Raw genomic sequence first — 54,762 nt, forward strand, 5'->3', positions numbered from 1 at the left:
TCGCCGCGACCTGGCTCAGATCGGCGGGCGGGGCGCCGGCCGCGACGGCCTGCACCCGGAGATCTGGCGCGCAGGAGCCAGCCAGCTCGCCGGCTGAGGCTGCGGCCCCGCCGCTCTGGGAGTAGCCCACGATCCCCACCGGAGTCTGCGCACTGGTCCCGCCAAGGCCGGCATCGCGCACGGCGCGGGCGGCATCGAGCACGGCGTGACCCTGGTCCAGGCGGTCCATGTACGTGTGCGGGCCCTGCGTGCCCACCGCATAGGTGATCAACGGACGATCCCCTGGGCCCCGCCACGGCGAGCCCGACTCCAGGAAGGTGCCGGTCACCGGGACGATCGCGCCGCCCGAGTCGGTCGTGGTGTACATGATCCGGGACTGCGCCTCACCCAGCTGCACCGCCCGGGCCGGGCCGAGGCAGAAGGGCGAGGATTCGTGCTTGAGCCGGCTCGCCGGCGCCTGGGGCAGCTGCGAGGGTGCGGCATAGAACGCGCCCAGCGGCTGATCGGTCGCACTGTCGGCGGCCGAGACCGCCCGGGCTGCAGCCGGGGCCGGGGCGCGGTCTCCGGGACGGCCTCAGCAGCGGGATCGGAGGCGCTCGACGACGACCCGGGCGCCGCCGCCGCGGGGGCCAGGCCGCCGAGGCCCAGGGAGAGGGCGGCCAGGGCCGCGGTGACGCTGAGCAGGGACGCGCGGAGCTTCATGGGGACCTCGATGCTGGTGCGGATGCAGCTGGTGGCCGGAGCGCATCCCGCACCCATACCGCCCGCGACGTGCGACGATGATCAGCCCGTCACGTTCGATACAGAAGTGCATCCATGGTGCCGCCACCTCGGCGCGGCGCGTCGGATGTGATATGTACCATAGGCTCTGCGCTGCCACAGCGCGCCCCCAGACCCCGCCCCAGGAGGACCCATGACCATCGTGATCGCCCGCGCCGGCACCGCCGAGGGCCAGGCCGCCCTGGACTCCGGGCTGGCCGAGGCCGCCCGTCGCTCGGAAGACGCCGTGATCTTCCACCTCGGTGGGGACGACTCCGACACCGAGGCCCAGCAGCTGCAAGGCGTCAAGGTCACCCATCAGCACCCGGAGGCCCGCGGCCGCGACGCCGTGGGCGACCTCCTCGATGCCGCCGAGGCGGCAGACGCCTCCCTGATCGTCGTGGGCATCCGCCACCGCAGCCCCATGGGCAAGCTGCTGCTGGGCAGCGCCGCGCAGCAGATCCTGCTCGAGGCCGCCTGCCCGGTGCTCGCCGTCAAGCCCGAGCGCCGCTGAGACCTTCCGCTCCAGAGCCCGGCACCTCGCCCACCGCGAGTCGCCGGGCTCTTCTGCGTCACGGGGCTGCCGGCCCCGTGAGGGGCCCGCTCTGCCGCCCTTCACCGCAGGAAGGCCTGCACAGCAGACTCCGCACGGCTGCGAGCGGCCGCGTCCGAGGGCTTTCAGAGCAGACGGACCTCCACGGGCTCACCGGCGGGCACCGACCCCTCGCCGGGCTCCAGGACGATCAGCGCGTCCGCAGCGGCCGCTGAAGCCAGCAGGTGCGAGCTGTATCCGCCCAGCCGGTGCGCCCTGTGCCCGTCCCACCGGGCGCGGATGATCCTCGTCCGCCCGGGCAGCCGCTCGAGGTCCTCGGCGCACTCGGCGGTGATCGCGCGCGGAGCTTCGGGTCCGGCCCCGGCCGCCGCGAGCGCTGGGCGCAGCAGCGCCTCCGCGGAGACCCAGGTGGACACCGGGTTGCCGGGCAGGCACACGACCGCGGTGCCCTCGATCATGGCCAGGCCCTGCGGCCCGCCGGGCTGCATGGCCACGTGCAGGAACTCGCTGTCGGGCTCGGCGCTGAGCACCCGGCGCACGACCTCGAAGGCGCCCTCGGAGATCCCGCCGGAGCTCACCCAGACGTCGGGGGCCTCGAAGTCCGAGGAGCTCAGCAGGGTGCGCAGCTGCTCGTCGTCGTCGATCACGTGCCGCACGGCCGTGACCCGGCACCCCAGCCGCACCAGCTGAGCGCACAGCAGGGCGGCATTGGCGTTGTGCACCTGGGCTGCCGAGGGCTGCTGCCCCGGCTCGACGACCTCGTCGCCGGTGGTCAGGATCCCGACGCGGAGCCTGGGCCGCACGCGCACCCGCTGCAGCCCCAGGGCCGCGATCGCGCCGATGGCCACGGGGCTCAGGATCATCCCGGGAGGCAGCACGGATCCGCCCCGGGCGACGTCCGAGCCTGCGGGGCGCACGAAGCGCCCGCTCGGCTGCCCGGACGGCACCCGCACCGTCGCGCCCTCGGCCAGGAACTGCGACGGTGCCGCCTCCTCGACCGGCACGACGGCATCCGCACCGGACGGGATCGGCGCTCCGGTCATGACGGGGGCGGCCGTGCCGGGAGCCAGCGGCGCAGGCTCGTGCCCGGCGGCTCCGGTGGCGGCCACGAGCAGCTCGACGAGCCCAGGGTCAGCGCCTCCGCGCTGGCCGCTCTCCTTCTGGGCGCTGTCGTCTTGGCCGCCGTCGCTGTGCGTGTCCGCTGCGCGCACGGCGTAGCCGTCCATCTGGGAGTCGTCGAATCTCGGCAGCGGGATCGGGGCCGTCAGCTCCTCGGCCAGCACCCGACCGGCGGCATCCTCCAGCGCGACCTCCTCCGTCGCCCGGTCTGACCACCGGCTGCGCTCGATGACGCCCTGGATCGCGGCGATGTGCTCGTCCACGCCGCGCGATCGGTGCCCGTGCCCGTGCCTGCCGCCGTGCCCTGCCATGTCGGCCACCCCTCCCGAGTCGGCTTGAGCCGTGTCAAGGCTTCTGGATCGTGTGCTGTCTATCGTGGCTGATCCTGCCTGCGGGCGGGACCGCTGCACCGCGGAAGGCGCCCGAGCAGGCAGGTGTGTGATGCCGCACAAAGCAAGTCCGTGCGACCGCTGCCCGGCGCCGCACCCGCGCCGATAGCCTGAGACGGACGACCATCACCGGCTGGAGCACAGCCGGAAAGGGAACGAGGTGACCCCCATGCCCACCGCTCTCGGGATGCCGGGTCTGCGCACGCGTCTGGAGCCCTCGCCTGCGGATCCGGCACTGGGGCTCGTGGACTCCTTCGGGCGCCGGGCCGCCGATCTGCGCATCTCCCTGACCGACAAGTGCAACCTGCGCTGCACCTACTGCATGCCCGCCGAGGGGATGGATTGGCGTCCGTCGTCCGAGCTGCTCACCGCCGCCGAGATCCAGCGCCTGGTGCGCATCGGCGTGCAGCGCCTGGGCATCGTGGAGCTGCGACTGACCGGCGGCGAGCCCCTGATCCGCCCGGATCTCGAGGAGATCATCGCCGGAGTGCACCGCGAGCACCCCGAGCTGCCGATCTCCCTGACCACGAACGCGATCGGGCTGGACCGCCGCGCCGCCGGGCTCCGGGCAGCCGGGCTCACGCGGCTGAACGTCTCGCTGGACACCCTGGACCGGGCGACCTTCGCCCGTCTGGCCCGCCGCGACCGGCTCCCGCAGGTGCTGGCCGGCATCCGGGCCGCTCAGGAGGTCGGGCTAAAGCCCGTGAAGATCAACTCCGTGCTGCTGCGCGGGATCAACGACGACGGCGCCGCCGACCTGCTGGCCTGGACCCTCGAGCAGGGGCTGCAGCTGCGCTTCATCGAGCAGATGCCCCTGGACGAGGACCACACCTGGACGCGCCGCGGCATGGTGACGGCCGCGGAGATCCGGCAGCTGCTGAGCCGGCGCTTCCGCTTGGACCCGCGCCCCGTCCCTCGCGCCGGCGCCCCGGCAGAGCTGTGGGACGTCCGCGCGCTGGATGCCGAGCTGGCGGACGAGCCGCTGGGCACCGTGGGGATCATCGCCTCCGTGACCGAGCCCTTCTGCGGCGACTGCCGGCGCACCCGCCTGACGGCCGAGGGTGAGATCCGCTCGTGCCTGTTCTCCCACGAGGAGTTCGGCCTGCGCGACCTGCTGCGCGGTCAGACCGAGCAGGGCGCGCTGCCGCAGGAGCGGGCGGACGAGCTGATCGCCGAGCGCTGGCGGGCAGCCATGTGGATCAAGCCCGCGGCGCACGGCATGGATCGCACCGGGTTGGGCGACGACGGCTTCGTGCAGCCCGTCCGCTCCATGTCCGCGATCGGCGGATGAGATCCTGGTCGTGACGCCCGCGTGCGCGCGGGCCGCGTACCGTGATGCCGGAGATCGCGAGGAAGGTGCGACATGTCGCTGACGATCAACTACTACGCCGCGGCCAAGGCCTCGGTGGGCCAGGACTCGCAGGAGCTGGACTTCGAGGCCCTGCCCCGAGACGGCGACGGCCGAGTCACCCGGGGTGCAGTGGAGAACGCGCTGATCGCGGCCCATCCCACGGCCCCTGCCGGCGAGCAGCCCCTGGCCGAGGTGCTCGAGCGCTGCTCGTTCCTGCTCGACGGCCAGGCCTGCCCCGAGCCCGAGACCGAGATCCCCGACGGCTCCGCCCTGGACGTCCTGCCGCCCTTCGCCGGGGGCTGAGGTGGCCCCGCTGCCGAAGCTGCCGGTCCCGGTGCCCGCGCCGACGCCCACCCGCAGCTCCCGCGCGGCGCTGAGCGCGATCGTGGTCGCCGGTGGCCGGTCCTCTCGCCTGGGCGGATCGCCCAAGGCGCTGATGCGCCCGGATCGCGACGGCGCTCCCGTTCTTGTGCGCGGCACCGTCGAGGCCCTGATCGGACTCGGCCTTCCGGCGCATCGGATCGCCGTCGTGGGCCCGGAGGGCCTTCCCCTGCCGGACGGCGTGCTGCGCACCCGAGAGGACCCGCCGTTCTCCGGTCCCGCCGCCGCCCTGGCCGCTGGCGCACTCGCCCTGGGGCTGGCCGAGCCCTCCGGGGCCTGCGCCTCCGCCGAGCCCTCCGAACCTGAAGGGGGCGACGATCCCGCCGCGTCCGGCGCTGCGGACCCCGCCGTCGACCCCGACGAGCAGTGGACCCTCACCCTGGCCTGCGACATGCCCCGGGTCGCCGACGCCGCTCGGGCCCTGATCGCCGAGATCGAGGCACGGGGCACGAGCCGAGCGGCCTCCCCCGCCTCGGAGGCCACCGACTCGGACCGCACCGGCACAGCGCCCCTCGAGGCCCCGCGCGGGATCGTGCTGACGGACCGCGGCATCCTCCAGCCGCTGGCCGCCGTCTACCGCAGCGCGGTGCTGGGTCGGCAGCTGGTCGACCAGCCCGTCGTCGACCGCTCGGTGCGTCGAGTCCTCGGGCCGCTGTGGGACCGGCAAACGGGCGTCAGGGGACTGACCGATGACGTCGACACATGGGACGATGTGAAGAGATTCGGGCTCGTGCCCGTTCAGGACTGAGGAGACCATGAGCGATCAGCCGCAGACCCCCCGCACCCTTCGCAGCCCCGACTGGGCACAGGCCCGCCAGGCGGCCTTCGACGCCGCTGCGGCGCTGCCGCCGCACTGGCTCCCGCTCGGGGAGACGGTGGGCGAGACCCTGGCCGAGGACCTGCGCGCCGAGCGTCCGGTGCCCCACTACACCTCCTCGGCCATGGACGGCTGGGCAGTGAACGGACCGGGCCCCTGGCGGATCAACCGCGGCGAGTACGAGCAGATCGACCAGCGCGTGGCCTGGGCCCGCACCGAGGAGCCGCAGCTCAAGCCCCCGCGATCGCTGGCCGTCGGCGAGGCCGCACCGATCGTCACGGGCGGACTGGTCCCGTTCAGCACGAGCGCGGTGCTGCGCTCGGAATGGGGCCTCGAGGACGGCGACTCGCTGCGCCTGAGCCCCGAGGCACCGGAGGGCGCCCCCGAGGAGGGACAGAACCTGCGCCGGGCAGGCCGCGAAGCCGAGACCGGAGAGCTGCTGATCCGCGCCGGGACGCGGCTGACCCCGGGGCACGTGGCCTTCGCGGCCACCACGGGCCTGGACATGCTCCCGCTGCTGCGGCGCCCGCGAGTGACCCTGCTGCTGACCGGCGACGAAGTCGACGAGGACGGCGTCCCGGAGCCGGGACGGGTCCGGGACGCCTTCGGCCCGCAGCTGCCGCAGTTCGTCCACCTCCTGGGCGGTCAGGTGGATGCCGTGCACCGCGTGGGCGATGACCGCGAGCAGATGCTCGAGCGGCTCACCGGCTCCGCGGTGGGCGCGGAGTCCGTGCTGGACTCCCGCGCGCAGCTGATCATCACCACGGGCGGCACGGGCCGCTCGACCGCGGATCATCTGCGCCCGTCGCTGGAGGACAGCGGCGCGCATCTGCTCATCGACGAGCTGGGCCTGCGCCCGGGCCACCCAGCGCTGCTTGCCCGCATGCCGGAGGACGGCCCGTTCGTCCTGGGCCTTCCCGGCAACCCGCTGGCGGCCATGACCACCCTGATGCTGCTGGGGGCGCCGCTGCTGGCCGGGCTCGGCGGCAACGTCATCCCGCCGCTGACCACGGTGCGCCTGACCCGCGAGCTGCCGGCCTCCAAGACGGATCGACTGGCACCGGGACTGGCCTTCGTGGCCGGCGCCGCCGTCTCCGGGACCACGATCACCGACCTGAGCGAAGGCGCTGACGCCCAGGGCACCGAGCTGCCCAGCGCGGTGGCGCTGTCACGCGCGGGCTCCGACCAGCTGCGCGGCTTCTCGCAGGCCAACGTGCTGCTGCTGATCCCCGCCGACGGCGTGCGGCCAGGCGAGCCCGTCCAGGCGCTGCCGCTTCCCTGGCTCTGAGGCGGCGGGAGCACCGGTCGGCCGGCCGGACCGTAAGGGTCCAGTCGGCCGACCGAGCAGGCTGGTCCGTCAGGCCGTGACGAAGTACGTGATCGCGCAGATCACGAAGACCGCAGAGGCCGCCAGCGCGCACCCCAGCTCGATCACGATGCCGAGGCCCATGGCCTTGAGCGCGACCCAGCTGGACTCCAGCGCGGCGTTCAGGTCCCGCTGCCGGTAGGTCTCCGAGAGCAGCAGGCCCACCGCGAAGCCGATGAACAGTCCCACCACGGGGATCACGAACAGGCCGATGACCGCACCGATCACCCCGTAGAGCACCGAGCTGTTGGGGATCTGCCGCTTCTTGAGCCGAGCGCCGGTCAGCGCCAGGGAGGCCGACATCCCCGCGATCGCCAGCGGGACGCCCAGGGCCAGGGCCACCCATCCCTCCGGCGAGCGCACGACGACAGCCCAGATCACCAGGCCGATCACGACCGTGATCGATCCGGGCAGGACCGGCACCACGATGCCGATGCAGCCGATGGCCAGCAGGAGGACGGCGACGACGGTCGCGATGATCTCGGGGAGCATGAGGCCCATTGTGCCTGCCCGAATGCCCGTCGGCCTCCGCTCCACAAGCCGGAAGATGCACCCTTGCTAGCATGCAAGAGCACTGGCGGATTCCCACCAGGGCATCCCTTATGCAAGGAAAGGCTCATCATGAGCAGCACAACCCCCGGCTCGACGCCGCCCGGAGAGCCCTCGAGCGCCTCCGGACAGGACGTGGATCACCAGCCGTCCGAGCTGATCCCCCGTCGCCGGCAACGGAGACCGACACCTCGTTCGATCGCCAGCATCACCTGCTCGACTCGCTGCGCGACTCCCTGACCCGCGCTCAGCCCGAGACCCGCAGGGGCCTCGACAAGGTCGTCTTCGGCTGCGCAGCCGTTCTTGCCGTGGTCTTCGTGGCGTGGGGCCTCATCAATCCCTCGGGCCTGGGGGCGGTGGCCGATCACCTCCTGGCCGGGACCATCACGGACTTCGGCTGGCTCTACGTCATCGCCGCCACCGTCTTCGTCGTCTTCGTGATCTTCCTGGCGTTCTCCAAGTTCGGGAAGATCCCCCTGGGACGCGACGGCGAGAAGCCGCAGTTCTCCACGTGGTCGTGGATCTCCATGATGTTCGCCACCGGCATGGGCATCGGCCTGGTCTTCTACGGCGTGGGCGAGCCGCTGTGGTTCTACATGGCGCCGCCGCCCGAGACGGCTGATCCCTCGACCACCGAAGCCATGCGCACCGCCATGGGCACGACCCTGTTCCACTGGACCCTCTACCCCTGGGCCATGTACGCGGTCGTCGGCCTGGGCATGGCCTACGGGACGTTCCGCCTGGGCCGCTCGCAGCTGTTCTCAGCCATGTTCACCTCGGTCTTCGGCCGCCGCTTCGTCAACGGCGTGGGCGGGCGGATCATCAACATCCTCGCGATCCTGGCCACGCTCTTCGGCTCGGCCTGCTCCCTCGGCCTGGGCGCCCTGCAGATCGGCGGCGGCATCAGCTCCGCCGGGATGATGGAGACCGTCACCACCCCGATCCTGGTCGGCATCATCACCGTCCTGACCATCTGCTTCGTGGCCTCGGCCGTGTCCGGCATCGAGCGCGGCATCCAGTTCCTGTCGAACTCCAACATGGTCCTGGCCGTGATCATCGCGCTGATCGTGTTCGTGGCCGGGCCGACCCTGTTCATCCTGGACATCATCCCCAACGCCATCGGCGACTTCGTGCAGGAGCTGCCGGAGATGGCCTCGCGCACGAACTCCGTCGGCGGCGAGGACATGGCCTCCTGGCTGTCCTCGTGGACGATCTTCTACTGGGCCTGGTGGGTCTCATGGGCCCCCTTCGTGGGCCTGTTCATCGCCCGCATCTCGCGCGGTCGCTCCGTGCGCCAGTTCATCGCCGGCGTGCTCGTCGTCCCCTCGGGCGTCTCGACCATCTGGTTCGCGATCTTCGGCGGCGCGGGCATCGGCCTGCAGCAGCGCGCCGAGTCCGCCGGCGACACCGGCTCCATGCTGGCCCAGCAGACCACGGAGGGACCGGACATCAACTTCGACGCCATCCTGTTCGACCTGCTCAACGCCCTCCCGCTGAACCCGATCATGACCGGCGTGCTGATCGTGCTGACTGTCATCCTGATCGGCATCTTCTTCGTGACCGGCGCGGACTCCGCCTCGATCGTCATGGGCGGGCTGTCCGAGAACGGCGCGGAGGAGCCCTCCAAGGGCGGCATCATCTTCTGGGGCGTGGCCACCGGCGCCGTCGCCGCGGTCATGCTGCTGGCAGGCGGCTCGGATCCCTCCGAGGCGCTCAACGGCCTGAAGAACATCACGATCGTCTCGTCGCTGCCCTTCATGATCGTCATGCTGATCCTGTGCCTGGCTCTGTACCGGGACCTGGCCAGCGATCCTCTGGTCCTGCGCACCGAATACGCCCGACAGGTGCTCGTCGACACGGTCGCCCAGGTCCCGCTGGACTCCGACGAGCCGGTGGCCCTGGCCACGACCACGCCCGACACCGGCGAGATCCCGGCCGTGAACGCCGACGGCACGCCGCGCAGGGCGAGCTCCACGGACCCTGAGGACGGCATCGTGATCCGCTCGCAGTCCCTCGGCATCCCGGGCTCGCGTCCGGGCGGGCCGTGGGACAGCGCCTGGGACGACCCCGACGGCACCCGCTCCGCGGGATCCGAGGGCAGGGACAGCCCGCCGCGGGCCTGATCATCCGCACCACCGGCGGAGGCCGTCGACATCGACCATGTCGACGGCCTCAGCTCGTGCCCTAGGCTCGAGGCGATGCCGTCTTCCGACAAGCGCACCCCCGCCAAGAGCTCACGCCGCTCCGCCTCCGCCGCCCGGCGCAAAGCGCCCCCGCGCCCCAAGCCGCGCGAAGGCAGCCGGGCTGCGGGCGGATCGGCCCCCGGCCGTTCGAGCGCGACCCGTTCGGGTGCGGTGCTGCGCGCCTGGCCCGTCTGGGGCGCCCTCGGCCTGCTGATCATCGGCACCGTCGGCACGATCTCGCACAACAGCGACCCCAGCTGCTCGGATCACGGCGGAGCCATCCCCCGCGAGTGGGCCGACGACGTCGCCCATGCCGCCGAGGTCTCGGCCCTGCCGCCCGAGCTCGTGGCCGCGCAGCTGGACGTGGAGAGCCGCTGGGACCCGGAGGCCGAGAGCCCCGTGGGCGCCCAGGGCCTGGCGCAGTTCATGCCCGAGACCTGGGAGCTCTACGGCGAGGGCGAGGCCACGGATCCGGAGGCCTCGATCCGCGCGCAGGGCTACTACCTGCGCGATCTGCGCGAGATGGTCGCGGAGCTCGATCCCGCCGACGAGCAGGAGGAGACCGATCTCGTCCTGGCCGCCTACAACGCCGGGCCCACGGTGGTCCTCGAGGAGGGCGGCATCCCGGAGTACCAGGAGACGCAGAACTACGTCGATCAGATCACCGAGCTCTCCGAGACCCGCTACGCCGGGGTCTGCTCCGAGGAGTCCTGAACCACGCCTCCCCAACAGGAACCCCGCGCACGACGACGGCGCCCGCTCCCTCGAGGGGAGCGGGCGCCGTCGCGAGCAGGGGGCGATCCCGGTGATCAGGCGCTGATCAGCGAGCGCATGGAGCGCAGGGCCACCGACAGGGCCGCCATGTCCGTGGCGGCATCGCCTCCGGAGCTCGACTCGATCTCCTGGAGGGTGCGTCCCACGCGCTCCAGGGACTGCCGGTTCTCCTCGATCCAGGCCTCGACCTTCTGCTCGGCCGTCTCGCCGTCGGCGCGCAGCGCCATGGCGGTCATGGACGTCAGCGTCGAGTACACGTCCTCGCGCATGGACATGCGCGCCAGGACCTCCCAGCGGGTGGTCTGCGGCAGGCCCGAGATCCGGGTCAGCATCGTCTGGATGCCGAAGCGCTCGTGCAGGGCGAAGTACAGCTGCCCCACGAGCTCGAGGTCCTGATCCTCGCCCTCGGACTCCGCGAGACGCACGATGTCCAGCAGCGAGTAGGAGTCCAGCAGGCGCGACCAGGTCTGCGCGAGCTCCTCCGAGATGCCCTGCTCGAGCGCCAGCTGTTCGCGGCGCTGCGCGGCCTCGGCGTCCTCGGCTCCCAGGAAGGTGAGCCCCTCCCGACGGACCTCGGGGATCTGGGCGAAGGCCTCGACCACCTGCTCGACCGGCTGCTGGGACAGGCCGCGGCTGATGAGCCAGCGCACGGCGCGGTCCAGCAGGCGTCGGACGTCCTGGATCATCTGGATCCACTGCTCGGTCGAGACATCGGCCGGCAGCTCCGCCAGTTGCTGCAGCAGGGGGTCGAGCTCGAAGATCTCGACCGCCGCCAGGAAGGCAGCGGCCAGCTCGCCGGGCTCGCACGAGGTCTGCTCGAGCGCACGGTAGGCGAAGGTGGCCCCGCCCATGTTGATCATCTGGTTGGCCACCAGGGTGCCCACGATCTCGCGGCGCAGCGGGTGCGTCTGCAGATCCTCGCCGAAGCGCTCGCCCATAGCCTCCGGGAAGTAGCGCTGCACGATCCGCGCCGTCCAGGGGTCCTCGGCCAGGTCCGAGCGGATCAGCTCGCCGGAGAGCTGGATCTTGGCGTAGGCCGTGAGCACCGACAGCTCCGGGGCGGTCAGCGGCTCGTCGATCTCGGGGTCCTCGGCACGGGCCTCGAGCTGCTCATCCGTGGGCAGGTACTCGATCTCGCGGTCCAGGTCCGCGTTCTCCTCGAGCCAGTCCATGAACCGCGCGTAGGTCAGCGCATAGTCATCGGCCTTCCAGCGGTCGACGCTCAGCGTGATGTTCTGCGCCACGTTGGTGCGCAGCACGAGCGAGGCCAGCTCCTCGGTCATGGACTCGATGAACCCGGCGCGCTCGTCCTGGGGGAGCTCCCCCGCCGCGACCATGCGGTCCACGAGGATCTTGATGTTGACCTCGCGGTCGGAGGACTCCACACCGCCGGAGTTGTCGATCGCGTCCGTGTTGATCAGCACGCCGTTCTGAGCGGCCTCGATGCGGCCCAGCTGGGTCGCGCCCAGGTTGCCGCCCTCGCCGATGACCCGCACGCGGACGTCGGCGCCGTTGACTCGGATCGCGTCGTTGGCCTTGTCGCCCACATCGGCATTGGTCTCGGTCGAGGCCTTGAAGTACGTGCCGATGCCGCCGTTGTAGAACAGGTCCACGGGCGCCTTGAGGATCGCGCGCATCAGCTCCGGCGGGGCCATCTCCGTGGTGCCCTCCGGCAGGCCCAGGACCTCGCGGACCCGCTCGGAGACCGGGATCGACTTGGACGACCGCGAGTGGACGCCGCCGCCGTCGGAGATCAGGGAGGCGTCGTAGTCCTTCCACGACGACGGCCCCATCTCGAAGACCCGCTTGCGCTCGGCGAAGGAGGCCGCAGGATCCGGATCCGGGTCCAGGAAGATGTCGCGGTGGTCGAACGCGGCCACGAGCTTGATGTGCTCGGAGAGCAGCATGCCGTTGCCGAAGACGTCGCCGGACATGTCGCCCACGCCCACGACCGTGAAGTCCTGGGTCTGGGTGTCGTGGCCGAGCTCGAAGAAGTGGCGCTTGACCGACTCCCACGCACCGCGGGCGGTGATGCCCATGGCCTTGTGGTCGTAGCCCACCGAGCCGCCGGAGGCGAAGGCGTCGCCGAGCCAGAAGCCGCGCTCCAGGCTGATGGCGTTGGCGGTGTCCGAGAACTTGGCAGTGCCCTTGTCCGCGGCGACCACCAGGTACGAGTCGTCTCCGTCGCGGCGCACCACGGCCTCCGGGACAACCACACGGTCCTCGCCGTCCTCCTGCGGGACCAGGTTGTCGGTCACGTCCAGCAGCGAGCCGATGAACTCCTTGTAGGCGTCCTTGCCGGCCTCGCCCCAGGCCCCGCGATCCTGCGCCGGATCCGGCAGCTGCTTGGGGAAGAAACCGCCCTTGGCACCGTCGGGGATGATCACGGAGTTCTTGACCATCTGCGCCTTGACCAGGCCCAGGACCTCGGTGCGGAAGTCCTCGCGGCGATCGGACCAGCGCAGCCCGCCGCGCGAGACCGGGCCGAAGCGCAGGTGCGTGCCCTCCACGCGCGGCGACCACACCCAGATCTCGTGGCGCGGACGCGGCAGCGGTGCCGCGGAGATGCGCCGCGGCTCGAGCTTCAGCGCGATCGCGGGCCGGTCCTGCTGGTAGGCGTTCGTGCGCGCGGTGGCGCAGACGACCTCCACGAGGGTGCGCAGGAAGCGGTCGGCATCCAGAGAGGGGACCTCGTCCAGGGCGGCCTCGAGCTTCTCGAGCACCTCGGCGCGGGCGGCTTCGCGGGCCTCGTCGTCCGGCTGCCCGTCCTCGCCGGCGAAGCGCTGCGGGTCGAACGAGGTCTCGAACAGCTCGACGATCCCCCGGGTGACCTGCGGCTGGGCCAGCAGCGTGTCCGACATGAACTCGAAGGAGTGCGGGACGCGCAGCTGCAGCAGGTACTTCACGTAGGCGCGCAGCACGGCGATCGAGCGCCAGTGCATGCGCTCGGCGAGCACGAGCCGGTCCAGGGAGTCCGACTCCGAGCGACCGGAGATCACGGCGCAGAGGATCTCCTCGATGAGGTCCTCGGTGCGAGCGTCGTCGGGGCCCACGGCATCCACGCCGTCAGGCAGCTCGACGCCGAAGTCGTAGAGCTGGAACTCGCGGCCGTCGCCGGTGCGGATCTGGTACGGCTTCTGGTCCAGCACCGTGAGCCCGAGGTTCTGCTCCATGGGCAGCATCTCGGTCAGCGTGAGGCTGCGGGTCAGGTAGACGTTGACGCGCACGGGCTCGCCCTCGGCCGTGGACGGCGCCACGCGCACCTCGGCGGGCAGCGCCTCGTCACGGCCCCACAGCATCTCGCAGCGGCGCAGGTCCTCGATGGCCTCGTCGATCTCGTAGTGGGCTCGGTAGTCCGCGGGGAACGCCTCCGCCCAGCGCTGCACGTATTCCCGGGCGCGCTCGGAGTCGAAGAGCTCCTCGATCTCCATGGACAGCGCCTCGGGCCACGAGCGGGCGGCCTTGCGCACCTTCAGCTGCAGGTCCTCGTGATCCACCGGCGGCGGGGTGTCCTGCGGCAGGCGCAGCCGGAAGAAGAGCCGGGCCAGCGAGGAGGTCGACAGCGAGACGTCGAAGTCGACGTCCACCGCGCCGTAGGCCTCGGTGAGGATCTCCGAGATCCGCTCGCGGACCTCGGTGTTGTAGCGATCGCGCGGCAGGTAGACGACAGCCGAGACGAAGCGCCCGAAGAGGTCCGTGCGGCAGAACAGGCGGGTCACGCGTCGCTCGTCGAGCTCGACGACCCCGCGGGCGGCCCGCACGGCCTCCTCCACGGACATGTGCAGCAGCTCGTCGCGCGGGTACTCCTCGAGCACGGACTGCAGGTCGCGCTCCGAATGGGAGTCGGGGCGGAAGCCGAAGGACTCGGCCACGGCACGGACCTTGTCCCGCACCCACGGGGTGTTGCGGGCCGAAGTCGAGTACGCCTTGCGGGCGAACAGGCCCAGGATCAGGTACTCGCCGTCGACCTGGCCGTCCGCGTCGAAGCGGCGCACGCCGATGTAGTCGAGGTAGTCGTTGCGGTGCAGTCCCGAACGGGTGTTCGCCTTGGTCACGAACATCGCCTGGCGATCGCGCGCGTGCTCGGCGGCCTGGACCGTCAGGCGTCGCGGACGTCCGGACTTCTCCTCCGTCTCTGTGAGGATGCCCAGGCCGCTGCCCTCCACGGAGGACAGGTACAGGCCCTCGTCGTCCTCGCGGAGGTCGTACTCCTTGACGCCCATGAGCACGAAGCGCCCGTCGAGCAGCCAGGTCAGGAACTCCTGGGCCGGCTCGACGTCGTCGAGCTGCGAGCGCATGGGGCTCAGGGAGTCGTTGACGCTGCCGACCCAGCGGACCATGTCGTCGTGATCCGCATCGATCTGCGCGACCGTGCGCAGTGCGGGGCGCAGGCCCTCGATGAGCTCCTGCGCCTGGGACTCGTCCAGGTGCTCGGCCAGCTCGACCTGTATCCAGGACTCCGCCGCGGACGTCTCGCCGAGGGCCCCCACGATCGGGATGGTCTGCGTGTCGCCGCTGGAGATAGCACGGACGTCCTCGAGCTCGTCGACGGAGCGCAGCTCGCCGTCGTCGTCGCGGGTGGCCCGCAGGATGGGGTGCACCACCAGGCGCGCGCCGCCCCAGTCACCGGCGATCCGGGCGTTGAGCGTGGAGACCAGGTAGGGAACGTCGTCGGCGACGATCAGCACGACCGTGCGCGAGCCCTCGTCCAGGGTGGTGATCAGGACCTCGCCGCGCTCGCGGTGCTGGGCGAGCTCGCGGTGGCGCTGGGCACGGGCCGCGAGCACGTCCTCGCCGCGCCTGTCGAGATCCTGTGCCGGAGCGCCGGCGTAGTAGGTCCGCATCCAGGGCTCGGAGCCCGGCCGCGGATGCCGCCGCCCTCCGGAGTCCTGCGCGTCTGCGGTCGAGGGGTCGGGACGGTCCTGGGACTCTGCCACTGGGGAATCACACCTTTGTGAAGTCGTGAGCTGGTCATCCGCTTCTGGCGGCCGATTCGGCCACTGTAGCCGGGGGACAGCAGCCGTGACAGGGACACGACGGCGCTCGAGTCCGCGCGCCGCCGACGCCCGCAGCGCGGCCTGCGGCCCACCCCGATGACGGCCCGCCGAGCCCGATCGACGGAGCATCGCCGCTGGTCACGACACATTTCATGCATCTGAGGCAGTTCACGCGCAGGTCATCCGACGGACCCCAGCGCCTCGCCCGGGGGCCACCTCAAGCTCAGGGGCGATTCCTAGTCTCGGCAGGGCCTGCCCAGGCGGCATCCAGCCTCTGCTCCTTCGGACCGCCCGCAGGCCCGCACTGCCCCGCATGCATCTCCCACCCTCCGCTGGAAAGGCTGCTCCCATGCCCACGAACCTCACGCTGCGCACCGCCGCGCTCGGCGCCGTCCTGGCCCTGGCCGCTTCATCCGTCCCGGCCGCCGTCGCGGCTCCCGCCACCGCTGCCCCGTCGGACGAGCGGGCCTCGCAGGCGGAGGACTTCGACCTGCAGTCCCACCGCGGCGGGCGCGCCGAGTGGACCGAGTCGTCCCTGACCGCCTTCTCCCGCTCGCTCGAGCTCGGCGTCACGACCCTCGAGCTGGACACGCACCTCACCGAGGACGACGTCGTCATGGTGTGGCACGACGACACCATCCAGCCGGAGAAGTGCCAGGACACCGGCCCGGTCACCCCCGGCGATCCGGACTACCCCTACGTGGGCGATCGCTTCCGCGAGCTGACCTACGCGCAGATCCAGACCCTGGACTGCGGCTACCAGCAGCTGCCCGGCTACCCGGTGCAGGACAACATCGAGGGCAACCGCATCGCGACCCTCGAGGAGGTCTTCGCCGTGGCCGTCCAGCACGGGGCTCAGGACGAGATCCGCTGGAACATCGAGACCAAGGTCGAGGACCCCGCGAACACCCCCGAGCGCGAGGCGCTGGTCGACGGCGTCATGGCCACGATCCAGGAGCACGGCTGGCCCGAGCGCACCACGCTGCAGTCCTTCGACTGGGCGGCCCTGGACCAGGTCCGCGAGATCGATCCGGACATGACCCTGGTGGCCCTGGCGGAGTCGGAGAACCCGGTCGGCGCCGGCATCGACCCGCAGGATGCCGCTGATCGCGGCTACGACGTCTGGTCGCCGGCCCACGCGCTGCTCACGGAGGAGAACATCGCCGAGGCCCACGAGCTCGGCCTCGTCGTGACCCCGTGGACGGTGAACAACCGGGCCGACATGGAGCGGCTGATCGACTGGGGTGTGGACGGCATCATCACGGACTACCCCTCCACGCTGCGCGACGTCATGGCCGATAGCGGCTGGGCCCTGCCGAAGGCCTACCCGCTGGTCGAGCAGCCGCAGTTCGGCCGCGGTGCTGAGACCCGCGCCGAGCGCGAGCACACCGGCGCGGCGCGCTCGGTCGAGGATGTGCGCGAGCGCTCCGAGACCGCCCGCGAGCGCTACACCCGCTGAGCGGATCGGCTGCGGCGACGCCCGCGGCCCGGCGACGACGACGGCCGGCTCCCCGCGCGGGGAGCCGGCCGTCGTCGTCGCGCGCGAGGACCGGGCGGATCAGCCGATCCACTCCTCCTGCAGCTGCAGGACCTGCGTGTTGATGATCCGGGGGTGGGTGTCGCCGCTCCAGTGGTTCAGGGCGATGCGGATCAGGGACCCGTGGGTGACCATGAGGACGTCGCGCCCGGGATGATCGGAGGCGACCTGCTGCACGGCCTGCAGGGCCCGGGCCACGAGCTCGTCCTCCGGCTCGGCCGGGACCATGAGCTCGGCGTACTCCTCCGGGGTGAGGTTCTCGTTGTGCTTGCCCTCGGTGGAGCCGAACGATCGTTCGATGAGGCCGTCGTAGGTCCCGCCGAACTCCGCGCCCAGCGTCTCGGCCACGATCTGCCCCGTCTCGCGCGCACGGGACAGGGGCGAGGTGACCACCGCATCCCAGCTCTCGCCCTCGTCGAGCATGCGCTGGGCGGCGTCGCGGGCCTGCTGGCGGCCCGTCTCGTTGAGCGGGACGTCCGTGCGGCCCTGGAAGCGCATGGCGCGGTTCCAGTCGGTCTCGCCGTGGCGCATGAACGCGAGCATCTGCTCTCCTGACCGGCCCCGTGCGGGGCCACGATGTCTGCTGGGGCGAGCCGGGCTCGCCTGCTCGGGCCGGTCCGGACAGACTGGGGCCATGAGCGATTCCAGCACCAGTGTCCCCCAGCCCTCGGACTCCCGCGATGACCCGGGCCTCACCCGGCTGATCTACGGCGCCATGCCCCTGGGCGGCTCGTGGAGCGCCGATGATCCGCTGACGGAGGAGCAGGAGGAGGTCGGCTTCGCGGCCCTCGATGCCGCCGAGGAGGCGGGGTACCGCGACCTGGATCTGGCCGACATCTACGCGGCGGGCAAGTCGGAGACCGTCGTCGGCCGCTGGCTGGCCCAGGACCCGCAGCGACGGCAGCGGATGCAGGTGCAGACCAAGGCGGGGATCCGGATCCCGGGCGGCACAGCCGCCGGCGATGCGCCCATGCACTACCGGCTCGACGGCGCCACGGTGCGAGGGTCGCTCGAGAAGTCGCTGACCCGGCTCGGGCTGGAGTCCGTGGAGCGGTTCTTCATCCACCGCTGGGACCCGCTGGCCGATCTCGACGAGCTCGGGGCCGCACTGGATGCGATCGTCGACGAGGGACTGGCCCGCCGCGTGGCGGTGTCGAACATGCCGTGGGATCGCCTGCAGCTGCTCCAGCAGGCCATGAACAGCCCCCTCGGTGCGGCCCAGGTACAGCTCAGCCTGGATCACCGCGATCTGATCGAGGCCCAGATCCTGTGGAACCATGCCGAAGGCCGCACGACGGTGCAGGACGGGACGTTCCTGGAGCGCTGCGCCCGCGCCGGCATCGAGGTCCAGGCCTGGGGATCGATGGCGCAGGGGATCTTCACCGGAGCACCCGCCCCTTCTTCGACCGACGAGGTCCGCAATCTGCAGCCCACGATCGAGCTCGTGCGGCAGCTGGCCCAGGAGCTGGACTGCTCGCGCGAGGCGGTGGTGCTGGCCTGGCTGATGCGCCTGCCCCAGCGGATCCGCCCGGTGATCGGCACCACCAGCTCCGATCGCATACGCGCCTGCGTCCAGGCGGATGCTGTCGCCTCGAATATGACGCACGAGCAGTGGTACCGGCTCTGGAACGTCGCACGCGGCCACGACGTGCCATAGCCGCAGGTCACGGGCAGCTCGGCAGCTCGCTGTGGACCGACCAGGGGACAGCCGCCCCCCGAGCTGAGGTTGAATCTGCATACTGGCTTGCCAGAGCGTCCGTGGTGCCGGTAATTTGCGATCGAAATACCGACGGACGACGTCGCCAGGCCCCCACCTGGGCATCGTCCGGCGCGGGGAGGAGCACCACCATGAGCACCACTTCCGACGAGTCCGCCCATCGGACCGCCATGCCCTTCCTCGGGGTCGACCCCGAGTCGCTGAGCCTGAGGCACCGCATCCCCCGGCTCCCGGCGCTGGCCGTGCGCACGCAGGAGCTGCCGCAGCTGGACGATGCCTCCGTCGAGCTGCGACTGCTCGGCACCGGACACCAGCTCGTGCTGCGCCTGGGCGATTCGGAGTGGATCGAGACCCTGGCGCAGATGCCCGGGCTCATCCCCCACCTGCCCACCGAGGCACACCTGGACGCACCCCTGCCCGGCCTCGGCGCGTACGAGATCCGCTGCACGCTCACGGAGCACTCCGAGCGCGGCCTGGCCAAGCAGCGCGAGCGCTTCCACCTCCAGAGCGAGACCGCCCAGGCCTCGCTGCTGCTGCGCGGGGCCGACGGCGCCGCCGCTGCGGCGTGCCTCTACCTGCCCGAGGGCCACGACGAGCTGCGGTGGCGCACCTGGCGCACCCAGCCCGAGACCGGACGTCTGGTGCAGACGGTCAGCACCCTGCAGCTGCCGGCTGTGGTCGGGCATCAGCTGCGCGCCAGCTGAGTCGGCGTCCCGCCGCCAGGGACTGCCGCGCCGCCGTCGGACCCGTACCGGTTCTCAGCTGAACAGCGGGTCGCCCGTATACGGAGCCAGCAGCTCGCGCTGGGCCGGCTGCAGGCGCAGCACCGTCTGGGACTGCGGGTCGAAGAACGCGAGCTGCGTGTGCGCGCGGATGCACCATTCGCCCGTGCGCGGGTCGGCGATCTCGATGCCGAGGATCAGCGCTGCGCCGGCCGCCTTCACGATGCGCACGCGCGTGGGGGCGGGGATGTTGCTGTACTCGAGCGGACGCACGTAGCGCACGCGGTGCTCCACCACGAGGGCCTGCGTGCCCTCCGGGAGGGCGTCGAAGAGTTGGACCCGCGCCGGCCGCGCCTGGTTCCCGGTGCCCACGGGCACGCCGAAGGCCTCGATGCGCGCCTCCTCGAGCATGCGCACGATCTCCACGTTGTTGATGTGGCCGTAGGCGTCCATGTCGCCCCAGCGCATGGGGATCTGAACGACGACGCCCGGGCCGTCCTCGGCGATCTCGGGCGCAGCAGATGTGTGTTCGGACATGTTGCGGGATCCTTCCGGGTGGGGGCCCCAGAATAGAGGCTGCGGCACGACGACCCGCATCCCACCAGAGAAGATGAGCATCGCCATGAGCACGACCACTCGCACCGGCACGCGGATCCCGCGCCGCCGTCGGCGCCTGAGAGCCCTGGGGCTCGGCACCGGCGCCCTGGTGCTCGTCTGGCTGGTGGTGTGCACCGTCGTGGTGCTGCACCCGGACGTCACCGAGGATCCCCAGCCCGCCGACGCGGTCTTCGTGCTCGGGCCCGCCGACGAGGCCCGCGTGGCCCACGCCCGCGACCTGATGGACCAGGGGCTCGCCCCCACCGTCGTGTACGCGACCCCGCAGGGCGACTTCGGCGGCGGCGGCGAGGCTGCGACCGACGAGATCGGCAAGCCGCACTGCGATCAGGGCAAGGACTACGAGGTCATCTGCTTCGAACCGGACCCCTCCACCACACAGGGCGAGGCCATGAAGATGCGCGAGCTGGTGGCCGAGCGGGGCTGGGACAACATCATCGTGATCACCATGCGCCCGCACGTCTCCCGTGCCCAGCTGATCGTGGACCGGTGCTACAGCGGTCAGACCCAGTGGTCGCCCATCGACTACGTCGACGACTACTGGCGCTACCCCTGGATGACGTTCAAGGCCTACGTCTACCAGTCCGCCGGCTTCCTCAAGGCCTGGGCCACCCCGGGCTGCGACACTCAGCTGCCCGGCAATCCCAAGTCGATCTGAGGCCCTTCAGACGCTGACCCGAGGCCACCGCCGACGTCGACCTGGGGCCCCGCCGACCCGAATTGGCGCGCGAGCGCGGACTCGGGTACGCTATCCGTCGTTGCCCGCAGGGATGAGAGTCGCTGCGAACCACGAGCGCGAGTGGCGGAATTGGCAGACGCGCACGGTTCAGGTCCGTGTGCCCGAGAGGGCGTGGGGGTTCAAGTCCCCCCTCGCGCACGACAGTCCAGAAGCACCCCGATCCCACAGGATCGGGGTGTTTTTCGTTGTGGCTGGTACTTCCGCGTGGGGTCCAGGGTGAGCTCGCGGAGGATCTCTCCGGTGGCCTTGGCCACGATGGTGATCTCGCGGTCCTCAACGATCAGAACGACGTGGGTTCGGGCGTGGGCTCGGTGATCCGGACGGGAAACGTGCCGATGACCTGCTGAACCGTGACTTCACCGCGGCGGCTCCGAACCTGGTCTGGGTCACGGACTTCACCTACGTCCGCACCTGGGCGGGATTCGTCTATGTCGCGTTCGTCCTGGACGTGTTCGCCCAGCGGATCGTGGGCTGGCACGCGTCCTCGAGCAAGAAGGTCGACTTGGTCATGACGCCGCTGCGGATCGCGCTATGGCAGCGAGAACGGGAAGGAAACCCCATCTCACCAGGAGATCTGATCCACCACAGCGACGCCGGATCTCAGTACACAGCGATTCGGTTGACCGAGCATCTCGCGCTCAAGGGCATCGCCCCGTCGATCGGGACCGTCGGCGACGCCTACGATAACGCCCTGATGGAGACGGTGAACGGGCTCTACAAGGCCGAGTGCATCCGCACCACCGCCTTCCACACCGGCCCGTTCCGGATGCTCTCAGACGTCGAGTTCGCGACCGCCGGCTGGGTCGACTGGTACAACAACCGGCGACTGGTCGGCACCCTCGGGATGCTCACCCCGATAGAGTTCGAGAAGCTCCACTACGAGGCCCTCACCCGAGAGTCCGAACCCGCAAAGTAGCGGCATCAAACCTGGGCCGGTTCACTCCAGCTACCACGACCTCTGGCACGTCGAGCAGTCGTTCCGGATGAGCAAGACAGACCTCCAGGCCAGACCCATGTTCCACCGGCAACGCGACGCCATCGAAGCTCACCTGACGGTCGTGTTCACCGCTCTCGCGGTCGCGCGATCCATGCAGAACACGACCGGGCTGAGCCTGAAGAAGATCATCACGACCCTGCGTCCGATCCAATCCGCGCTGCTCCGCGCCGGCTCACACACCCAGCTGATCCCTCCGCACATCCCTGAGAACGCCGCCCTGATCATCAATCAGATCACCGGAAAACCGGGACACTAAGCCAATGCATCAAGTCAGGACAGGGATTCCCGCTGGCCCCGGCAGTAACACCTACGTACGCGCCAGCGAGTACGTGGGAAACGCCCGGCGCACAATCGGCCGTCGCGGATACGTCGACGAGTCCAGTCTCGATCTATGAGCAGGGCAGCCCCGCGGCGTTCCGTAAACGAACATTTCCGGTATCGGGAAGCGCAACACCTGCCAGCCGGTGTCGGAAATGGCGTTTCCCCCGGAACGGGGTTATGACTCGGTGACCGTTTCTGAGACCGGTGTGCGCGTGGGGTTATTGGCGGGTCCGCAACCTCCGCACGAGCGTCTCAGGTGCTGCGTGAACCCTGCATCCTCAAGGATCGCGCACCGGGTGCGACAGCGAGTTCGCCGTCGTCGAGCGCGATGGGTGGGGTTCCTGCGACGACCACGTCGGCTCGTTCCCACGGTCGCTGTCGCCGCAGGAACTGCAACTCCTCCGCCATCCACTCGTGCCAGAAAGCGATGGTTTGCTCGGTGTCCCCGTTGACCCCCTCCGCGATGTCGCGAGCGATGCCGCGTTCCTCGGCTGCGGCGAAGTCGGACTGCACCCACACCGTGACATCAATGAGGTCTTCCAGCTCTCGTTGGCTGGCTCCTACACCTTCGACGACAACTAAATCCAGGTCGGAGGAGATATCGATCGTCCCGTCCCGTCCGTGGAGTGCCCAGGCAGGCGGGCGGAAGGAGACGTCTTCCCGGCGGTGCAAGGGTTGTAAGAGGTGGTCAGCCAGAAGATGGCCCCACGCGAAGTAGGGCTCGTACCAGGCGACGTCATCTGTGTGGATGATCGCTGAACGGGGCACCTGCTGGCAGAGCCGCTTAGCTAACGTTGACTTGCCGGACGCGCCGCGGCCGTCTACAGCCACGATTCGCGGCCGCTCAGCCGGCGTTCCCGCTGCCCGGAACAACAGGTGAACGAGGTCGGCCTGAGTCATGGCGCTCCAAGGGCCAGCAGCAGGCTCCTCAGGGGGCAACTTCATAGACATGGACTCAGCATGCACTATCACGCATCGAGTTGCCGCTACAACGCTTCCGATTCTGCCGCCAGGCGTCGGGCTACCCACGGCGGCCAAAGGATCGATTGCACTCGGCTGAACTGTGATCGTTCTGGAACCCCTGGTCCGGGGTTGCTCGTGCGAAAACGAAGGTTTCTGGGATGCTCGTCAGGCCCGAAGCTCCTGCAGGTCGTGGCGTCCTGAAAAGTGGTCCCATTACCTGTGCGGTCCAGAGTGCCCCGGCGCCGCCCGCCCCCAAGGCTCCCATGGCACCCCGACCGCGCCCACCGAGCGCGGACGTGAACGCGTGGATCGACGGCTTCTACCACCACTACGACCGCATCCCACCGCGCGACGAGATACGGCACGCCTTCCACGAGCTGACCCAGTCCGATGCAGAGCAGTACCTACGCGACGCCCAGAGCCGGCTGTGGAATCGCGAGTCGTGAAGACGCGCGACCGAGCGATCGTGACCGGGCCAGCGTTGCGTGCCGGCGGGTGAGCTCAGCCCACGTCTAGGGGCAGACGATGAAGGTGTGGGTTGTGTACTCGGTTTCCACAGCCAGGCCATCACGGACGATCAACGGGGGCCCACCCCCTCTCCGTGGTATTGGCCGGCGCATGAGCACTCGCAGTCCCAGCGTGTCTCAGGCGAGGCGTTCCAGCATGCCTCCACGCACGTCGTCTGGGTTGCTCCGTGGAGGGTGACTTCCACCCGGGTCCCGAGCTCGCCCGGTAGCTGCTCGATCAGGGCTCGGAGGTGTTCGCGTGCGACCTCGAAGCACTTCTCGTCCCTGTTGTACCTGGGGCGAGTCTGCTCTCCGCAGATCCGCTTGAGGAGGTCACGGTTCCCCGACCCTGGCTGGTAAGGAATCTTGACCTTCGTGCGCCCTCTGAGGGGTCGAACGATGCTCGCCATGCCCACAACGTAGCGCTTTCCTAGGAAGCCCACGGCATGATGGGCCGATGACATCAGCGCCGGCCCTTGTGATCCTCCGTGGAAACTCGGCGTCGAGGAAGTCCACCATCGCCCGGAAGGTTCAACACGACCTTCCCCGAGGGCGTATCGCAGTGATCGGCCAAGACCCCGTACGTCGAGAAGTCCTCTGGGAAGAAAACGACAACCCCGTGTCGACTATCGCGCTGACCGAGGTCATGGTGCTTCACTGCCTCTCGCGGGGGCGCACAGTGATCCTCAAGGCATCTTCAAAGTGGCGCGCTACGGCCAGATGTTCCAGCGACTGCTCACCGGCCACGACGGGCCGGCTCTCGTGTACTACCTGGATGTGAGCCTCGCTGAGACGCTGCGCCGCCATGCACTCAAGCCCATCGCCGGGATCGTGAGTGACGACGAGGTCGCGTCCTGGTACGTCGAACGCGACACCCTCGGAGTCCCGGGTGAAGTGCTCCTCCCGGAACGCATGAGCGAGGATGCGCTCGTGACGAGGATTCTGAGTGACCTTGCGGCGCTCGGCGTCAGCGGAGGGGCTATGTCCCCTCCGGATCACGCGGCCAGCCACCTGTCGCCCTGAGCCACAGGGTCCTTATTGGGTATACCCCACGGCGCAGATGTGTCACGAAACTGCCGATTCGGACCCTGTGGCACAGGGACGCCTACGGCGCCGTAACTGTCACGCAGGGTGGTGCTCAATGCAGCAGAAGTGTCAGGTTGAGGTGTGCCAACTCGCGCAGCAGTCTCCATAGGCCCGGCCTGGCGCCGGCTCGCTCGTCTCGCAGCCCGCCCAGCGGGATTCACCCGCCCGCCGTCGAGAGGACGCAGCCGACGCCTTCCCGGTCCTGAATCGCCGCCCATGCGTCCCCTCGGCGGCGCTGATCTGCAGGAGCCTGGAGAATCGCGAGAGCTGTCGGGTGTCCGGCTTCGAGCACCGGTCCCGGACATCCGACAGCTCTCATCGGCGCCGGAGGTGCGGCGGTCTCTTACAGCCCGCCGTGCACGAACCGCCCTCCCACGACGGTGGCCACGACCTCGATCTCGGCGATCACATCAGTCGGCACCGCGCGGGGGTCGTCGCTGAGGACCACGAAATCCGCGAACTGACCCGAGACCAGCTGCCCCTTGTACCCGTCCCAGCCCGTGGCCTCGGCCGAGCCCACCGTGTAGGCGTGCAGCGCCTCCTCGACCGTGAGCCGCTCGGACTCGGGCCCGTACTCCCGCCCCGCCTCGGTGCGGCGCAGCACGAAGTCTTGGATCACGTCCAGCGGCCGGCCGCCAGCCACCGGCCGGTCCGAGCTGCCGGGCAGCACGAGCCCGGCGCGCAGCAGGCGCCCTGCCGGATAGGACAGCTGCACGCGCTCCTCGCCGATCCGCTCGCGCACGGATTCGCCGAACGCGCTGATGTAGTTGGGCTGGGTGGCCATCACGACCTCGAGCTCGGTCATCCGGACCACCTGCTCATCGCGCACCACGCCGCCGTGCTCCACGCGATGCGGCATCACGGGTGCCCCGAACTGCTCGCGGGCCTCGGCGATCACGTCGAGGGCGAAGTCCAGGGCGGCATCGCCGATCGCGTGCATGGCCAGCGCCCAGCCGCCGGCCGCTGCGGAGAGGGCGGCGCGGCGCATCTCGCCGGGGTCCTGCTGAAGGTAGCCGCGCCCGTGCCCGGCGAAGCAGTAATCCTCCGACATGGCCGCGGTCATCCCCAGCATGGCCCCGTCGGTGAAGACCTTCGCCGGGCCGATCTGCAGCCACTCGTCACCGGCTCCCGTGCGGATGCCCGCACCGAGAGTGGTGTGGGTGCCGTCGTCGGGGTGGCCGTCGATCGCCTTCAGCCCGTCCAGGGTGACCATGGTCTGGAACCGGGTGCGCAGCAGGCCGGCCTCCCGTGCCCGCTGATACGCGGCGAACTCGAGCGGGCTGTGCCCGATCCAGCCGCCGGCGATCCCGGCATCCGTCACCGACGTGATGCCCTCGGCGGCGTACTCCTGCGAGGCCCGCTCCAGGCAGCGGCCGATGTGCTCGTGGGACTCCGGCTGCAGCAGCCCCGTGACCAGGGGCATGGCGGTCTCCTCGAGCAGGCCGGTGGGCCGCCCGGCCTCGTCCGTGACGATCCGCCCGCCTTCGGGCTGCCGACGCACGGTCGCGCCGATGCCCGCCATGGCCAGCGCCGCTCCGGAGACCGTGAGCGAATGGCCCGTGTTGTGCCGGATCAGCACAGGACGCCCGGCGGCGGCCGCATCCAGGCCATCGCGGTCGGGCTGGGGACCGTCGAGGTGACCGGGGTCGAAGCCCGCGCAGGTGACCCACGCCCCGGGAGCCAGCTGCGCGGCGCGGTCGCGGATCAGGCCGCAGACCTGCTCAGCCGTGCGTGCCTGCTCCAGATCGACGTCCAGGCGCGACTGGCCGAACCACACGCTGTGGGTGTGGACATCGTTGAACCCCGCGACGATCGTGCGCCCGCCGGCATCCAGGCGCTCCCGGGCGGTGAGGCCGTCGAGCTGCCCGTCGACCCCCGCGACGAACCCCTGCCACACGCCCAGCCGACGGGCCGACGGCCGGGCGGGGTCGCCGGTGACGACGGAGGCGTTGTCGATCAGCAGGTCAAGCTGCATGGGGTGGGGCTCCTGAAGCGGTCGATGGCAGGGGCAGATCCCTGCGCCGAACGGGACGGGCAGGCCGGCCGGGGCTCAGTTGCGCGGACGCACCACCGCGACGGCGCGGGTGTCCGGGGCGGTGTCTGCGACATGATCCATGGCGGCACCGACATCGCCGGTGCGCTCGTAGGCGGCGTGGATCTGCTCCCAGATCGGGGCGTTGTCCACCCCGATCGCCTTGGGGTCCAGCACGATCTCTCCGCCGGCTCGGCGCTGCCGGTCGTAGTCCTTCATCAGGCGGATGGCCGTGGGGCTGAGCAGGACCAGCGCCAGGAGGTTCACCCACGTGTACAGGCCCAGGCCGAAGTCCGCCATGGACCAAACGAACGACGAGGTCTGCACCGAGCCGAAGACCATGGACGCGGCGAGCAGCGCGCGCGCGATCCCGATGCAGATCCCCTGCGCCTTCGTGTTCGGGATGAGGTAGGCCAAGTTCGTCTCCGCGTAGAAGGAGAAGGACAGCAGCGTGGTGAAGGAGAACAGGAACACGGCGATCGCCACGAACGACGGCCCGAAAGCAGGCAGTCCGGAGTCGATCGCGAGCTGCACCCAGGCGGGGCCCTCCTCCACGCCCGGCACGTTCTCGGTGAGCAGCGACTCCTCGTCCGGGCCCAGCACGTTGAAGCTGTTGGTGGCCAGGATCATCAGACCCGTCATGGTGCACACGAACAGCGTGTCCACATAGGCGGAGAAGGCCTGGGCGAGCCCCTGCTTGGCGGGGTGGGAGACGTGGGCGGCGGCCGAGGCCTGGGCGCCGGAACCGGTGCCGATCTCAGTGGAGTACACCGCCCGACGCACGCCCCAGGCCACGGCCGCGCCGAGCAGGCCCCCGTAGACGGCGTCGGCGCCGAAGGCGCTGGAGAAGATCAGCCCGAACATGGTCGGCAGCTGAGTCCACATCATGACCATGATGATCAGCCCGACGACGATGTACGCCCCGGCCATGAACGGCACCACGAGCCCCACGGTGCGCGCCAGACGGTGCATGCCGCCGAACACGATGAGGCAGAACAGGGCGGCCATCCCCAGGCCGACCAGCAGCGGGCTCCAGCCCCAGGCCTCCGTGGTGGCCGCGGTGACGGCGTTGGCCTGGATCTGCGGACCGGTGATCACCGTGGCGAACACGGTGGCCGCGGCGTAGGCCACCGCCAGCCAGCGCCAGTTCCGGCCCAGGCCCTCCAGGATGTAGAAGGCCGGCCCGCCGCGGAACTCCCCGCGCACCTTGTGCTTGTAGAGCTGGGCCAGCGAGCTCTCCGCGACCGCCACCGGGGCTCCGAGGATGGCGGTGACCCACATCCAGAACATGGCGCCGGGCCCGCCCAGGAACAGGGCCGTCGCGACGCCGGCGATGTTGCCGACGCCCACACGGCCACCGAGCGCCATGGCGAAGGCTTGGAACGAGCTGATCCCCGCCGACGACGACCCGCCGTGGATGAGCTGGCCGACCATGTCCCGAAGCAGGCGCACCTGCGGGAAGAGCATGCGGATCGTGAAGTACAGACCGAGGGCGAGGATGCCGAAGGAGACCGGAAGGCTCCACAGGATCCCGTTCGCGGCGGTGATGAACTGTTCCATGGGAGCCCCCCCTGGGTCGTGATCAGGTCATGTGACTATAGGCACATGAGGGCTCGGCTCTGACCTCCCGCGCACCGTGGCCCCTCTGCACGGCCTCCAGAACCCGCCTCGGCCGAGGAGCCCCATGACCGCCCGCGTCCCCGTGATCGCCCTGACCGGCCACCTGGGCGCCGGGAAGACGAGCCTGCTCAACCACCTGCTGCGCGCGCCCGGCGCGCGGCTGGGTGTGATAGTCAACGACTTCGGTGAGCTCAACGTGGATGCCGCCCTGGTCTCCGGGCAGGTGATCGACGCCGTGGCCCACTTCCAGACCGTGAACACCCGCGAGACCCCACCGAACCGCTTTGCGGCGGCCACGCTGGTGGTGATCGGCAAGGCGGATCTGCTCGACGAGCAGCAGCTCGAGGCTGTCGTCGCCCGCATCTGCGAGCGCGTCCGCGCGCGCAATCCCGACGTGCCGATCGTGCGGGCCGTTCGCGGCGGCATCGACCCGGCCCTGGTCTTCGACACCGCAGCCGACGACGACCCCGTCGATCCGCTGCCCCTGGCTCGGCTGCTGCGGGAGCAGTCCGCCGCGCACCACGACCACGAGCACGCTCGGGCGGTATCGGTGCCGCTCGAGGGCCCGGTGCCCCCCCCGGCGCGCTGGCCGATCTGCTCGAGGAGCCGCCGCAGGGCGCCCACCGGCTCTAGGGTCGCGTGCGCGTCCATGGATCGCGCGGGCGCGGCGGGTTCCGGGTCGACGTGGTGGGGCCGATGATCCGCGTGGCGCGCCTTCCCCATCCGCCGCAGCTCGGGGAGCTCGTGGTCGTGGGGCTGGAGCTGGACGCCGCCGACCCCCACGCTCGCGGGAGGCGCCGCCTTCTCCTACCTGTCGGTGGTGAGCATGCTGCTGGGCTTCTTCGCCTGGTACCGCGGACTGGGCATCGGCCCCATGGCGCAGGTCAGCCAGGTCCAGCTCGCCCAGCCGATCCTGTCCCTGATCTGGGCGGCGCTGCTGCTGGGCGAGCAGCTCACCTGGCTGACCCTGCTGGGGGCGGCTGCCGTGATCGCCTGCGCCCTGTCGGCGGTGCGCGTGCGGTCGAAGGGCTGAGCGCACCGCAGCGAGTGCACGGAACCGAGCGCGCAGCACCGCCATGGCGCAGGATGGGGCCCAGATCCTGACCACGACACCTCAGGAGGCCCCCGTGTCCCAGCCCCGCATCCACATGCTGCCCGTCGACGATGACGGCTTCCGACAGGCCATCGTCGACGGCGGAGGCCGCCTCGTGCAGGACCCGGCGGAGGCGGAGGCCGTCGTCGTCCCGTACGGGGCCGATCCGCAGGACCTGGTGGCCGCCGTCGAGCACGAGGGGATCCGGTGGGTCCAGCTGCCCTCGGCGGGCATCGAGGCCTTCGCGGAATCCATGCGCCGTCGCCCGGACATCGCCTGGACCTCGGCCAAGGGCGCCTACGCGAATCCTGTCGGCGAGCACGCGCTGGCACTGACCCTGGCCCTGCTGCGCGAGCTGCCGCGCAGGGTCGTGGCACGCAGCTGGGCCCCGCGCTCGGGGCGGTCGCTGCACGGCATGCGAGCCGTCGTGGTGGGCGCAGGCGGGATCGGGCGGCGGATCATGAACCTGCTGCACGTGTTCGACGTCGAGGTCACCGCCGTGCGCCGCCGACCCGAGGCCGTCGCGGAGGCCGATCGCACCGTGGGAGTGCACGACCTGCCGGAGATCCTCCCGTTCCAGGACGTCGTGATCGTGGCCGCCGCCCTGACCGAGGACACGCACCATCTGATCGGGCGGGCCGAGCTGGAGTCCATGCGCACCGATGCGATCCTGGTGAACATCGCCCGCGGCGGCCTGATCGACACCGAGGCCCTGGTCGCTGCCCTGGAGCGCGAGCAGATCGCCGGGGCCGCGCTCGACGTCACCGACCCCGAGCCGCTGCCCGATGGCCATCCCCTCTGGGAGCAGCAGCGGTGCCTGATCACCCCGCACACCGCGGACACCATGGAGATGATCCGCCCGCTGATCTTCGCTCGCATCGAGCGCAACCTGCGGGCCTTCGCCGCCGACGACGAGCTCGAGGGCGTGGTCGATCCGCAGGCCGGCTACTGAGTGCGCCAGCTGTGCGCCCCGCATCAGCGAGGTCGTGCGGGGCGCACGATGCAGGCCCAAGCGTGGACATCGCTCCGCACCGGCCACGGATGCATCCGACTTCACTTCATGCGATTTCGCACAGGCCTCTGACCTGCGATGTCGCGGAGGAGGCCCGCCGTGGCACCCTCAGCCACCGCCGCATAGCCCCCCACCACGACGGAATGCGTCCCCCGATCTGGGGACATCCCGCGATCAGCGGCCCACGTCCGACTCCGCCATGATGGAAGTCCACTGCCGGAAACGCCCTGTGACATGGTGCTTCGGGGCCTACCCGCCTTCGCGGCGCCCGCAGGGCCCTTCCTCGGCAGCGGGCTCGAGGCGGCTGCCCGCCGCCCTCGAGTCCGCGCAACATCCCGTCGTCGACTCCCCCATCGATCACGGACTCTGCCGCCCCGTCGTCCCGCTCCCCCGAAGCTGGACGGCCTGATCACCAGGACCTGCCCATGTCCCGCACTGACGCCCATGACCCCAGAGCCCGCTCCCGGGCCTACGAGTGCGCGACCGTCGAGTACCAGACCGTGCGCCGCGAGCCGCGCGCGGTCTTCGACGACCTGACTCGTACCAGCTTCGAGGCCTGCGCCGCCCTGGCTGACGCGGTCTTCGACGAATGCACCGAGCACGCCTCCCCAGCGGAGGCCGCCCGCGGAGGCCGTCTCCTGGCGCAGGAGGACTCGCACGTGCGCTGCATCCTGGAGCCGGAGGGCCCCGGCAGATATCTGCTCGGCTTCGAGGTGCCGTGCGGCCCGGGGCCCGGGCAGGGCCTGAGCCGTCTCCTGCACGCCCTCGGGCTCAAGGGCGCCGCGGCTCGGACCGATCCGGCGCTGCAGGGCCGCCTGCTGTCCACGACCCACCTGATCGAGGACCTGGTGCTGGGGGTGGACTCGATCTGCTCGACCGCCCCCGGGCGGCTCACCGTCGGCATCGCCGGAAGCGAGCAGGACGCCTCGATCGAGTTCATCGACGGCGTGCGGATCCTGCGGCGCATCCACCCGCGCACATGGCGGCTGCTGCACCGCGACGACGTCCAGGACCTGCTGCGGCGGATCCTGGCCCCGTTCCAGGACCCGGAGCTGTACACCCTGAACATCCGCTCGCAGCCGCCGTACGGCAGCCTGGGCCGCAACTGGACCGTCACCTCGAACGAGCAGCTGCGCCGCTTCGCCGGCGGAGGCCGTCTGGACCTGCCGGCGCTGGGGACCCCTCAGGACCTGCTGGCCTCCTGAGAGCCTCAGCGCCGCTGCAGCAGCACGGCGGTCTCGCTGTGACCGGTGTGCGGGAACATGTCCAGAAGCCGAGCTTGCACCGGGCGCCACGACGGCATGGCCGCCAGGTCGCGGGCCAGCGTGCGCGCATTGCAGCTCGAGTAGATCAGGCTGCGGACCTGCGATTCCTCCAGTCGCTGCGCCAGCTCGACGCCCAGCCCGCGCCGCGGCGGATTCACGACCACCAGAGGCACCTCGCCCTCGAGGGAGCGCTCCACGGCGGTGGCGTCGCCGGCTGTGAAGGTCACCGCGCCCGGGCCCGAGGACGGCAGCCCCATCTCGGCGGCCGCCTGCCGCGCGGCCTCGACCGCCTCGGCGGAGATCTCCACGCCGCGCACCCTCCGGCCCGGAGCCGCCAGATGCAGCGCGAAGCCGCCGACCCCGCAGTACAGGTCCACGACCTCCGCGGGCTCGAGCTCGCGCGTCCACTGAACGGCCTGGCGGTAGAGGGCGGCGGCGACCTCGGTGTTGGTCTGGAAGAACGAGCGCGGCCGCAGCCGCAGCGGGATGCCGTTGATCGGCATGGACAGGCTGTCGCCGTCGGTGAGCACGTGCTCCACCGGGCCCTCGAGCACCGCCTGGTGCTCGGGCTGCAGGTTGGCCGTGACCACGCGCAACCCCGGAAGCGCCTCGAGCAGCAGGCCCAGGTGCTCGCGGATGCGCCCGAGCAGCTTCGCGGAGCGCAGGACGAAGCGCAGCATCAGCTCGCCGTCGGGCGAGACGGTCACCAGCACGTGCTTGAGCTCGCCGCGGCCCTTGGGGACGTCGTAGGGCAGGAGGCGCAGCTGGGTGCAGAACGCCGCCACGATCGGGAGGGCCCGTTCGATCGGCTCGGGGCACAGCGGGCATTCGCGCAGATCGATGCCGCGACCGCGCGGATCCAGGATCCCCAGCGTGGGGTGCCGGACGGTGCCCGCCACGACCATCTTGGCCTTGTTGCGGAAGCCCGACTCCGCGCTGGCCACGGGCTCCAGCCACGTGAGCCCGGACGTGTCGGCGCCTCCGCCGTCCAGCAGCGCCCGAACCCCGTCCTGCTTGGCCGTCAGCTGCTGCGCATAGGGTTGATCGATCAGGGTGCAGGAATCGCACAGCCCTCGGTCGTGATAGTCACAGCGCACGGCACAGAACCCTATCGGCAACGCAGGCCCGGCAAGGAGGCGACGATGGCGAAGAAGCCCCGCCCCACGCCCTCGCCCGCCGTGATGCGCGGCCGACGCGACCCCGCGCTGTCCGTCGAGCCCGTCGACTGGACCCCGGCCCCCGCACGCAGAGCGCAGCAGGCCGCGGAGGAGGCAGAGCAGCAGCGGCGCCTGCGGGAGGAGCAGCAGCGCCTGAACCGGCAGCGGCAGCAGGTGGCCGCCCGGATCAGCGCCGGCCCCTCCGCCGCAGCCCCTCGGCCCCCCGCGGAGGCCCTCTACACCGTGGACTCCGGGGCCCCGGCCCCCACGGCCCGCGGCTCGCGGGTGCGCCTGTCCGAGGACCGGGTCCATGTGGTGGGCGCCTGGGAGGCCACGCTCGCGCAGCTGCAGGAGGCCGTGGACTCCCCTGACGACGTCTGGACCGTCGACCTGGGCCGCACGGACCACTTCCTGCGCGGCGAGCTGTGCGTTCAGGTGACCCGGGCCGAGGGCGCCGTGGTGGGGATCTTCCGCTCCGGATGGGCCACTGCCCGTCGCCCCGAGCAGCCGCTGCCGGAGGAGCCGGGCTCGGCCCCGCGCGCGTCGGGCAAGCAGGGGACCCGGTACCCCACCACCCAGCGGGATCTGCTCGAGCGGCTGCGAGCGGCCGGCTTCGAGGTCACGACCTCCGGGCCCACGCACGGGAAGATCACCCACCCCGAGCACCCGGGACGCTTCCTGCCCTTCGCCTCCACGCCGTCGACCAGCAGGCACGGCCGTCACATGGTCACCGCAGTGCGCCGCGTCTTCGGGATCGACCTGCGCGATCGGCCCTGAACAGCCCCCCGCGCGCATGTCGATAGGATCGGATGCGTGAAAGCCCTGCTCCTGGAGAACATCCACACCGAAGCCGAAGACATCCTGCGCCGCCACGGGGTCGAGGTCGAGACCCGGGCCGGCGCCCTGGACGAGGACGAGCTGATCGAGGCTCTGGAGGGAGTCGATCTGCTCGGCATCCGCTCCAAGACCCAGGTCACCCGCCGCGTGTTCGAGGCCAGACCCGACCTCATGGCGGTCGGCGCGTTCTGCATCGGCACGAACCAGATCGACCTGGAGGCCGCCTCGGACACCGCAACCCCGTGCTTCAACGCCCCGTACTCCAACACCCGCTCGGTCGTGGAGCTGGCGATCAGCGAGATCATCGCCCTGGCCCGCCACCTCACCGACAAGAACCGGGACATGCACGCCGGGCTGTGGAACAAGTCCGCCAAGGGCGCCCATGAGGTCCGCGGACGCACCCTGGGCCTGATCGGCTACGGCAACATCGGCAAGCAGCTCTCGGTGCTCGCCGAGGCGATCGGCATGCACGTCTACTTCTACGACGTCCGCGACGAGCTGCCCATGGGCAACGCCCGCAAGTGCGCCACCCTGGACGAGCTCTTCGAGAAGGCCGAGTGCATCTCCGTGCACGTCGACGGCCGCGGCTCCAACAAGGAGCTCATCGGCCGCGCCGAGTTCGAGAAGATGCGCCCGCGCACCCTGTTCCTGAACCTCTCGCGCGGCCACGTGGTCGACATCGACGCCCTGCACGACGCCCTGGCCTCCGGGCACATCGCCGGGGCCGGGATCGACGTCTACCCGGAGGAGCCCAAGGCCGCCGGCGAGGCCTTCGAGTCCCCGCTTCAGGGCCTGCCCAACGTGATCCTCACGCCGCATGTGGGCGGTTCGACCGCCGAGGCGCAGGAGAACATCGGGCAGTTCGTGGCCGGCAAGCTGCTGGACTACACCGAGAACGGCTCGACTGAGCTGTCGGTGAACTTCCCTGAGGTCACGCTCACCCGGGTCAGCACCGGGGTGCGCCTTCTGCACATCCACGAGAACGTCCCTGGCGTCCTGTCCGCGGTGAACAGCGTCTTCTCGCAGCAGCAGGTGAATGTCGACCGCCAGGCCCTGGTCACCCAGGGGGCGACCGGCTACCTGGTCACCGACTGCTCCTCCGGGGTCACCCGGGAGGTCATCGACGAGATCCTGGGGCTCGAGGCCACCAAGCGCCTGGCCACGATCCAGGCCGACTGACCGGCAGCGTCCCGCACCGAGGCTCCCAGCGCCGCTCGCACCCTGCGATCCAGCAACCCGAGTGCGCGCTGGGAGCCTCCTGCAGATAGGCTGAGGTGCCACCCGTCACACCTGCGATGCGGAGGCCTCCATGCCGAACTTGCCCTGGTCCGCTCCCGGACCGAACGACGACGCCCACCCGGATCATCCCCGCGGAGGCTCCACGCCCGTGGGGCACAAGGTCCCCGGCGATCACCTGATCGGCCAGGAGGCCGATCCGCGGCGCAACGAAGAGATCGATCAGCTCTCCCCGGGTCAGCGCGAGCCCGCCAAGCCCACACGCACGGTGCAGATCCAGTGGCTCGGCCTGGCCGTCGGCCTGGTCCTGGGCATCCTGGTCTACCTGGCCATGCCCGGCGACGTCCCCCAGGAGGCGCGCCTGACCGCCGCCACGGCTGTGCTCATGGCCGTGTGGTGGATGACCGAGGCGCTGCCCATCCCCGCAACGGCTCTGGTCCCGCTGATCGTCTTCCCCACCCTGGGCTCCACGCCCCTGGACGACGTCGGCGCCTCCTACGGCAACAACGTCATCTTCCTGTTCATGGGCGGCTTCCTGCTGGCGCTGGCCATGCAGCGCTGGAACCTGCACCGGCGCATGGCCCTGCTCACGGTCCGGCTGATCGGCACCAGGCCCCCGCAGATGATCGCGGGATTCATGATCGCCACGGGCTTCCTGTCCATGTGGGTCTCGAACACCGCCACCGCGGTCATGATGCTGCCCATCGGCATCTCGGTGCTGCTGCTGGTCAACAAGACATCGGATGCCATCGACGACCCCGTCGACGCCGATGAGGACGCGGCTGCGACCCCTGTGAAGTCCAACTTCGGCACGGCCCTGATGCTCGGCATCGCCTACGCCGCCTCGATCGGCTCCCTCGGCACGATCATCGGCACCCCGCCCAACACCCTGCTGGTGGGCTACATGGCCTCCGAGCACGACGTCCAGATCGGCTTCGGGCAGTGGATGATCGTGGGCGTCCCGCTGGCCGTCGTCCTGATGGCCGCGTGCTGGTTCCTGCTGACCAAGGTCCTGTTCAAGCCCGAGATCGACGAGATCCCCGGCGGCCGGAAGCTGATCGACGACGAGCTGGCCAAGCTCGGCACCACCTCCGCCGGGGAGAGGCGCGTGCTGGTGATCTTCGTGCTGGCGGCACTGGCCTGGGTCTTCGTCCCGCTCGTCACGGACTGGGTCGGAGCGGACACCCCGCCGATCACCGATGCGGGCATCGCCATGGCGGTGGGCGTGCTGCTCTTCCTGCTGCCGGCGGGTGCTGCGCGCGGCGTGCGGCTGCTCGACTGGGACTCCGCGCTCAAGCTCCCCTGGGGCGTCCTGCTGCTGTTCGGCGGAGGCCTGGCCCTGTCGGCGCAGTTCTCGTCGTCGGGCCTGACCGAGTGGATCGGCGAGGTCGCCTCCGGGCTCGGCGGGCTTCCTGTCGTGCTGCTCGTGGTCCTGTTCGCGGCGGGGATCCTGTTCCTGACGGAGCTGACCTCCAACACCGCGACCGCAGCGACCTTCCTGCCCGTGGCCGGCGGCATCGCCATGGGCATGGGCATGGATCCGCTGCTGCTGGCCATCCCGGTGGCCCTGGCTGCGACCTGCGCCTTCATGCTCCCGGTGGCCACCCCGCCCAATGCGATCGCCTACGGCTCGGGCTACGTCTCGATCCCGCAGATGATCAAGGGCGGCATCTGGCTGAACCTCATCGGCCTGGTGCTCAACACCGCGGTGACCATGACGCTGGCCGTCTGGGTCTTCGGGATCGCCTTCTGATCCCTGACCTGCACGAGGAAGCCCGTCCCCGCCATCACGGCGGGGGCGGGCTTCGTCGTGCGCAGGGTCCGGATCAGCGGTCGACGCCGATGACGTCGCCGCTGCTCGCGTCCACGTCCACGTCGATCTCGTCGTCGAACTCGACCTGCCAGACGATCGTGCCGTCGTCCTCGTCCAGCGACACCTCGGTGACGGTGCCGTCCTGGTCGGCGGAGGCCGCCTCGATGGCATCGGCCATGGAGACCTCGACCGAGGCGGGATCCACGTCCTGATCGTCCTGCTCGGTCTCGGTGACCTCGGTGGACAGGTCCTCGCTGACGCGGACCTCCTGCTCGTCGGAGCCCTCGACCACGGTGACCTTCCAGCCGGCGGCGCCCTTCTCCTCGATGGTCACGGCCGTGGAGCCGTCGAGCGTGCCCTCGGCCGCGCCCAGGATCTCGTCGAGCTGCGCGGAGTCCGCGGGGACGCCCGAGCCGGCGGCGACGCCGCCGCCGGCGGCGGAGGAGGAGCCCTCCGAGGCACCCGCCGACGCGTCATCGGAGGCGTCGTCCGAGGAGTCATCAGAAGCTTCCTCAGAGGCGTCGTCGGACGCGTCGTTCGAGGCCTCATCGGACGCGTCATCAGAAGCCTGGTCCGAGGAGTCATCGGAGGCGTCGTCGGATGCCTCCTCCGAGGCATCGTCCGAGCTCTGCTCGCTGGCATCGTCAGAGGCGTCCGTCGAGGCGTCGTCGCTGGTCTCCTGGGACTGCGAGGAATCGGCCCCGTCATCCGAGTCGGCGTCGTCGGCGGCGCTGCAGCCGGCGAGCAGGAGGGCGCTCAGCCCGAGCACCGGCAGCGCCAGGCTCAGCGAGCGGCTGCGCCGACGGCGACCGACGCCGACCGCCGATGCCATGACATCCTCGGGCAGGGAAGCATTCACGCGCTGATCAGCATTCTTGGTATCCATGGCCCCACCTTGGCCCAGTCGACGGACGAGCTCAAGGGCCAGGGCATCGGCTTGCCGCCGCCGTCTCAGCTGGCACTCATCTGCACTCCACCGGGCACTCATCCTCCTGTGACTGAATCTGCATCCCGGCAGTCCTCGGTGCGTCTCCGTCAGCACCATCTACTATCTTGAGACCATGCTCGCACCCTGCCGGGCTGGACCGTCCTGCATCACCCGAGCCCCGTGGAAGGAGGCGCATGGGATTCCTCGACAACCTCGAACGCGGCATCGAGAAGGCCGTGCGCACCGCGTTCTCCACAGGATCGCGGCGACGCATCGAAGCAGTGGAGATCGCCAGCGCGCTGCGTCGCGAGCTCGACGAGCACTCGTTCACGATCTCGGCCGGGCGCACCATGGCGCCCAACGACTTCATCGTCGAGTTCTCGGACGAGGACTTCCCCTGCGCCCAGGAATGGGGCACCCCACTGGCGGAGGAGCTGTGCGAGGTCGTCATCAAGCACGCCCGCTCGCAGGCCTACACGCTGCAGGGCTCCGTCCGCGTCTCGTTCACCCGCAATCCGGAGATCGAGCGCGGCAGCTTCGAGATCATCTCCTCGGCCCGCCGCACGAGCACCGAGGACGCCGCCCCGAGCCCGTCAGCCGCTCGTGAGGCTCCTCGTCCCGCACGGCCCGCCGGGACTCCGCACCGCACGCCTGAGAACTGGGTGCCGGTGCTGGACATCGACGGCCAGCGCCTGAGCGTGGAGGCCGACTCGATCATCCTGGGCCGCTCCTCCGGCGCGGACATCACCGTCGAGGACACCGGGGTCTCGCGCCAGCATCTGGAGATCCGCCGCGAGGGGGAGCACTGGCTCGCCGTGGACCTCGGCTCGACCAACGGCTCCCTGGTGGACGGCCAGCGCCTACGCGGACGCACCGAGCTCGTCAACGGCGCGGTCATCGAGATGGGCCGCACCCGCATCGTCTTCCGGCTCGTCGCCCCCAGGAGGAATCGGAAGAATGTCTGAGCTGACCGTCACGCTGCTGCGCTTCGGGTTCCTGGCACTGCTGTGGGTCATGATCCTGGCCGTGGTCCTCACGCAGGGCCGCGACCTCTCCGTGGACCGGCGCCGCCGCAGGTCCTCCGCGCGCAGCGGGCAGCAGCGGCGCGGCGCCGCCCCAGCACCCGCTGCGGCCGGGCCTGCGCCCCGTCATCTCCCCAGCACCCTCGTGGTCCTCCAGGGCCCCACCGGCGGGCGGACGCACCAGCTCGGCAGCGCCCCCGTGACCATGGGCCGCTCCTCCGAGTGCGACATCCCCCTGGAGGACGACTACGCCTCCGGCCGCCACGCCCGCCTGTTCCCGCAGGGCTCGCGCTGGTTCCTGGAGGATCTGGGCTCGACCAACGGCACCTACATCGATGAGCAGCGCCTGACCCGCGCCGTCCCCGTCGACACCGGCCGCCCCTTCCGCGTGGGCAAGTCCGTGCTGGAACTGAGGTCCTGACCCATGGCCCTCGCCTTCCGCTTCGCCGCCCGCTCGGATGTGGGCAGGATCCGCTCCAAGAACGACGACTCCGCCTACGCGGGTCGTCATCTCGCCGTCGTCGCCGACGGCATGGGCGGGCACGTCGGCGGTGACGTCGCCTCGGCATCGGCCGTGATCGACCTGACGCATCTGGACCGCGGCGGCTTCGGCGGCCACGCCGTGACCGAGCTCGCCGACGAGATCCAGAACGCCAACCAGAACCTCGCGGAGCTGGTGCGCCAGCAGCCGCGCCTGGCCGGCATGGGCACCACCGTGACCTCGCTGCTCATCGACGGCGATCAGATCGCCCTGTGCCACATCGGCGATTCCCGCGCCTACCGCCTGCGCGGCGACGCCTTCGAGCAGATCACCACCGACCACACCTTCGTGCAGCGCCTCATCGAGGAAGGCCGCCTGCGCCCGGAGGAGGCCGAGACCCACCCGCATCGCAACGTCCTGATGCGCGTCCTCGGCGATGTCGACGCCTCGCCCGAGCTCGAGGCCGAGGTCTACGACGCCGTCGTCGGCGAGCGCTGGCTGCTGTGCTCCGACGGGCTCAACGCGGTCATGAAGCCCGCGGCGATCGAGTCGCTGCTGCGCTCGGACGCCGAGCTCGACGAGATCGCCCAGACCCTGGTGCGCGCGACCCTCAAGCGCGGCGCCCCGGACAACGTCACGGTGGTCGTGCTCGAGGTCGTCGACGCCGCCGACCTCGAGTCCGCTGAGACCGACCTGACCGGCGCGCTGCCGGATCCGGACGAGGCTCTGACCTCCGATCAGCTCACCGAACGGGCCCGCGCCTCCGCTCCCGCGCAGGAGCCCGAGGCCGTCACGGCGCCGGCACCGTGGGCGGCGTCTGCGCAGGAGCAGCCCCAGGAGCCGCAGGACACCAGCGCGGCCGAGCTGCGCCGCGGTCTCGACGAGCTGCCGCATGTCCTGGTGGGTGCAGCGGCCAACGCCACGCAGACCGGCCGCATCCCCACCGTGAGCGGCTCCGCGGCCGCACGTCGTGCGACCCTCGTGCGGACCTCCGCCGCGGACTCCCTCACGGACATCTCCGAGGTCGACTCCGCCCTGCAGACCCGCAGCTCGCACCGGCGCGGCCGGATCATCGGCAGCGTCGTGGCGATCCTCGTGGTCGCCGCGCTCGTCACGGCCGGGGCGCTGGCCTATGCATGGACCCGGGGGCAGTACTTCGTCGGCTCCGACGGCGACAACGTCGCGATCTACCAGGGGGTGGACCAGAGCCTCGGGCCCATCCAGCTCTCCGAGGTCCAGCAGTCCACCGACCTGGCGGTCGACGACCTCCCCGGCTACGCCCGCTCGCGAGTCGAGGACACGATCGCCGCCGATGACCTCGGCCACGCCGAGAGCATCGTGCTCGGGCTGCGCTCGGACGCCGCGCGCTCCGACCGCGAGCGCCAGGAGGCCGAGGACGAGGCGCAGGACTCGGCCAGCCGCGAGCCCTCGCCCGGCTCCACCGGCACCGTGAACTACCCCGAGTCCTCCAGAAGCGCCGATGAGGGAGGGGAGGGCTGATGTCGACCCAGGCCGCCGCCCCCGCACTCGGCACCGCCTCGCGGGAGCCGATCCAGCGCCGCAGGCGCGTGACCGAGCTCGTGCTGCTGCTGCTCGCGCTCGCCCTGGCCGTCGGGGCCAACTTCCTCGTGGACCCTGAGCGCTTCGCCGAGGACAGCGGGCATGTGCTGCGCACCGCGATCGTGCTGGGCGGCGGCTCCCTGCTCGTGCATGTCATCCTGTGGATCCGCGCCCCGTACGCGGATCCGTACATCCTGCCGATCGTCGTGACCCTCAACGGCCTCGGCCTGGCGATGATCCACCGGATCGACCTGCTGATGGACTCGGACGCCGCAGGCAGCCAGCTGCTGTGGACGGGCGTGGGCGTGGCCGCCGCTGCCGCGGTGCTCCTGCTGCTCAGGGACCACCGGGCGCTTCGCAAGGTGACCTACATCTCGCTGGTGGCCTCCGCCCTGCTGCTGATCCTGCCGCTGCTGCCCGGGCTCGGCACCGAGATCAACGGAGCACGGATCTGGATCTCCATCGGCGGGCGGACCTTCCAGCCCGGCGAGATAGCCAAGATCACCCTGGCGATCTTCTTCGCGGGCTACCTGTCCACGAACCGCGACGTCATCCTGCTGGCCGGGCCCAAGATCGGTCCCCTGCATCTGCCGCGCTTCCGGGATCTCGCGCCCCTGTTCGCCGCGTGGCTCGTGGCCATCGGGGTGCTCGTGCTGCAGCGCGACCTCGGCACCGCGATCCTGTTCTTCGGCCTGTTCGTGGCCATGCTCTACCTCGCCACCGGCCGCCTGAGCTGGATCATCCTGGGGCTGATCTTCGTGGCCGCCGGGGGCTTCGTGGCCTCTCAGACCTTCGGCCACGTCGCGGCCCGTCTCGACTCCTGGATCCACGCCTTCGATCCGGAGATCTACGACGCCCCCGTCGGCGGCTCGCGCCAGATCGTGCAGGGCCTGTTCGGCCTGGCCTCCGGCGGGCTGTTCGGCCAGGGCTGGGGCCAGGGCCGACCCGATCTGGTCTCCTATGCCAATTCGGACATGATCATCACGGCCTTCGGCGAGGAGCTCGGGCTCATCGGCGTGTCCGCGATCCTCATCCTGTTCTTCCTGCTGGCCTCGCGCGGCTACCGGGCCTCGCTGGGCACCCCGGACACGTTCGGCAAGCTGCTCGCCGCCGGCATGGCCTCGATCATGGTCATCCAGCTGTTCGTCGTCGTCGGCGGCGTGACCCGCGTGATCCCCCTGACGGGCCTGACCACTCCGTTCATGTCGGCAGGCGGCTCCTCGATGCTCTCGAACTGGATCATCGTGGCGCTGCTGCTCGCGATCTCGCATTCCGCTCGCCGCCCGATCGTGTACGGCCCGGCCAGTGACGAGGAGATCGCCGAGTTCGAGGCCCACGAGCAGGAGGAGGCCGAGCGGGCCAAGGCGGAGGAGGCCGCTCGCCTCGAGCGCGCCGAGCGCCGTCGCGCGCGTCGCGAGGAGCGCTCCGACGACGATCCTGAGGAGGAGGCCCCCGCAGGCTCGGCCGCTCGGCGAGCCTCGGGCCTGCCCGGGACGCAGAGCCGAGGCGGCTCCGGCCGAGCTCGCGAGCTGGCCCCCGAGGCCAGCTCCGAGGAGACCGAGGTCGTCCCGCTGGCCCGCGGCTCCCGCTCCGCAGCAGCTGATGCGGACGACGAGCCCACCGAGATCCGCACCCCCGACCCGGCCGCAGACCTGCGGCCCCGCCGCTCCGGCGGGTCAGCCCAGCACCAGAGCCCGCAGGACACCAGAGGAGGCAGGCCGTGAACCGCTCGATCCGTCACGTGTGGATGGCAGCCGTCGCCATGTTCGCGGTGCTGCTGCTGGCCCTGACGTCCATCATGTTCTTCCAGCAGCGCTCGCTCGCAGCCGACCCCTGGAACACCCGCACCCTGTACGAGCAGTTCGGCAGGGACCGCGGCTCGATCCTGGCAGGCGGCGAGGAGATCGCCCGCTCGGTGCCCACCGAGGGCGACTACGCCTTCGCCCGGGAGTACCCGCAGGGCGATCTCTACTCCGAGGTCACCGGGTACTTCTCCCCCGTCTACGGCGCCACGGCGCTCGAGCAGGAGATGGGCGATGAGCTCTCCGGCTCCTCGGACGACCAGTTCTACAACCGGGTGATGTCCACGCTGTCCGGCGAGCAGCAGACGGGCGCCTCGGTCGAGACCACGCTGGATCCCGAGCTGCAGCAGATCGCCCACGATTCGCTCCAGGGCCGCCAGGGCGCCGTCGTGGCGATCGAGCCTGACACCGGCCGGATCCTGGCCATGGCGTCCTCGCCGGGGTTCGACCCCAACAAGATGTCCTCGCACGACACCGAGTCCGTGATGGCCGCATCGGAGGCCTACAGCAGCGATCCGGCCCAGCCTCTGGTCAATCGCACGATCGGCGGCGATCTCTACGCCCCGGCCTCCACGTTCAAGCTGATCGACACCGTCGCGGCCCTGGAGTCCGGCGAGTACACGACCGACACCGAGATCCCGAACCCCCAGGAGCTCGAGCTGCCCGGCACGAGCATCACCCTGCCGAACTACCGCGGCGGCCCGTGCGATGCTCGCGACGTGGCCGACCTGCAGTTCGCCCTCGAGAACTCCTGCAACGTGCCGTTCGCCCAGGTCGCCATGGACCTCGGCGAGGACCGGATCGCCCAGACCGCGGAGAACTTCGGCTACGGCCAGGACCTCGACATCCCCATGTCCGTGACGCCGTCCAGCTTCCCGGAGGGCATGACCGACGCCGAGCTCGCCATGGCCTCGATCGGGCAGTACGACGTCCGCTCAACCCCCATGCAGGTCGCCATGATCTCGGCGGCCCTCGGCAACGACGGCGTCCTGATGAAGCCCCAGCTCGTGGACCAGGTCCGCTCCTCGGACCTGTCGGTGATCCAGGACTTCGAGCCCGAAGAGCTGAACCAGGCGACCTCTGCGGATGTCGCTGACACCCTGGAGGATCTGATGGTCTCCGACGTGGACAATGGAATCGCCCGCGGCGCCGCGGTGCCCGGTCACTCGGTGGCGGGCAAGACCGGCACCGCGGAGATCGGCTCCGAGACGGGCCTCACGGACTCCTGGTTCACCGGCTTCGCGCCCGCGGATGATCCGGAGATCGCGATCGCCGTCGTGTTCGAGGACGTGGACACCACCACGGCCTCCACGCTGACGTCCCCCACTGCACAGCGCATGTTCGAGGAGGTGCTCACCCGATGAGGCCCTCCAAGAAGACTGTCCTCGGCGGCCGGTACGCCCTGACCGATCGGATCGCGATCGGCGGCATGGGCGAGGTGTGGAAGGCGAAGGACCAGGTCCTGGGCCGCATCGTCGCGGTGAAGATCCTCAAGGAGGAGTACAACGGCGATCCGAGCTTCCTCCAGCGCTTCCGCGCCGAGGCTCGGCATACCGCGCTGCTCAATCACCCGGGTGTGGCCAACGTCTACGACTACGGCGAGGACGACGGCTCCGCCTACCTCGTCATGGAGCTGGTCCCGGGTGAGCCGCTGTCGAACCTGATCGACCGCGACCGCCGCCTGCCCGTGGACGATGTCCTGAACTACATCGGGCAGACGGCCCGGGCGCTGGCCGCCGCGCACGCGCAGGGTCTCGTGCACCGCGACGTCAAGCCCGGCAACCTGATGATCACGCCGGAGAAGCGCGTGAAGGTCACCGACTTCGGGATCGCCCGCGTGGCCGATCAGGTCCCGCTGACGGCCACGGGCCAGGTCATGGGCACCGCCCAGTACCTGGCTCCCGAGCAGGCCACCGGTCAGACCGCCACCGGCTCCTCGGACATCTACTCGCTGGGCATCATCGGCTACGAGTGCCTGGCCGGAAAGCGCCCGTTCACCGGCGATTCGCAGATCGCGATCGCCCTGGCGCAGGTCAACGACCCGCCCCCGCCGCTGCCCAAGGATGTCCCGCCGGGGCCGCGCGCGCTGATCATGTCCATGCTCGCCAAGGACCCGGCGGACCGCCCGTCCACGGCCGGTGCGGTGGCCAGCGCGGTGGACGCGATCCGACGAGACGACCTCGAGGCCGCCGTCGTGGCCGTTCCGGGCATGCGCCCCTTCCTGAACGGAGAGGTCTCCGGCCCCACAGGAGCCGACGCCAGGCCCGCGAGCTCCGCCGCTGCGGGCGAGCGCGCCCAGGAGGATTCCGCCGACGATTCCACCGCGGCCTTCGACACCGTCGACCCCGTGACCCCCGCGCCCTCGGGCCCCGATCGCACGGGCAACCCGGCGGCCCCGCGCAGCTCCTCGAGCGGCGGCTCCTCGAGCGGCGGCTCCGGGTCCTCGAAGGCCGAAGGCGGCGGCTCGAGGACCGCGCCCATGCTCATCGGCGCCGTCATCGTCCTGACTCTCGTGGTGATCGGGCTGGCCGTCATGCTCGTCCTGGGCAGCGGGGGCGACGACTCGAGGACCCCGGAGGGGACCGTCTCGACCGCCGGCGCCTCGAGCGGGGCCGGGGGCGGGAGCGTCGAGGTCGTCGCCCAGGACCTGATCGGGCTGGACGTCGACGACGTCGTGGCCGATCTGACGAGCCGGGGGTTGAACGTGGAGCAGGTCGGCCAGGCCAGCAGCAGCCGCCCCGAGGGCGAGGTGCTCGCCGTCTCGCCGGCCGGCACCCTGAACCCCGGGGACACCGTGACCGTGACGCACTCGAGCGGCCCGGAGATGGCCACCCTGCCCGATGACCTGACCGGTCGCCCGGCGCAGGACGCCGCCGATGACATCACTGCCCTGGGCGTGAACGTGGACATCTACTACGAGGAGTCCGACGCGCAGGACGACGGCGACGTCGTCAGCTCGGACCCCGCCGAGGGCCAGGAGGTCGAGGTCGGCTCCTCGGTCGCCCTGACCGTCGCGGGCAGCGCCGATGACCAGACCTCCGCGGCATCCGCCGGGACCTCCCAGACCCGTGCCGCGTCGGAGCAGGGCCCCAGCCCCGACGCGCTCGACACCGAACAGAACGCAGCAGTTTCGGCCGACGCCTCCCCCGGCGCCGAGCAGTCCCTGCCCGTGGAAGGCTGATCATGGAGCAGTCCCCCATTCCCGAGCTGATCAACAACCGCTACGAGGTCAAGGAGACCATCGGACGCGGCGGCATGGCGACCGTCTACAAGGCCTCCGACCGGAGGCTCGGACGCGACGTGGCCATCAAGGTGCTCAAGCCCGAGCTCGCCCGCGACGACTCCTTCCAGGAGCGGTTCCAGCGGGAGGCGCAGGCGGTCGCCGGGCTGAACCACCACACGATCACCTCGGTGTACGACACCGGCGAGATCCCGCCGGACGTCCCCTCGGACATCGCCTGCCCGTACATCGTCATGGAGTACGTGCCGGGCCAGACGCTTCGACAGCTGATCCGCGAGGATCGGCTCAGCACCGAGGACGCCGTGAATGCCATGGAGGGCATACTCGATGCCCTGGCCTACAGCCACCGCTCGGGCATCGTCCACCGCGATATCAAGCCCGCGAACGTGATCATCACCCCGGACGACCGGGTCAAGGTCATGGACTTCGGCATCGCCCGCGCCGTCGAGGACACCCAAGCCGCGCTCACCCAGACCCAGGCCGTGCTGGGCACCGCCCAGTACCTCTCCCCGGAGCAGGCTCGCGGCGAGAACGTCGATGCCCGCTCCGATCTCTACTCCGCGGCCTGCGTGTTCTTCGAGATGCTCACCGGCCGGGCGCCGTTCGTGGGCGAGGCCTCGGTGGACATCGCGGCCCAGCACGTCCGCGACGCCCCTCCCCAGCCCTCGAGCCTGGCGCCTCAGCTGCACCCGCAGTTCGACACGTTCATGCTCCAGGCGCTGGCCAAGCCGCGCGACTCCCGCTTCCAGTCCGCCGAGGAGATGCGCCGCGCCGTCGTCGAGCTGCGCGAGCCCGCACGGATCGACGCCACGACCATGACCCGTCCGATCGCCGCGACCGGAGCCGCCGCCGACGGCGCCGGCGAGCCCGCAGACGGTCCGCACACGGCCGTCACCCCGGCCGCAGCGGCCGGTCTCGGCGCGGCGGGCGGCGCTGCAGCCGGTGCGGCAGCGGCCGGCGGCTCCTCCCAGGGTCAGGCTGGGCAGGCCGCCCCCGTCTTCACGATCACGCCGTCCGCCGATGACCCGAGCACCGCCTCCGCGGCGGGCGGCGGCGGGTCGGGCTTCGATCCGGATGCCCCGCGCGGCGGTCGCACCCCGGCCTCGGACCGGGACCGCAAGCGCCGCAACCCCCTGGTCTGGCTGATCCCCTTGCTCCTGCTGCTGGCGGCCGCGGCCGTCGCCGCGTTCCTGTGGCTCAACCGCGGTCCGGAGCAGGTCGACGTCCCGGATGTCGTGGGACTCGAGGCCGATGATGCGCAGAACCAGCTCGAGGACGCCGGATTAGTGGTCGACACCGAGGAGGAGCTCAGCTCCGACGTCGAGCGCGACCACGTGATCTCCGTCGATCCCGGCGAGGGCACGGAGGTGGACGAGGGCTCCTCGGTCACGATCACCGTGTCCCAGGGCAGCGAGGCCGTGACGGTCCCCTCGGATCTCGAGGGCCAGTCGGAGAGCTACGCCCGCGAGATGATCTCCGCCGCCGGCCTCGAGGCCGCCGAGGAGACGCAGACCCGCAACTCCCCGACCGTCCCCGCGGACATGGTCGTGGCCACCGATCCGGAGGGAGGCTCGGAGGTCCCCCGCGACTCGTCCGTGGGACTCATCCTCTCCACCGGTCGCGTCACCGTCCCGGACGTCCTGGGCATGACGCAGTCCGAGGCCGCGGATCGGCTCGGCGCCGATGACACCCAGCTCGGCACCTCGGTGGCCGAGGAGCGGACCTCGGAGTATGCGGCCGGCACCGTCATCCGGCAGTCGGTGGAGGGCGGCCAGGACGTCACGCAGGGCAGCACCATCACGATCACCGTGGCGGCCGCGCCCCCGGCTCCGCAGCCCACCACCCCTGAGGACGACGGCAGCGACGAGCCCACCTCGGAGCCGACCTCCGAGGAGCCCACGGAGGAGCCGACTCAGGACCCCACGGAGGACGCCACCGAAGAGCCGACCGAGGAGCCCACGGAGGAGCCGACTCAGGAGCCCAGCTCCCCCGCTCCGACGGCGGACCGGCCCAGCAGCTCGAGCAGCTCCGGTTCGGGCGGCTCCTCCGCTTCGGGCGGTTCGTCCGGCTCCGGGGGCTCCTCCGGCTCCGGCGGCTCCAGCCGCGGCTCCGGCTCCGCTCCCAGCGGCTCGGCGGAGGACTCCGCAGCCCGTGCCGAGGAGGCCGGCAGCGCCGCCTCGAGCCCCTCGGAAGCCTGAGCGCAGACAGCGAAGCGGCCCCGGTCAGATCTGACCGGGGCCGCTTCGCTGTCTGCGCCGTCCGAGTCCGCGCTCAGCGCGCCAGCAGCGGGGAGAGATCCGCCGCCTTCTCGGCGGCGCCGGAGAGGCCGCACATCTCGAGCCAGTTGCCGAGCATGAGATGCCCGCCCTCGGTGAGCACGGACTCCGGATGGAACTGCACTCCATGGATGGGGGCACTGCGGTGAGACAGGCCCATGATGTGCCCGTCCTCGGTCCAGGCGGTGACCCGCAGGACCTCGGGGACGTCCTGCGCGGAGACCGACAGCGAGTGGTAGCGGGTCGCGATGAAGGGCGACGGGACGCCTGCGAAGATGCCGTCGTCCTCGTGGCTGACCTCGGAGGTCTTGCCGTGCATGAGCTGCTCCGAGTGCCCGACGGTCCCGCCGAAGACCTGGCCGAGCGACTGGTGTCCCAGGCACACCCCGAACAGGGGCTGGCCGGTGCGCTCCGCGCGTCGGACCAGGGAGGCGCACACCCCGGCCTCCGCAGGGGTGCCGGGCCCGGGAGAGAGCAGGACGCCGTCGTGCTGATCCGCCAGCTGCGCGATCTCGGTCTCGCTGAGATCGTCGTTGCGCACCACGGTGGTCTGCGCCCCCAGCTGCTGGAGGTACCCCACGAGGGTGTAGACGAAGCTGTCGTAGTTGTCGACGACGAGGATTTTCACGGTCACGGCGACCTCCTGAGGGCTGCGGATGCTCTGGCGTCCAGGCTACTGCTGCGACGCGGACGAGGTGTCCATGGTGATCTCGCCCTGCAGCGGCGAGAACTCCTCCTGCACCCAGGGGAAGACGTACTGCATCAGCGCGAGCACCACCAGCGCGATCAGGAGGACGGTGAGCATCGCCTTGACCGCCAAGGGGCCGGGCAGGCGGCAGAAGATCCAGGCGTACATGAGCTCTCCTGTCTCATTGTCCGTCGGCGTCGCGCTGGACGACGTCGGCGATATCGGGGGGCGGCCCGGCGGAGTTCGGGCGCCACGACTCCAGCTGCGCGTGGACGATGATGCGCTCGGTGTCCCCGAAGCGCGGATTGCAGCTGGTCAGCGTCATGCAGCCGCCGTCGGCCGGCTCACCGGGCTCGCCCGGCACGGGGGCGATCACGTCGGTCTGGGTGGGCAGCACGATCAGCGTCTCGGAGTACAGGTACGTGTAGTAGCCGTCAGCGGTGCGCACGTGGATGCGCTCGCCCTCCGTGAGGGCGTCGATGTGATCCAGCACCGCGCCGTTGGTCTGCCGGTGCCCAGCCACCGCGAAATTGCCCTCGTCGCCAGGCATGGCCGTGCCCGGGTAGTGGCCCAGGCCGAAGGTGTCGAGCACCTCTGAGGTCGTCCCCTCGATCACCGGCCGCGAGTAGCCCTCGCCGATCACGGAGATCACGGCTGCGATGCTGGAGGCAGGTCGTCGAGGCGCATGCGGCTGCGCGACTGTGCTCACGATGTTCCCTCGGGGGACGTCGCTCGCCGCGGCGACCGGGGGGGGTGCGGAAGTGGGGAGCATCCCAGACGCTGAGGAGGCGCACAGGCGGCGCTTCAGAGGCTGCCGATAGTATGGGCGGGTTCTCGGCCTGGTCGAAATCCATGACGGGGCCGCTTCGTGGGGCGACCCGCTGCGGCCAGGGCCACCACAGCAGGAGGTTGCATCCGTGTCCCAGTCCAAGAAGCGCCGGTTCCGCTCGGGGTCTTCCGCGGCCTCGAAGGCTGCCGGCTCGACCTCGTCCACGGCCGCCGTGGACGAGGAGCTCACCCGCCTGGCCGTCGAGGCCCTGCCGGAGGCCCAGCGGCGACGCTGGGAGCGCGACCAGCGCGCCGCGGCCGCTGCTCGGGACGCCCGCATCAGCTCGGGCGAGGAGCCCGATGACGAGCGCGATGCCGAGGAGCTCGCCGAGGAGATCAAGGTCTCCTCGCGCGCCACCGCCCCGGACGCCGATCCGACTCCCGTCTGGTACCAGGTGATCATGTTCGGTCTGATCGTCATCGGTCTGGCCTGGCTCATCCTGTGGTATCTGCTCGACTTCAGCTACCCCATCCCGGGCATCGGGTACTGGAATGTGGGCATCGGCATCGGTCTGATGATGATCGGGCTGCTGATGACCACGAGGTGGCGTTGACCCCGCAGCAGCCGTCGCAGGGCGGCCCCGAAGACGACCGCGAGCCCGAGCCCCTCAAGGACGAGATCGCCAAGGAGGCCCGCAGCTCCTCCCGCGGCGCTGCGCTGTTCGAGGTCCGCGTGCGTCGCCTCGTCCTGCTGCTGGTCGTCGCGATCCCGCTGATCGGGTGGATCGCCTCCTCCCTGCGCTGAGCCGACCGCGCCCCTCGGGAGCTGCCGCAGACGACGAAGCGCCCGTCACCGGAGGGATCCGGTGACGGGCGCTTCGTCCTTGCGCGCTGCGCAGCCTGCGTCCGCCGGGAGGGGGGGGCAGACAGACGGCGCGGCGGGTCTCAGGCCTGGGGAGCGGTGAAGGCAACGTCCAGGTTGAGCACGACCTTGTCGGAGACCAGGACGCCGCCGGCCTCGATGGCCGCGTTCCAGGTCAGCCCGAAGTCCTTGCGGGAGATCGTGGTGGTGGCCTCGAAGCCGGCGCGGGTGGTCTCGAAGGCGTCCACGACCACGCCGTTGAACTCAGTGTCGAGCTCGACCGTGCGGGTCACGCCGTTGATCGTGAGCTCGCCGGTGATGGTGCCCTCCCCGCCGCCGAGCTGGATGCTCGTGGAGTGGAAGGTGATCTCCGGCTTGTTCTCGACGTCGAAGAAGTCGGCGGTGCGCAGGTGGGCGTCGCGGCTCTCGTCGCCGGTGTCGATCGAGGCGGTCTTGATGACGGCGTCGATGCTGGAGTCCTCGACCTGCTCGGCGACGACGAAATCTGCGGTGACATCGTGGAACGAGCCGCGGACCTTGGAGATGCCGGCGTGGCGGACCACGAAGCCGACCTCCGAGTGGGCGGGGTCGAAGGTCCAGGTGCCGGGGGTGAGGCGATCGAGAGTGCTCATGGGATTCCTCCTGTCAGCAACGGCTGTGCCGCTGCGCGTCGGTCCGCTGGTGCGGGCTTCCGCAACCAGCTGGTTGATATGTCACCCAACCTACGCGCACCTGGCGTGACATGTCAACCATCTGGAGCGGGTTGAGCCCTGCTACTGCGGCGAGGCTCTCTGACCTGGGCAGATGCTCAGATCTGGTACTCGGCGACCGTGGACTCCGACAGGCTGTGGAACTGACGCTGGTGATAGACCAGCGGGGCCCCGGCAGGCTCGGACCCGAGGATCTCTAGCACGCCGCAGTTGAAGACCAGGGCCGGGCCGGCCTTGATGCGGGCCAGGGGCTCCACGCGCATCACGCGGCCGACGTCCGTGAGCAGCGGCTCCCCGGTCGGAAGCTGCCGCCAGTTCATGGCGTCGCCGAAGCGCGGCGCACCGTGGGTCGCGAAGGCACGGGCGATCGCGACGTTGGAGGAGTCCAGCAGATGCACGAGCAGCGTGTCCGCCTCGGCGACGAGGGCCGCGGAGCCGCGACGGGCCTGCAGCGAGAAGCCGATGATGGGCGGATCGGCGGAGACCGAGGACAGCGACGATGCGGTGAGTCCCACCGGGCCGTCGGGCCCCTCCGCCGTGATCACCGCCACGCCTGCCGGGTGACTGCCGAAGATCGCTCCGAATTCACCCTTGAGGCTCGTGGTGTCCTCGAGCCGCGACGGGGGCACCACGAAGTCCGCGAGCTGCTCGGTGCGCTCCTCGGCCTCCCGCCCCTCCTGCACGGTGCTGACGCTGTCCTGCTGCGACATCTGACTCCTTACTCCTGCGATATGCCCCTGGCGTGGCCTCTTCGCAGACGACGGGCGCGATCCCGCTCGCTGCGCTCCCCGCGGCAGGAGCGCTGAGGCTCCCCGGATCAGCCCTGCTGACCCAGCATTCGTCTCAGACTTGCACAAGTGCGGGGCCCGGCGGTTCGCGTGCTTCACAAAGCACAACACGGGCCTGCCGTCCGAAGATTCCTCGGTGCATGGCAAGGCGCAGCGCAGGCCGCGCGCCGCCTCAGCTGTTCAGCCCGTGGAACCCTCTGCCCCAGTGGACCAGGGGACCGGCCTGGCCCTGACTGGTGGAGGCGCCCTGCTCACCGCCCCGCCCCATGGCCACGACTCGGCCGACGACGAGCATGTGCGTGGCGGCCGGGTGGATCTGCTGCGTCTCGAGCTCGAACCATGCCAGTGCCCCATCCAGCACGGCGGCGCCGCCCACGGGCGAGCGGCGGAAGCCCACCCCGTCCAGCAGACCGTCGACGGGGTTGCCCGGCGAGGCCAGCCAGGTCGCGGTCGGCTCCTGCTCCCGGCGGAGGACGCTCAGCGTCCACGTGGGCGAGGACTCGACGGCTTCGCAGATCCGTGCCTCATCGAACAGGCTCACAGCCATGGTGGGCGGATCGTAGGAGATGTCGAGCCAGCCCGTGACGGTCACGGCGTGGTCCCGCCGCCGGTGCCGCGCAGCCACGACGGCCACGCCCGAAGCCAGCTCCTCGGCCAGCAGCCGGTAGCCGTCCGTGAACGCCTCGGTCCCGGGCTCGGCCCGGACGCTGTGCGGTGGGGTCTCGATCTCCATCTGCTGCTCCCTTGTCTGCCTCCGTCGATCGCCGGTCAGCGTCTATCGCCGCCGGTGGCATCGGCGGCCATCGCTCGCTTGCGCTGCACCTGAGGCCCGCGCCCCGGCTTTCCGGGCACGTTGGATCGGATCGTGATGTTCAGCCGACCGCCGTGACGCAACCCGAGCGCCGGGTCGCCCGTTCCCGGGCGGATGGCCGGCACCCCATGGAAGGCCCACCGCGACTGCCGCCCGAAGACGAAGAGGTCTCCGCTGCGCAGCACGATGTCCTGGTGGGGCCGGCCGCGGGATTCCGTATTGCCCAGGCGGAAGATGCAGGAGTCCCCGAGGGAGAGAGACACGATCGGCTCCGGGCCCGCTTCATCAAGGTCCTGATGCTGTCCCATCCGCGCCGATGCGTCGTAGTAGTTCACGAGCGCGGTGGTCGGCTCGAACGACGAGGCCTCCGGAGCCTCTTCCCCGTACGCCGCAGCGACCCCACGACGACCGAGATGCCACAGCGCCTCGGGCAGCCGCTGCCCCACGGCGGCTTCATCGTCAGGGGTGCTGCCCTCCGCCGCGGCACGGCGGTCACCGGAGGCCGGCCGCGGGGACTTCGGCTCCCCAGCCGCCGCTCCCCTCTCGGGCGATGAGATCGTCGGGGCCCACGGCAGCTCCCAGGTGCGGCCCAGCACCGTGGACTGCACGGACATCACTCCGCCGGTGGAGGTCGTGTAGTGGCGCATGCGGTGATCGCCTCGCGACCACCCTCGGCACTGCGCCACGAGCTCGGCCTGCTCCTGCGGGCTGAGCCAGTCCGGGACATGAACGGCTCCGGGTGCGACCTCTCGAGCCTCCCGCGGCAGATCGAACAGCTCCGGACCTCCGGGGCCCCTGAGCCGACTCACCCTGCTCACCCGCTCCACCTCCCTGCCCGCGGACTCCTGGACGCGCCCCTCCGGACGCAGTCCACGGCCTGCCGCTCCGGCCCCAGACCGGTCTCGCTTCGATGTGCCCGAGGCTATCCGTGTCCACCGACAGCACAGCAGCCCCGCCCTGGTCCTGCATAGGCTGGAGACAGGACCACAAGAAGCGCCGGCCCGTCGAGGACCGCACGCTCCAGCACCGACGCGCACAGCCGCAGGAGGCCGCATCATGAGCTCACAGGAGCGCAGCATCGAGATCGACGACACCGTCATCGCCTTCACGGATCAGGGCAGCGGACCGGTCATCGTCCTGCTGCACGGACACGCCTACGACCGTTCCATGTGGAACGCCCAGGTCCCCGCGCTCGTCGAGGCCGGCTGGCGGGTCATCGCACCGGACCTGCGCGGATTCGGCGACTCGGCGGTGACCGAGGGCATCGTCTCCACCGAGGAGTTCTCGAACGACCTGGTCCTGCTGCTGGATGAGCTGGGCGTGGAGACCGCCGTCGTGCTCGGATTCTCGATGGCCGGGCAGATCGCCATGCAGTTCGCCCACGACCACGCGGACTATCTTCGCGGGCTGGTCATCTGCGACACCGTTCCGGAGGCGGAGGACCGCGCCGGACGACGACGCCGCCATGTGGGCGCCGACGCCATCCTCGCTGACGGCATGGACGCCTATGCCGAGAAGGTCCTGAGCGTGATGGTCTCGCCTCAGACCATCGAGCAGAAGCCGGAGACCGCCGAAGCCGTGCGAGCCATGATCGCCGCAGCCCCCGCCGAGGGCTCTGCGGCCTCCATGCGCGGGCGTGCGTCGCGTCAGGACTTCAGGCAGCTGCTGCCTGCGCTGCAGCTCCAGAGCCTGGTGATCGTCGGAGAGGACGACGCCTTCGACAACGGGGCCGGCCAGCGCATGGCGGAGGCCCTCCCCCAGGGCCGCCTGGTGACCATCCCCGGTGCCGGGCATACTCCGCCCATGGAGACGCCTCAGGAGTTCACGGACGCCCTCGTGAGCTTCCTGAGCCAGCTCGACTGAGCTGAAGGATCCCCGACATCAGCTCGGCCAGCCGGTGCGGTCCCTGTCGGTGATCTCCCGGAGCACTCGCGCAGGGACGCCCGCGGCCACGCTGCGAGCCGGCACGTCCGAGGTGACCACGCTGCCCGATCCGATGACCGCCCCATCGCCATGGTGATCCCTCCGCCGTCGAGCATCACGCAGTCAAAGTTGACGTAGAAGTCATCGCCCGCAGAGATGTTGAAGTCGAACTCCACGCGCAGCGTCGGCTCGAAGTGCACATTGCGGCCTGCGTGCCCCACGCAAGAGGCACAGCAGTCGCAGGCGCTCCTCCGCGTGTCTGCCGAAGCTGAACCGCCCTGGGTTTCGTTCCGATCCTTTATCGAGAGGATGGAGACATGCCCGCGAAGTATCCGCAGTCGTTCAGGGACCGTGCGGTCCGGATGGTGCTGGACAGGCTCGAGGCCGATGAGGACG

At 70.7% G+C, this 54,762-nt stretch carries 46 protein-coding genes, 1 tRNA gene and 5 pseudogenes (1 of these 52 cut by a window edge); 33 read left to right on the forward strand and 19 right to left on the reverse strand.

The genetic code is table 11. The features are described 5' to 3' along the window. Positions 1–367, reverse strand: a pseudogene (locus QSJ40_RS12820) (lipase family protein) (its annotated part extends 245 nt beyond the left edge of the window); the annotation flags it as partial. Between the two features lie 546 nt (positions 368–913). On the opposite strand from QSJ40_RS12820, the gene QSJ40_RS09915 reads away from it, so the two are divergent. Continuing rightward, complete coding sequence (locus tag QSJ40_RS09915) at positions 914–1,273, forward strand: universal stress protein (RefSeq protein ID WP_006213687.1); 360 nt, start codon at positions 914–916, stop codon at positions 1,271–1,273. A gap of 164 nt (positions 1,274–1,437) precedes the next feature. Here the strand turns inward: QSJ40_RS09915 and QSJ40_RS09920 are convergent, their stop codons facing one another. After that, entirely contained in the window at positions 1,438–2,742 is a 1,305-nt protein-coding gene (locus tag QSJ40_RS09920; RefSeq protein ID WP_285730647.1) for a molybdopterin molybdotransferase MoeA, read from the reverse strand. Positions 2,743–2,989: 247 nt separating this feature from the next. Between QSJ40_RS09920 and moaA the strand changes: the two genes are divergently transcribed. The 4 genes from moaA to QSJ40_RS09940 all read left to right on the forward strand — a co-directional run bounded on the left by moaA (position 2,990) and on the right by QSJ40_RS09940 (position 6,657). After that, positions 2,990–4,111: a GTP 3',8-cyclase MoaA gene (gene moaA, locus QSJ40_RS09925; RefSeq protein WP_285730649.1), complete on the forward strand. Its 1,122-nt coding sequence runs from the start codon at positions 2,990–2,992 to the stop codon at positions 4,109–4,111. A 72-nt stretch (positions 4,112–4,183) separates the two neighbouring features. Then, on the forward strand, positions 4,184–4,474 hold the full coding sequence (locus QSJ40_RS09930; RefSeq protein ID WP_006213692.1) for a MoaD/ThiS family protein: 291 nt from the start codon (positions 4,184–4,186) through the stop codon (positions 4,472–4,474). Position 4,475: 1 nt separating this feature from the next. Continuing rightward, positions 4,476–5,300: an NTP transferase domain-containing protein gene (locus tag QSJ40_RS09935; RefSeq protein WP_285730651.1), complete on the forward strand. Its 825-nt coding sequence runs from the start codon at positions 4,476–4,478 to the stop codon at positions 5,298–5,300. Between the two features lie 7 nt (positions 5,301–5,307). Next, on the forward strand, positions 5,308–6,657 hold the full coding sequence (locus QSJ40_RS09940; protein ID WP_285730653.1) for a molybdopterin molybdotransferase MoeA: 1,350 nt from the start codon (positions 5,308–5,310) through the stop codon (positions 6,655–6,657). A 69-nt stretch (positions 6,658–6,726) separates the two neighbouring features. On the opposite strand, the gene QSJ40_RS09945 is transcribed toward QSJ40_RS09940, so the two are convergent. After that, positions 6,727–7,227, reverse strand: a complete 501-nt coding sequence (locus QSJ40_RS09945) for a DUF456 domain-containing protein (protein WP_024289278.1) — start codon at positions 7,225–7,227, stop codon at positions 6,727–6,729. A 110-nt stretch (positions 7,228–7,337) separates the two neighbouring features. On the opposite strand from QSJ40_RS09945, the gene QSJ40_RS09950 reads away from it, so the two are divergent. Further along, positions 7,338–9,407, forward strand: coding sequence for a BCCT family transporter (locus tag QSJ40_RS09950; RefSeq protein WP_285730657.1), 2,070 nt, complete (start codon positions 7,338–7,340; stop codon positions 9,405–9,407). Positions 9,408–9,482: 75 nt separating this feature from the next. Beyond that, positions 9,483–10,181, forward strand: a complete 699-nt coding sequence (locus QSJ40_RS09955; RefSeq protein WP_100244620.1) for a lytic transglycosylase domain-containing protein — start codon at positions 9,483–9,485, stop codon at positions 10,179–10,181. A 95-nt stretch (positions 10,182–10,276) separates the two neighbouring features. Here QSJ40_RS09955 and QSJ40_RS09960 read toward each other — a convergent pair whose 3' ends face one another. Continuing rightward, entirely contained in the window at positions 10,277–15,178 is a 4,902-nt protein-coding gene (locus QSJ40_RS09960; protein WP_006213700.1) for an NAD-glutamate dehydrogenase, read from the reverse strand. Between the two features lie 409 nt (positions 15,179–15,587). Here QSJ40_RS09960 and QSJ40_RS09965 point away from each other — a divergent pair, with 409 nt between their 5' ends. Further along, positions 15,588–16,697, forward strand: coding sequence for a glycerophosphodiester phosphodiesterase family protein (locus QSJ40_RS09965; RefSeq protein WP_006213701.1), 1,110 nt, complete (start codon positions 15,588–15,590; stop codon positions 16,695–16,697). Positions 16,698–16,796: 99 nt separating this feature from the next. Here the strand turns inward: QSJ40_RS09965 and QSJ40_RS09970 are convergent, their stop codons facing one another. Then, positions 16,797–17,318, reverse strand: coding sequence for a histidine phosphatase family protein (locus tag QSJ40_RS09970; protein WP_006213702.1), 522 nt, complete (start codon positions 17,316–17,318; stop codon positions 16,797–16,799). A gap of 91 nt (positions 17,319–17,409) precedes the next feature. Between QSJ40_RS09970 and QSJ40_RS09975 the strand changes: the two genes are divergently transcribed. Then, positions 17,410–18,432 carry an aldo/keto reductase gene (locus QSJ40_RS09975; RefSeq protein ID WP_006213703.1) on the forward strand — a complete coding sequence of 341 codons (1,023 nt, stop codon included), beginning with the start codon at positions 17,410–17,412 and terminating at the stop codon, positions 18,430–18,432. A 191-nt stretch (positions 18,433–18,623) separates the two neighbouring features. Beyond that, positions 18,624–19,196: a DUF2617 family protein gene (locus QSJ40_RS09980; protein WP_006213704.1), complete on the forward strand. Its 573-nt coding sequence runs from the start codon at positions 18,624–18,626 to the stop codon at positions 19,194–19,196. A gap of 54 nt (positions 19,197–19,250) precedes the next feature. On the opposite strand, the gene QSJ40_RS09985 is transcribed toward QSJ40_RS09980, so the two are convergent. Continuing rightward, positions 19,251–19,751 (reverse strand): acyl-CoA thioesterase, encoded by a 501-nt coding sequence (locus tag QSJ40_RS09985; protein ID WP_006213705.1) that lies wholly within the window; start codon positions 19,749–19,751, stop codon positions 19,251–19,253. Between the two features lie 85 nt (positions 19,752–19,836). Between QSJ40_RS09985 and QSJ40_RS09990 the strand changes: the two genes are divergently transcribed. The 4 genes and pseudogenes from QSJ40_RS09990 to QSJ40_RS10005 all read left to right on the forward strand — a co-directional run. Then, positions 19,837–20,487, forward strand: coding sequence for a YdcF family protein (locus QSJ40_RS09990; protein ID WP_006213706.1), 651 nt, complete (start codon positions 19,837–19,839; stop codon positions 20,485–20,487). A gap of 135 nt (positions 20,488–20,622) precedes the next feature. Next, positions 20,623–20,706: transfer RNA gene (locus tag QSJ40_RS09995), tRNA-Leu, on the forward strand. Positions 20,707–20,887: 181 nt separating this feature from the next. Next, a pseudogene (locus QSJ40_RS10000) lies at positions 20,888–21,484 on the forward strand (IS3 family transposase); the annotation flags it as partial. 19 nt (positions 21,485–21,503) lie between these two features. Then, positions 21,504–21,821 (forward strand): annotated as a pseudogene (locus QSJ40_RS10005) (IS1634 family transposase); the annotation flags it as partial. A gap of 317 nt (positions 21,822–22,138) precedes the next feature. On the opposite strand, the gene QSJ40_RS10010 reads toward QSJ40_RS10005, so the two are convergent. After that, positions 22,139–22,786 carry a uridine kinase family protein gene (locus QSJ40_RS10010; protein ID WP_200860716.1) on the reverse strand — a complete coding sequence of 216 codons (648 nt, stop codon included), beginning with the start codon at positions 22,784–22,786 and terminating at the stop codon, positions 22,139–22,141. A gap of 326 nt (positions 22,787–23,112) precedes the next feature. Between QSJ40_RS10010 and QSJ40_RS10015 the strand changes: the two genes are divergently transcribed. Further along, positions 23,113–23,295, forward strand: a complete 183-nt coding sequence (locus QSJ40_RS10015; RefSeq protein WP_157796611.1) for a hypothetical protein — start codon at positions 23,113–23,115, stop codon at positions 23,293–23,295. A 762-nt stretch (positions 23,296–24,057) separates the two neighbouring features. After that, the gene (locus QSJ40_RS10020) at positions 24,058–24,378 is read left to right on the forward strand and encodes a P-loop NTPase family protein (RefSeq protein ID WP_006213711.1); all 321 of its coding nucleotides are present in this window, start codon (positions 24,058–24,060) and stop codon (positions 24,376–24,378) included. Between the two features lie 406 nt (positions 24,379–24,784). On the opposite strand, the gene QSJ40_RS10025 is transcribed toward QSJ40_RS10020, so the two are convergent. Next, entirely contained in the window at positions 24,785–26,416 is a 1,632-nt protein-coding gene (locus QSJ40_RS10025; RefSeq protein ID WP_006213712.1) for an amidohydrolase, read from the reverse strand. Between the two features lie 75 nt (positions 26,417–26,491). Further along, positions 26,492–28,033 carry an alanine/glycine:cation symporter family protein gene (locus tag QSJ40_RS10030; RefSeq protein ID WP_006213713.1) on the reverse strand — a complete coding sequence of 514 codons (1,542 nt, stop codon included), beginning with the start codon at positions 28,031–28,033 and terminating at the stop codon, positions 26,492–26,494. 124 nt (positions 28,034–28,157) lie between these two features. Here QSJ40_RS10030 and QSJ40_RS10035 point away from each other — a divergent pair, with 124 nt between their 5' ends. The 4 genes and pseudogenes from QSJ40_RS10035 to QSJ40_RS10050 all read left to right on the forward strand — a co-directional run bounded on the left by QSJ40_RS10035 (position 28,158) and on the right by QSJ40_RS10050 (position 31,403). Then, complete coding sequence (locus QSJ40_RS10035) at positions 28,158–28,793, forward strand: GTP-binding protein (RefSeq protein WP_285730668.1); 636 nt, start codon at positions 28,158–28,160, stop codon at positions 28,791–28,793. A gap of 90 nt (positions 28,794–28,883) precedes the next feature. Further along, positions 28,884–29,126 (forward strand): annotated as a pseudogene (locus tag QSJ40_RS10040) (EamA family transporter); the annotation flags it as partial. 94 nt (positions 29,127–29,220) lie between these two features. Further along, positions 29,221–30,138 carry a D-isomer specific 2-hydroxyacid dehydrogenase family protein gene (locus QSJ40_RS10045; protein ID WP_006213716.1) on the forward strand — a complete coding sequence of 306 codons (918 nt, stop codon included), beginning with the start codon at positions 29,221–29,223 and terminating at the stop codon, positions 30,136–30,138. Between the two features lie 485 nt (positions 30,139–30,623). After that, positions 30,624–31,403 carry a hypothetical protein gene (locus QSJ40_RS10050; protein ID WP_285730670.1) on the forward strand — a complete coding sequence of 260 codons (780 nt, stop codon included), beginning with the start codon at positions 30,624–30,626 and terminating at the stop codon, positions 31,401–31,403. A gap of 5 nt (positions 31,404–31,408) precedes the next feature. Here QSJ40_RS10050 and rlmC read toward each other — a convergent pair whose 3' ends face one another. Next, complete coding sequence (gene rlmC, locus QSJ40_RS10055) at positions 31,409–32,560, reverse strand: 23S rRNA (uracil(747)-C(5))-methyltransferase RlmC (protein WP_285730672.1); 1,152 nt, start codon at positions 32,558–32,560, stop codon at positions 31,409–31,411. 45 nt (positions 32,561–32,605) lie between these two features. On the opposite strand from rlmC, the gene QSJ40_RS10060 reads away from it, so the two are divergent. The 3 genes from QSJ40_RS10060 (at position 32,606) to QSJ40_RS10070 (ending at position 36,446) form a co-directional block, all read left to right on the forward strand. Then, a complete protein-coding gene (locus QSJ40_RS10060; protein WP_285730673.1) occupies positions 32,606–33,397 on the forward strand; it encodes a hypothetical protein in 792 nt (263 codons plus the stop codon). Between the two features lie 36 nt (positions 33,398–33,433). Next, positions 33,434–34,636 (forward strand): phosphoglycerate dehydrogenase, encoded by a 1,203-nt coding sequence (gene serA / locus QSJ40_RS10065; RefSeq protein WP_053446757.1) that lies wholly within the window; start codon positions 33,434–33,436, stop codon positions 34,634–34,636. Positions 34,637–34,766: 130 nt separating this feature from the next. Then, a complete protein-coding gene (locus QSJ40_RS10070; RefSeq protein ID WP_006213722.1) occupies positions 34,767–36,446 on the forward strand; it encodes an SLC13 family permease in 1,680 nt (559 codons plus the stop codon). A 73-nt stretch (positions 36,447–36,519) separates the two neighbouring features. On the opposite strand, the gene QSJ40_RS10075 is transcribed toward QSJ40_RS10070, so the two are convergent. Then, complete coding sequence (locus QSJ40_RS10075; RefSeq protein WP_285730676.1) at positions 36,520–37,392, reverse strand: PepSY domain-containing protein; 873 nt, start codon at positions 37,390–37,392, stop codon at positions 36,520–36,522. A gap of 236 nt (positions 37,393–37,628) precedes the next feature. On the opposite strand from QSJ40_RS10075, the gene QSJ40_RS10080 reads away from it, so the two are divergent. Genes QSJ40_RS10080 through pknB form a run of 7 tightly spaced genes read left to right on the forward strand, consistent with a single transcriptional unit; the run spans position 37,629 to position 47,738 of the window. After that, positions 37,629–38,399 (forward strand): FHA domain-containing protein, encoded by a 771-nt coding sequence (locus tag QSJ40_RS10080; RefSeq protein WP_285730678.1) that lies wholly within the window; start codon positions 37,629–37,631, stop codon positions 38,397–38,399. Next, positions 38,392–38,877 carry an FHA domain-containing protein FhaB/FipA gene (locus QSJ40_RS10085; protein WP_285730680.1) on the forward strand — a complete coding sequence of 162 codons (486 nt, stop codon included), beginning with the start codon at positions 38,392–38,394 and terminating at the stop codon, positions 38,875–38,877. Before QSJ40_RS10080 ends, QSJ40_RS10085 begins: the two co-directional genes overlap by 8 nt. 3 nt (positions 38,878–38,880) lie before the next feature. Then, on the forward strand, positions 38,881–40,437 hold the full coding sequence (locus tag QSJ40_RS10090; RefSeq protein WP_285730687.1) for a PP2C family protein-serine/threonine phosphatase: 1,557 nt from the start codon (positions 38,881–38,883) through the stop codon (positions 40,435–40,437). Beyond that, entirely contained in the window at positions 40,437–42,221 is a 1,785-nt protein-coding gene (locus tag QSJ40_RS10095; protein WP_285730688.1) for an FtsW/RodA/SpoVE family cell cycle protein, read from the forward strand. Before QSJ40_RS10090 ends, QSJ40_RS10095 begins: the two co-directional genes overlap by 1 nt. Continuing rightward, positions 42,218–43,663 carry a peptidoglycan D,D-transpeptidase FtsI family protein gene (locus tag QSJ40_RS10100; RefSeq protein WP_285730690.1) on the forward strand — a complete coding sequence of 482 codons (1,446 nt, stop codon included), beginning with the start codon at positions 42,218–42,220 and terminating at the stop codon, positions 43,661–43,663. Before QSJ40_RS10095 ends, QSJ40_RS10100 begins: the two co-directional genes overlap by 4 nt. Beyond that, positions 43,660–45,480 carry a protein kinase domain-containing protein gene (locus QSJ40_RS10105; protein ID WP_285730692.1) on the forward strand — a complete coding sequence of 607 codons (1,821 nt, stop codon included), beginning with the start codon at positions 43,660–43,662 and terminating at the stop codon, positions 45,478–45,480. The genes QSJ40_RS10100 and QSJ40_RS10105 overlap by 4 nt, the downstream gene beginning before the upstream one ends. 2 nt (positions 45,481–45,482) lie before the next feature. Beyond that, positions 45,483–47,738 (forward strand): Stk1 family PASTA domain-containing Ser/Thr kinase, encoded by a 2,256-nt coding sequence (gene pknB / locus QSJ40_RS10110; RefSeq protein WP_285730694.1) that lies wholly within the window; start codon positions 45,483–45,485, stop codon positions 47,736–47,738. 73 nt (positions 47,739–47,811) lie between these two features. Here pknB and QSJ40_RS10115 read toward each other — a convergent pair whose 3' ends face one another. The 3 genes from QSJ40_RS10115 to QSJ40_RS10125 are packed head-to-tail and all read right to left on the reverse strand — an operon-like array spanning position 47,812 to position 49,156. Further along, positions 47,812–48,450: an aminodeoxychorismate/anthranilate synthase component II gene (locus tag QSJ40_RS10115; RefSeq protein ID WP_006215683.1), complete on the reverse strand. Its 639-nt coding sequence runs from the start codon at positions 48,448–48,450 to the stop codon at positions 47,812–47,814. Between the two features lie 39 nt (positions 48,451–48,489). Next, complete coding sequence (locus QSJ40_RS10120) at positions 48,490–48,672, reverse strand: hypothetical protein (protein ID WP_006215682.1); 183 nt, start codon at positions 48,670–48,672, stop codon at positions 48,490–48,492. 13 nt (positions 48,673–48,685) lie between these two features. Continuing rightward, a complete protein-coding gene (locus QSJ40_RS10125; protein ID WP_051990510.1) occupies positions 48,686–49,156 on the reverse strand; it encodes a class E sortase in 471 nt (156 codons plus the stop codon). 265 nt (positions 49,157–49,421) lie between these two features. Here QSJ40_RS10125 and QSJ40_RS10130 point away from each other — a divergent pair, with 265 nt between their 5' ends. After that, entirely contained in the window at positions 49,422–49,886 is a 465-nt protein-coding gene (locus QSJ40_RS10130; protein ID WP_006215680.1) for a cell division protein CrgA, read from the forward strand. Beyond that, positions 49,883–50,077 carry a hypothetical protein gene (locus tag QSJ40_RS10135; RefSeq protein WP_024289305.1) on the forward strand — a complete coding sequence of 65 codons (195 nt, stop codon included), beginning with the start codon at positions 49,883–49,885 and terminating at the stop codon, positions 50,075–50,077. The genes QSJ40_RS10130 and QSJ40_RS10135 overlap by 4 nt, the downstream gene beginning before the upstream one ends. A 140-nt stretch (positions 50,078–50,217) precedes the next feature. Here QSJ40_RS10135 and QSJ40_RS10140 read toward each other — a convergent pair whose 3' ends face one another. The 4 genes from QSJ40_RS10140 to QSJ40_RS10155 all read right to left on the reverse strand — a co-directional run bounded on the left by QSJ40_RS10140 (position 50,218) and on the right by QSJ40_RS10155 (position 53,261). Beyond that, positions 50,218–50,766 (reverse strand): YceI family protein, encoded by a 549-nt coding sequence (locus QSJ40_RS10140; protein WP_006215678.1) that lies wholly within the window; start codon positions 50,764–50,766, stop codon positions 50,218–50,220. 176 nt (positions 50,767–50,942) lie between these two features. Further along, on the reverse strand, positions 50,943–51,554 hold the full coding sequence (locus QSJ40_RS10145) for a flavin reductase family protein (RefSeq protein WP_006215677.1): 612 nt from the start codon (positions 51,552–51,554) through the stop codon (positions 50,943–50,945). A 250-nt stretch (positions 51,555–51,804) separates the two neighbouring features. Further along, the gene (locus QSJ40_RS10150; RefSeq protein WP_024289307.1) at positions 51,805–52,365 is read right to left on the reverse strand and encodes a flavin reductase family protein; all 561 of its coding nucleotides are present in this window, start codon (positions 52,363–52,365) and stop codon (positions 51,805–51,807) included. A gap of 35 nt (positions 52,366–52,400) precedes the next feature. Beyond that, entirely contained in the window at positions 52,401–53,261 is an 861-nt protein-coding gene (locus tag QSJ40_RS10155) for an alpha-ketoglutarate-dependent dioxygenase AlkB (RefSeq protein WP_352156438.1), read from the reverse strand. Between the two features lie 238 nt (positions 53,262–53,499). Here QSJ40_RS10155 and QSJ40_RS10160 point away from each other — a divergent pair, with 238 nt between their 5' ends. Next, positions 53,500–54,306, forward strand: a complete 807-nt coding sequence (locus QSJ40_RS10160; RefSeq protein WP_053446750.1) for an alpha/beta fold hydrolase — start codon at positions 53,500–53,502, stop codon at positions 54,304–54,306. 18 nt (positions 54,307–54,324) lie between these two features. Here QSJ40_RS10160 and QSJ40_RS12910 read toward each other — a convergent pair. After that, positions 54,325–54,456 (reverse strand): annotated as a pseudogene (locus QSJ40_RS12910) (sugar O-acetyltransferase); the annotation flags it as partial. Positions 54,457–54,762: the final 306 nt, after the last annotated feature.

Source organism: Kocuria sp. NBRC 114282, from assembly GCF_030268385.1.
GTDB lineage: Bacteria > Actinomycetota > Actinomycetes > Actinomycetales > Micrococcaceae > Kocuria > Kocuria palustris.

Excerpts from the sequence above, each read along its gene's own strand:
- QSJ40_RS09915 (WP_006213687.1), top strand. The coding sequence starts at position 914 with ATGACCATCGTGATCGCCCGCGCCGGCACCGCCGAGGGCCAGGCCGCC.
- QSJ40_RS09920 (WP_285730647.1), bottom strand. The coding sequence starts at position 2,742 with ATGGCAGGGCACGGCGGCAGGCACGGGCACGGGCACCGATCGCGCGGC.
- moaA (WP_285730649.1), top strand. The coding sequence starts at position 2,990 with ATGCCCACCGCTCTCGGGATGCCGGGTCTGCGCACGCGTCTGGAGCCC.
- QSJ40_RS09930 (WP_006213692.1), top strand. The coding sequence starts at position 4,184 with ATGTCGCTGACGATCAACTACTACGCCGCGGCCAAGGCCTCGGTGGGC.
- QSJ40_RS09940 (WP_285730653.1), top strand. The coding sequence starts at position 5,308 with ATGAGCGATCAGCCGCAGACCCCCCGCACCCTTCGCAGCCCCGACTGG.
- QSJ40_RS09945 (WP_024289278.1), bottom strand. The coding sequence starts at position 7,227 with ATGCTCCCCGAGATCATCGCGACCGTCGTCGCCGTCCTCCTGCTGGCC.
- QSJ40_RS09950 (WP_285730657.1), top strand. The coding sequence starts at position 7,338 with ATGCAAGGAAAGGCTCATCATGAGCAGCACAACCCCCGGCTCGACGCC.
- QSJ40_RS09955 (WP_100244620.1), top strand. The coding sequence starts at position 9,483 with ATGCCGTCTTCCGACAAGCGCACCCCCGCCAAGAGCTCACGCCGCTCC.
- QSJ40_RS09965 (WP_006213701.1), top strand. The coding sequence starts at position 15,588 with ATGCCCACGAACCTCACGCTGCGCACCGCCGCGCTCGGCGCCGTCCTG.
- QSJ40_RS09970 (WP_006213702.1), bottom strand. The coding sequence starts at position 17,318 with ATGCTCGCGTTCATGCGCCACGGCGAGACCGACTGGAACCGCGCCATG.
- QSJ40_RS09975 (WP_006213703.1), top strand. The coding sequence starts at position 17,410 with ATGAGCGATTCCAGCACCAGTGTCCCCCAGCCCTCGGACTCCCGCGAT.
- QSJ40_RS09980 (WP_006213704.1), top strand. The coding sequence starts at position 18,624 with ATGAGCACCACTTCCGACGAGTCCGCCCATCGGACCGCCATGCCCTTC.
- QSJ40_RS09985 (WP_006213705.1), bottom strand. The coding sequence starts at position 19,751 with ATGTCCGAACACACATCTGCTGCGCCCGAGATCGCCGAGGACGGCCCG.
- QSJ40_RS09990 (WP_006213706.1), top strand. The coding sequence starts at position 19,837 with ATGAGCACGACCACTCGCACCGGCACGCGGATCCCGCGCCGCCGTCGG.
- QSJ40_RS10010 (WP_200860716.1), bottom strand. The coding sequence starts at position 22,786 with ATGACTCAGGCCGACCTCGTTCACCTGTTGTTCCGGGCAGCGGGAACG.
- QSJ40_RS10015 (WP_157796611.1), top strand. The coding sequence starts at position 23,113 with ATGGCACCCCGACCGCGCCCACCGAGCGCGGACGTGAACGCGTGGATC.
- QSJ40_RS10025 (WP_006213712.1), bottom strand. The coding sequence starts at position 26,416 with ATGCAGCTTGACCTGCTGATCGACAACGCCTCCGTCGTCACCGGCGAC.
- QSJ40_RS10030 (WP_006213713.1), bottom strand. The coding sequence starts at position 28,033 with ATGGAACAGTTCATCACCGCCGCGAACGGGATCCTGTGGAGCCTTCCG.
- QSJ40_RS10035 (WP_285730668.1), top strand. The coding sequence starts at position 28,158 with ATGACCGCCCGCGTCCCCGTGATCGCCCTGACCGGCCACCTGGGCGCC.
- QSJ40_RS10050 (WP_285730670.1), top strand. The coding sequence starts at position 30,624 with ATGTCCCGCACTGACGCCCATGACCCCAGAGCCCGCTCCCGGGCCTAC.
- QSJ40_RS10060 (WP_285730673.1), top strand. The coding sequence starts at position 32,606 with ATGGCGAAGAAGCCCCGCCCCACGCCCTCGCCCGCCGTGATGCGCGGC.
- QSJ40_RS10070 (WP_006213722.1), top strand. The coding sequence starts at position 34,767 with ATGCCGAACTTGCCCTGGTCCGCTCCCGGACCGAACGACGACGCCCAC.
- QSJ40_RS10075 (WP_285730676.1), bottom strand. The coding sequence starts at position 37,392 with ATGGATACCAAGAATGCTGATCAGCGCGTGAATGCTTCCCTGCCCGAG.
- QSJ40_RS10080 (WP_285730678.1), top strand. The coding sequence starts at position 37,629 with ATGGGATTCCTCGACAACCTCGAACGCGGCATCGAGAAGGCCGTGCGC.
- QSJ40_RS10085 (WP_285730680.1), top strand. The coding sequence starts at position 38,392 with ATGTCTGAGCTGACCGTCACGCTGCTGCGCTTCGGGTTCCTGGCACTG.
- QSJ40_RS10090 (WP_285730687.1), top strand. The coding sequence starts at position 38,881 with ATGGCCCTCGCCTTCCGCTTCGCCGCCCGCTCGGATGTGGGCAGGATC.
- QSJ40_RS10095 (WP_285730688.1), top strand. The coding sequence starts at position 40,437 with ATGTCGACCCAGGCCGCCGCCCCCGCACTCGGCACCGCCTCGCGGGAG.
- QSJ40_RS10105 (WP_285730692.1), top strand. The coding sequence starts at position 43,660 with ATGAGGCCCTCCAAGAAGACTGTCCTCGGCGGCCGGTACGCCCTGACC.
- pknB (WP_285730694.1), top strand. The coding sequence starts at position 45,483 with ATGGAGCAGTCCCCCATTCCCGAGCTGATCAACAACCGCTACGAGGTC.
- QSJ40_RS10120 (WP_006215682.1), bottom strand. The coding sequence starts at position 48,672 with ATGTACGCCTGGATCTTCTGCCGCCTGCCCGGCCCCTTGGCGGTCAAG.
- QSJ40_RS10140 (WP_006215678.1), bottom strand. The coding sequence starts at position 50,766 with ATGAGCACTCTCGATCGCCTCACCCCCGGCACCTGGACCTTCGACCCC.
- QSJ40_RS10145 (WP_006215677.1), bottom strand. The coding sequence starts at position 51,554 with ATGTCGCAGCAGGACAGCGTCAGCACCGTGCAGGAGGGGCGGGAGGCC.
- QSJ40_RS10150 (WP_024289307.1), bottom strand. The coding sequence starts at position 52,365 with ATGGAGATCGAGACCCCACCGCACAGCGTCCGGGCCGAGCCCGGGACC.
- QSJ40_RS10160 (WP_053446750.1), top strand. The coding sequence starts at position 53,500 with ATGAGCTCACAGGAGCGCAGCATCGAGATCGACGACACCGTCATCGCC.